Annotated in this window: 47 protein-coding genes and 2 pseudogenes (1 of these 49 running past the window's edge); 19 read left to right on the top strand and 30 right to left on the bottom strand. The window is 53.8% G+C overall.

Going from position 1 to position 57,671, the window contains the following annotated elements:
• Positions 1 to 673: the 5' portion of an NAD-dependent epimerase/dehydratase family protein gene (locus JQR86_RS23325; protein WP_434155651.1), read on the bottom strand. 218 nt of this gene lie to the left of the window's left edge; 673 of the gene's 891 nt are visible here — the first part of the coding sequence; it begins with the start codon at positions 671 to 673; its stop codon lies beyond the left edge, outside the window.
• A gap of 856 nt (positions 674 to 1,529) precedes the next feature.
• Positions 1,530 to 2,210 carry a deoxyribose-phosphate aldolase gene (deoC, locus tag JQR86_RS23320; RefSeq protein ID WP_434155649.1) on the bottom strand — a complete coding sequence of 227 codons (681 nt, stop codon included), beginning with the start codon at positions 2,208 to 2,210 and terminating at the stop codon, positions 1,530 to 1,532.
• Positions 2,211 to 2,318: 108 nt separating this feature from the next.
• On the opposite strand from deoC, the gene deoR reads away from it, so the two are divergent.
• Complete coding sequence (gene deoR, locus JQR86_RS23315; RefSeq protein WP_434136805.1) at positions 2,319 to 3,083, top strand: DNA-binding transcriptional repressor DeoR; 765 nt, start codon at positions 2,319 to 2,321, stop codon at positions 3,081 to 3,083.
• Positions 3,084 to 3,088: 5 nt separating this feature from the next.
• Here the strand turns inward: deoR and JQR86_RS23310 are convergent, their stop codons facing one another.
• The 5 genes from JQR86_RS23310 to JQR86_RS23290 form a co-directional block, all read right to left on the bottom strand.
• A complete protein-coding gene (locus JQR86_RS23310) occupies positions 3,089 to 4,156 on the bottom strand; it encodes an aldose 1-epimerase family protein (RefSeq protein WP_434155647.1) in 1,068 nt (355 codons plus the stop codon).
• Positions 4,153 to 5,481, bottom strand: coding sequence for an L-fucose:H+ symporter permease (gene fucP, locus JQR86_RS23305; RefSeq protein ID WP_434155646.1), 1,329 nt, complete (start codon positions 5,479 to 5,481; stop codon positions 4,153 to 4,155). Before fucP ends, JQR86_RS23310 begins: the two co-directional genes overlap by 4 nt.
• 48 nt (positions 5,482 to 5,529) lie before the next feature.
• Complete coding sequence (gene rbsK, locus JQR86_RS23300; RefSeq protein ID WP_434155644.1) at positions 5,530 to 6,456, bottom strand: ribokinase; 927 nt, start codon at positions 6,454 to 6,456, stop codon at positions 5,530 to 5,532.
• A gap of 88 nt (positions 6,457 to 6,544) precedes the next feature.
• Positions 6,545 to 7,162 carry a RimK-like ATPgrasp N-terminal domain-containing protein gene (locus JQR86_RS23295; RefSeq protein WP_434155643.1) on the bottom strand — a complete coding sequence of 206 codons (618 nt, stop codon included), beginning with the start codon at positions 7,160 to 7,162 and terminating at the stop codon, positions 6,545 to 6,547.
• A 203-nt stretch (positions 7,163 to 7,365) separates the two neighbouring features.
• A complete protein-coding gene (locus JQR86_RS23290) occupies positions 7,366 to 8,259 on the bottom strand; it encodes a LysR family transcriptional regulator (protein WP_434155642.1) in 894 nt (297 codons plus the stop codon).
• Positions 8,260 to 8,380: 121 nt separating this feature from the next.
• Between JQR86_RS23290 and JQR86_RS23285 the strand changes: the two genes are divergently transcribed.
• A complete protein-coding gene (locus JQR86_RS23285) occupies positions 8,381 to 8,821 on the top strand; it encodes a GFA family protein (protein WP_434136799.1) in 441 nt (146 codons plus the stop codon).
• Positions 8,822 to 9,092: 271 nt separating this feature from the next.
• On the opposite strand, the gene JQR86_RS23280 is transcribed toward JQR86_RS23285, so the two are convergent.
• On the bottom strand, positions 9,093 to 9,611 hold the full coding sequence (locus tag JQR86_RS23280; protein WP_434155641.1) for a GNAT family N-acetyltransferase: 519 nt from the start codon (positions 9,609 to 9,611) through the stop codon (positions 9,093 to 9,095).
• 176 nt (positions 9,612 to 9,787) lie between these two features.
• Positions 9,788 to 10,255 (bottom strand): Rrf2 family transcriptional regulator, encoded by a 468-nt coding sequence (locus JQR86_RS23275; RefSeq protein WP_434155639.1) that lies wholly within the window; start codon positions 10,253 to 10,255, stop codon positions 9,788 to 9,790.
• Positions 10,256 to 10,390: 135 nt separating this feature from the next.
• Between JQR86_RS23275 and JQR86_RS23270 the strand changes: the two genes are divergently transcribed.
• Positions 10,391 to 11,284 carry an NAD(P)/FAD-dependent oxidoreductase gene (locus JQR86_RS23270; protein ID WP_434155638.1) on the top strand — a complete coding sequence of 298 codons (894 nt, stop codon included), beginning with the start codon at positions 10,391 to 10,393 and terminating at the stop codon, positions 11,282 to 11,284.
• Between the two features lie 172 nt (positions 11,285 to 11,456).
• Here the strand turns inward: JQR86_RS23270 and JQR86_RS23265 are convergent.
• Both JQR86_RS23265 and JQR86_RS23260 read right to left on the bottom strand, forming a co-directional pair.
• Positions 11,457 to 12,029, bottom strand: a pseudogene (locus JQR86_RS23265) (transporter substrate-binding domain-containing protein); the annotation flags it as partial.
• Positions 12,030 to 12,222: 193 nt separating this feature from the next.
• Complete coding sequence (locus tag JQR86_RS23260; RefSeq protein WP_434155637.1) at positions 12,223 to 12,522, bottom strand: hypothetical protein; 300 nt, start codon at positions 12,520 to 12,522, stop codon at positions 12,223 to 12,225.
• Here JQR86_RS23260 and JQR86_RS23255 point away from each other — a divergent pair.
• Positions 12,521 to 12,955 (top strand): hypothetical protein, encoded by a 435-nt coding sequence (locus JQR86_RS23255; protein WP_434155635.1) that lies wholly within the window; start codon positions 12,521 to 12,523, stop codon positions 12,953 to 12,955. The genes JQR86_RS23260 and JQR86_RS23255 overlap by 2 nt on opposite strands.
• 91 nt (positions 12,956 to 13,046) lie before the next feature.
• Here JQR86_RS23255 and JQR86_RS23250 read toward each other — a convergent pair whose 3' ends face one another.
• The 5 genes from JQR86_RS23250 to JQR86_RS23230 all read right to left on the bottom strand — a co-directional run bounded on the left by JQR86_RS23250 (position 13,047) and on the right by JQR86_RS23230 (position 24,035).
• Positions 13,047 to 18,254 carry a DNA repair ATPase gene (locus tag JQR86_RS23250; RefSeq protein ID WP_434155634.1) on the bottom strand — a complete coding sequence of 1,736 codons (5,208 nt, stop codon included), beginning with the start codon at positions 18,252 to 18,254 and terminating at the stop codon, positions 13,047 to 13,049.
• Between the two features lie 106 nt (positions 18,255 to 18,360).
• On the bottom strand, positions 18,361 to 20,325 hold the full coding sequence (locus JQR86_RS23245; RefSeq protein ID WP_407364596.1) for a flotillin family protein: 1,965 nt from the start codon (positions 20,323 to 20,325) through the stop codon (positions 18,361 to 18,363).
• A gap of 44 nt (positions 20,326 to 20,369) precedes the next feature.
• Complete coding sequence (locus JQR86_RS23240; RefSeq protein ID WP_434155632.1) at positions 20,370 to 20,993, bottom strand: hypothetical protein; 624 nt, start codon at positions 20,991 to 20,993, stop codon at positions 20,370 to 20,372.
• A gap of 719 nt (positions 20,994 to 21,712) precedes the next feature.
• The gene (locus tag JQR86_RS23235) at positions 21,713 to 22,462 is read right to left on the bottom strand and encodes an SDR family oxidoreductase (RefSeq protein WP_434155630.1); all 750 of its coding nucleotides are present in this window, start codon (positions 22,460 to 22,462) and stop codon (positions 21,713 to 21,715) included.
• 826 nt (positions 22,463 to 23,288) lie between these two features.
• Positions 23,289 to 24,035 (bottom strand): hypothetical protein, encoded by a 747-nt coding sequence (locus JQR86_RS23230; RefSeq protein WP_434155629.1) that lies wholly within the window; start codon positions 24,033 to 24,035, stop codon positions 23,289 to 23,291.
• A 305-nt stretch (positions 24,036 to 24,340) separates the two neighbouring features.
• Between JQR86_RS23230 and JQR86_RS23225 the strand changes: the two genes are divergently transcribed.
• The gene (locus JQR86_RS23225) at positions 24,341 to 25,069 is read left to right on the top strand and encodes a suppressor of fused domain protein (RefSeq protein ID WP_434155628.1); all 729 of its coding nucleotides are present in this window, start codon (positions 24,341 to 24,343) and stop codon (positions 25,067 to 25,069) included.
• A 531-nt stretch (positions 25,070 to 25,600) separates the two neighbouring features.
• Here the strand turns inward: JQR86_RS23225 and JQR86_RS23220 are convergent.
• Entirely contained in the window at positions 25,601 to 25,762 is a 162-nt protein-coding gene (locus tag JQR86_RS23220) for an HNH endonuclease (RefSeq protein ID WP_434155626.1), read from the bottom strand.
• Positions 25,763 to 26,257: 495 nt separating this feature from the next.
• Between JQR86_RS23220 and JQR86_RS23215 the strand changes: the two genes are divergently transcribed.
• From JQR86_RS23215 to JQR86_RS23205, 3 genes are all read left to right on the top strand, one after another.
• A complete protein-coding gene (locus JQR86_RS23215) occupies positions 26,258 to 26,593 on the top strand; it encodes a helix-turn-helix transcriptional regulator (RefSeq protein ID WP_434155624.1) in 336 nt (111 codons plus the stop codon).
• Positions 26,586 to 27,857 carry a type II toxin-antitoxin system HipA family toxin gene (locus JQR86_RS23210; protein WP_434155623.1) on the top strand — a complete coding sequence of 424 codons (1,272 nt, stop codon included), beginning with the start codon at positions 26,586 to 26,588 and terminating at the stop codon, positions 27,855 to 27,857. The genes JQR86_RS23215 and JQR86_RS23210 overlap by 8 nt, the downstream gene beginning before the upstream one ends.
• Before the next feature lie 230 nt (positions 27,858 to 28,087).
• Positions 28,088 to 28,492, top strand: coding sequence for a hypothetical protein (locus tag JQR86_RS23205; protein ID WP_434155622.1), 405 nt, complete (start codon positions 28,088 to 28,090; stop codon positions 28,490 to 28,492).
• A gap of 208 nt (positions 28,493 to 28,700) precedes the next feature.
• Here the strand turns inward: JQR86_RS23205 and JQR86_RS23200 are convergent, their stop codons facing one another.
• Positions 28,701 to 29,423, bottom strand: a complete 723-nt coding sequence (locus tag JQR86_RS23200; protein ID WP_434155621.1) for a hypothetical protein — start codon at positions 29,421 to 29,423, stop codon at positions 28,701 to 28,703.
• Positions 29,424 to 30,685: 1,262 nt separating this feature from the next.
• The gene (locus JQR86_RS23195; protein ID WP_434155620.1) at positions 30,686 to 31,939 is read right to left on the bottom strand and encodes a M20/M25/M40 family metallo-hydrolase; all 1,254 of its coding nucleotides are present in this window, start codon (positions 31,937 to 31,939) and stop codon (positions 30,686 to 30,688) included.
• A gap of 387 nt (positions 31,940 to 32,326) precedes the next feature.
• Between JQR86_RS23195 and JQR86_RS23190 the strand changes: the two genes are divergently transcribed.
• Positions 32,327 to 32,656, top strand: a complete 330-nt coding sequence (locus JQR86_RS23190) for a cyclic-phosphate processing receiver domain-containing protein (protein ID WP_407364607.1) — start codon at positions 32,327 to 32,329, stop codon at positions 32,654 to 32,656.
• A 274-nt stretch (positions 32,657 to 32,930) separates the two neighbouring features.
• Positions 32,931 to 33,224: a hypothetical protein gene (locus JQR86_RS23185; protein WP_407364608.1), complete on the top strand. Its 294-nt coding sequence runs from the start codon at positions 32,931 to 32,933 to the stop codon at positions 33,222 to 33,224.
• A 471-nt stretch (positions 33,225 to 33,695) separates the two neighbouring features.
• Here the strand turns inward: JQR86_RS23185 and JQR86_RS23180 are convergent, their stop codons facing one another.
• Both JQR86_RS23180 and JQR86_RS23175 read right to left on the bottom strand, forming a co-directional pair.
• On the bottom strand, positions 33,696 to 34,424 hold the full coding sequence (locus JQR86_RS23180; RefSeq protein ID WP_434155618.1) for an SDR family oxidoreductase: 729 nt from the start codon (positions 34,422 to 34,424) through the stop codon (positions 33,696 to 33,698).
• Positions 34,425 to 34,933: 509 nt separating this feature from the next.
• Positions 34,934 to 35,932 (bottom strand): LacI family DNA-binding transcriptional regulator, encoded by a 999-nt coding sequence (locus JQR86_RS23175; protein ID WP_434155617.1) that lies wholly within the window; start codon positions 35,930 to 35,932, stop codon positions 34,934 to 34,936.
• Between the two features lie 314 nt (positions 35,933 to 36,246).
• Between JQR86_RS23175 and JQR86_RS23170 the strand changes: the two genes are divergently transcribed.
• The 7 genes and pseudogenes from JQR86_RS23170 to JQR86_RS23140 form a co-directional block, all read left to right on the top strand.
• A complete protein-coding gene (locus JQR86_RS23170; RefSeq protein WP_434155737.1) occupies positions 36,247 to 37,116 on the top strand; it encodes an ABC transporter substrate-binding protein in 870 nt (289 codons plus the stop codon).
• Positions 37,117 to 37,188: 72 nt separating this feature from the next.
• Positions 37,189 to 38,682, top strand: a complete 1,494-nt coding sequence (locus JQR86_RS23165; protein ID WP_434155615.1) for a sugar ABC transporter ATP-binding protein — start codon at positions 37,189 to 37,191, stop codon at positions 38,680 to 38,682.
• 49 nt (positions 38,683 to 38,731) lie between these two features.
• Positions 38,732 to 39,670 (top strand): ABC transporter permease, encoded by a 939-nt coding sequence (locus tag JQR86_RS23160; RefSeq protein ID WP_434155614.1) that lies wholly within the window; start codon positions 38,732 to 38,734, stop codon positions 39,668 to 39,670.
• Positions 39,671 to 39,735: 65 nt separating this feature from the next.
• Positions 39,736 to 41,271: an FGGY-family carbohydrate kinase gene (locus tag JQR86_RS23155; protein ID WP_434155613.1), complete on the top strand. Its 1,536-nt coding sequence runs from the start codon at positions 39,736 to 39,738 to the stop codon at positions 41,269 to 41,271.
• 123 nt (positions 41,272 to 41,394) lie between these two features.
• Positions 41,395 to 42,891, top strand: coding sequence for a xylulokinase (xylB, locus tag JQR86_RS23150; RefSeq protein WP_434155735.1), 1,497 nt, complete (start codon positions 41,395 to 41,397; stop codon positions 42,889 to 42,891).
• Positions 42,892 to 42,966: 75 nt separating this feature from the next.
• On the top strand, positions 42,967 to 43,698 hold the full coding sequence (locus JQR86_RS23145) for an SDR family oxidoreductase (RefSeq protein ID WP_434155612.1): 732 nt from the start codon (positions 42,967 to 42,969) through the stop codon (positions 43,696 to 43,698).
• Between the two features lie 207 nt (positions 43,699 to 43,905).
• Positions 43,906 to 44,380, top strand: a pseudogene (locus JQR86_RS23140) (helix-turn-helix domain-containing protein); the annotation flags it as partial.
• Between the two features lie 131 nt (positions 44,381 to 44,511).
• Here JQR86_RS23140 and JQR86_RS23135 read toward each other — a convergent pair.
• Positions 44,512 to 44,961 carry a nuclear transport factor 2 family protein gene (locus tag JQR86_RS23135; RefSeq protein WP_434155734.1) on the bottom strand — a complete coding sequence of 150 codons (450 nt, stop codon included), beginning with the start codon at positions 44,959 to 44,961 and terminating at the stop codon, positions 44,512 to 44,514.
• Positions 44,962 to 45,606: 645 nt separating this feature from the next.
• Here JQR86_RS23135 and JQR86_RS23130 point away from each other — a divergent pair.
• Positions 45,607 to 46,500 (top strand): AraC family transcriptional regulator N-terminal domain-containing protein, encoded by an 894-nt coding sequence (locus JQR86_RS23130; protein WP_434155611.1) that lies wholly within the window; start codon positions 45,607 to 45,609, stop codon positions 46,498 to 46,500.
• Between the two features lie 94 nt (positions 46,501 to 46,594).
• Here JQR86_RS23130 and JQR86_RS23125 read toward each other — a convergent pair whose 3' ends face one another.
• The 6 genes from JQR86_RS23125 to JQR86_RS23100 all read right to left on the bottom strand — a co-directional run bounded on the left by JQR86_RS23125 (position 46,595) and on the right by JQR86_RS23100 (position 53,127).
• On the bottom strand, positions 46,595 to 47,587 hold the full coding sequence (locus JQR86_RS23125; RefSeq protein ID WP_112298028.1) for a TRAP transporter substrate-binding protein: 993 nt from the start codon (positions 47,585 to 47,587) through the stop codon (positions 46,595 to 46,597).
• 98 nt (positions 47,588 to 47,685) lie between these two features.
• The gene (locus tag JQR86_RS23120) at positions 47,686 to 48,519 is read right to left on the bottom strand and encodes an HpcH/HpaI aldolase/citrate lyase family protein (RefSeq protein WP_434155610.1); all 834 of its coding nucleotides are present in this window, start codon (positions 48,517 to 48,519) and stop codon (positions 47,686 to 47,688) included.
• The gene (locus JQR86_RS23115; RefSeq protein WP_434155609.1) at positions 48,516 to 49,715 is read right to left on the bottom strand and encodes a CaiB/BaiF CoA transferase family protein; all 1,200 of its coding nucleotides are present in this window, start codon (positions 49,713 to 49,715) and stop codon (positions 48,516 to 48,518) included. The genes JQR86_RS23120 and JQR86_RS23115 overlap by 4 nt, the downstream gene beginning before the upstream one ends.
• Before the next feature lie 2 nt (positions 49,716 to 49,717).
• Positions 49,718 to 51,073 (bottom strand): MmgE/PrpD family protein, encoded by a 1,356-nt coding sequence (locus JQR86_RS23110; protein ID WP_434155608.1) that lies wholly within the window; start codon positions 51,071 to 51,073, stop codon positions 49,718 to 49,720.
• Between the two features lie 10 nt (positions 51,074 to 51,083).
• The gene (locus JQR86_RS23105) at positions 51,084 to 52,247 is read right to left on the bottom strand and encodes an acyl-CoA dehydrogenase family protein (protein WP_434155607.1); all 1,164 of its coding nucleotides are present in this window, start codon (positions 52,245 to 52,247) and stop codon (positions 51,084 to 51,086) included.
• Positions 52,248 to 52,296: 49 nt separating this feature from the next.
• A complete protein-coding gene (locus JQR86_RS23100; protein WP_434155606.1) occupies positions 52,297 to 53,127 on the bottom strand; it encodes an FAS1-like dehydratase domain-containing protein in 831 nt (276 codons plus the stop codon).
• 155 nt (positions 53,128 to 53,282) lie between these two features.
• Here JQR86_RS23100 and JQR86_RS23095 point away from each other — a divergent pair, with 155 nt between their 5' ends.
• Positions 53,283 to 54,164, top strand: coding sequence for a LysR family transcriptional regulator (locus tag JQR86_RS23095; protein WP_434136748.1), 882 nt, complete (start codon positions 53,283 to 53,285; stop codon positions 54,162 to 54,164).
• A 654-nt stretch (positions 54,165 to 54,818) separates the two neighbouring features.
• Here the strand turns inward: JQR86_RS23095 and JQR86_RS23090 are convergent.
• The gene (locus JQR86_RS23090; RefSeq protein ID WP_434155604.1) at positions 54,819 to 55,775 is read right to left on the bottom strand and encodes a hypothetical protein; all 957 of its coding nucleotides are present in this window, start codon (positions 55,773 to 55,775) and stop codon (positions 54,819 to 54,821) included.
• Positions 55,772 to 56,254, bottom strand: a complete 483-nt coding sequence (locus JQR86_RS23085; RefSeq protein WP_434155603.1) for a helix-turn-helix domain-containing protein — start codon at positions 56,252 to 56,254, stop codon at positions 55,772 to 55,774. The genes JQR86_RS23090 and JQR86_RS23085 overlap by 4 nt, the downstream gene beginning before the upstream one ends.
• Between the last annotated feature and the right edge of the window lie 1,417 nt (positions 56,255 to 57,671).

Here is a 57,671-nt window from a genome sequence, read left to right as displayed (position 1 = left end):
CGTCATCGCTCAACTCTAGACTGGAAGCCGTACTGGACGGAGCGCCTGAATGGGTGATTTGCCGGGGATCGTTTTCATCCGGCAGTACCCAGCCGATTCTAACGCTTACGCAGCTTATCTCGCCAGCCGACGCCTCGGCGATTGCACTACACAGCCTCTCGCCCATCACCTTTGACGTTCCATAGGCAAGCGAATGCACCTCTTTGCTTCCGTTGAACCAGCGCGTGCCCGGTTTCGGCGGCAGAGTCGATGTTAGCTGGCCCTTGCCCAGGAGATCATCTTTGTAGGCACCCATAGTGTGATTGGAGGAGGCAAATACAAATCTTCGTACACCGCTTTTCTGCGCAGCCCGTAATAGGCTTAGGGTCATATCGCAGGAGCTTAGCGCTTCTTCCCAACTGGAATCAGGCAGCGGACTCGCAGCAGCGAAATGCACCACAGCCTCGACGCCTTCGAGGAATGCTTTCCAGTTACCATCCGTGGTTAGGTCTGCCTGAACTAGGGTGAGCCGCTCCTGTGCCAAACAGGAGAAAGAGGCGGTTGTCGTATTCAAATCGACCCCGATGATTCGCTCACATGCTGACTCGCAAGCCAATCCTTCAATCAGTTTTCGCCCTAGGTTTCCGGTGGCTCCGGTAACAAGTACAACACGAGGAAAGGATGAAACCTGCATGGTTCGTGTCCTTGATCAACCTTGACTAATCTGGCTAAAGCACTGGTTACGATTAGATTAGCCAATAGACCGTGCTTTTACAGACATACCATTGAATGATTTGCCGCGAAAAACATCGTGTAACCTGAAAAAACCACGCTTCGGTAGTTTTGGATGACTAATTATAGGGTGTTTCCAAAGCACCATTGCTCCAAAAAGTGATTATACGAAAACAGCTGGTTTGCTTAGCCTCATAATACTGCAGATGCTTTTATCTTCTCTCCTCTAGAGGAAGCCTGGGTACTAGAGTAAGCGTGCAGGTTAGCTTAATTAAGTTTTTGCTCTTGTGACCAGCCAAACCCTTTATGTACTCGGAAGGCCATTGATCCCTCATCTGCTAGATGAGCACCTGCTTTGCGCCCTTCACGCTTGGATTTTCTGTGACTGCTAAGCAGATAAACGCCATCATCATAATGGCAGCAGGCTATATCAGACGACGCTCATCATCAATGGCGGCAAGCTGGTAAGTTGGATGTACAACCCATCCTCTTCAGGACCGTTTCTGTCAGGTAATCCGCGCCCTGTATAAAGTTTTCAATCGTCCTGTAAATACGCAGATCAGTAGAAAGATAAGCTTGGAAGCTTTTCACACTGACAGCTTCCCCGCACTTGAAGTACGGGTATCTCGCGCAAAATCAATGAAATCATGTGCACCTGGGCGTAGATCCCGTACCCGTAATCACCTGAGTAACTGGGCCCCACGCCAAGTGCCTAAAGCCCCAGACTCTTGATCTGCCACTCATTCAAGCGCTTCAAACCGTATCCGTCTGATCAATCCTGATAGTCAAGAAAGGGCCCTGCAAGTTGAAGCGCAACGTTAATATCCGCTAGTTCCCTCGGCCCCTGTCACAATTGCAACGCCGGAGCTGGTACCCAGTCGTGTCGCACCTGCTTCAACCATTGCCATGGCAGTAGCAGCATCCCGCACGCCGCCTGACGCCTTTACTCCCATGTCAGGTCCTACTGTCTTTTGCATCAGCCTCACATCCTCGACAGTGGCTCCGCTACGACTAAAACCTGTGGAAGTTTTAACAAAGGCTACGCCCAGGTCACGGCAGATCTCGCAGGCCCGTATTTTTTGCGCTTCGTCGAGTAGACAGGTCTCCAGGATGACCTTCAGAGGCACCTTGCCGCAGGCCTTTAGCACAGCAGCAATATCGTCATGTACAGCATCGTACAGACCGTCCTTAAGCCAGCCGATGTTAAGTACCATGTCGATTTCCCCCGCACCTGCGGTAATGGCCTGTGCAGCCTCGTAAGCCTTGCTGGCGCTCAGCGAGGCTCCGAGCGGAAACCCAATAACGGCGCAGACCTTTACGTCATTACCGGCCAGTTGCTCGACAGCATAAGGAACATGCGCAGAGTTGATGCAGACCGAATAGAATCCATGTGCCCGGGCTTCAGCGCAAAGTGTGTCAATCTGAGCGCGAGTGGCATCTGCCGCCAGTAACGTATGGTCGATGAGTTTAGCCAGTGCAGCGGGAGCGAGGGGGGTCATCTGCCAGTTCCTGTCCTTAAGTAAAGAGACGCAGGCCTTAGCCTTACGTTATTAAATTAACAATTAGTGTTATGTTTATAACACCATTAACGAGTTTCCGGAACGCCTGTGGACGCTAAAAAGACAGATCGAATCAAGCTCATCCAGCAAGCCCTGCAAAACCAGAAGGCAATCCATCTTCGTGAGATGGCTTCTCTCCTTGAAGTCTCCGAGATGACCCTGCGCCGAGACCTGACCAGGCACCCCGACCAGCTCCGTCTGCTCGGTGGCTACATCACCCGCGCTCGAGACGATCTGGAACCAGGCGATTACCGAGTCAGCGAACAAGACACGCGCCATGTCGAAGAGAAGCGTCGTATCGGTAAGCTCGCTGCCAGCTTTATCCAACCTGGGGATACCGTATTCTTTGACTGCGGTACAACCATCCCCTTCGTCGTCGATTTTCTTCCTGACAATCTTGAATTCACAGCCGTGTGCAACTCCTTGAATGTGCTGCTTAAGCTCCAGCAAAAGCCGCAATGCAATATCATCCTGTGTGGCGGCACCTTCCACCGTAAAAACCAAGTCTTTGAAAGCCATGCGGAAGCCAGCATCCTGGACGGGGTCCGTCTGAGTTGGGCCTTTGTATCAGCAGCCGGTGTAAGCCTGGATTTTGGTGTGACCTGTTTTAATTTTCATGAGGTGGAGGTCAAGCAAAAGGTGATAAATCAAGCCCAGCAACGCCTGCTGCTGGCTGACCACTCCAAATTCGATGCAGTTCGCACCGCCCATTTTGGCGCGCTTAGCGACTTCCATTACGTCGTGAGTGACAAGAAGATTCCGCGCGCCTACCGAGAGGCAATTGAGGCTGGAGGCGCGCAGTTGGTGATCTAGGTCACTCAAGGTTGAAACACACGCCGCTCAGCTGGACTCAAATAACCGGTCTTGAGCCTGAACTCTGCATGAGCTTTTGGTTCGAGGCGGCGCACGTTGCCTTTAGCCAATTCGGCTTTATAACCCTCGGGCTCACAGGTGGCTGGCAGGACAAACGCGGCCACCTGTTGGTCAGGATTATGCAGGATCCAGCGCGCAGCATGGTTGAACTGCTGTGGGTTGTAAGCAGTATAAAACGCTGCACCGTCAGGATGCTCAAGAAAAAAGTGGGCGTGACCGTGTTCGTCGCTGGGTACATCATCAAAAAAGCAGACCACTTCCGGATCGTATAACGCTGGAGAGTCGAGCACCTGCAGACGTGAGGGGTCAGCAGTCAGCTCAGCCATGTAGGCGGTCCAGGCAGGCGTTGGGCGTACATGGGCCGGTACGCTTGCCCTTACCCGAGTGCGGCCACAGCCGAACGGCTCAACCAGGCGCCCACCTTTGACATAGGCGTAATTCATATGGGCCATGTACATCAGGTCCATTGGCTTGCCCGCCAGGTTTTGTACATGCATGCCGATCTCGAACAGGCCGCTATCTGGACGCAGGGTTACACGGGGACTGGCCCGGTAATGATCACCAAAGCCTTGCACGTATTCGTAATCACCTGCCAGACGCAGGTAGGCGCCCTGCTCGTCCTCACCGGCCTCAAGCCAGGCGCTGTCCATTGGCGCGCAGGGCATCTCGCCATGCAGCGAGTGATCGTCCTCGGGGGCTGGGCATCCATTGCGCAGCAAACCACTGTGGAACATGAAGCAACCATAGGTGCCGATCACACTTGCACTCGGTCGCGGCTGATGAAACATGTTGTGCATGGTCAGCGTCTGGCCGTCGAACTCGGCTGTCCAGATCATTTGCCCCTGCCACGGCAGGACCACTAATCGACCACGACTGTTCTCAAGCGAGAGTGCCTTGATCCCACTAGGATAAGTCCAGGCATGTACATTGAATTTGTTTGACTTGAGGAGTGGCCGAGAAGCCTCTCCCCAGAGCTGAGGATACAGAGGCAAGTGCATTTGTTGATCACTCATGGTGTCACCACCGTAGCACCACTGACCTGAACACGTGGCCTACGCAGGCAATACAAGGCGTAGGCCACGATTACGACAAAGCACAGCAGCGGTACGCTATAGGCAATCTGCATGTTTCCACCATTGGCATCGCTTAGCAGGCCCTGAAAGATCGGTAGCACACCGCCGCCTACAATGCTCATTACCAACAGCGAGCCGCCAACGCTGGTGTCCTCGCCAAGGCCATCAATGGTGAGGCCGTAGATGGTCGGCCAGCAGGGGCCAAGAAATACACTAACCCCTACAGCGGCATACACGGCCGTAATATTCGGCACCAGAACGGTATAGGCCAGTAACGCGATACTTAAAGCGCCATACAAGGCCAGCACCGTAGCCGGATGCATCTTGCGCATCAAAAGGTTGGCAATCATCTTTCCAACGAAATAGGCAGCGAAGGTAATCAACAGAAACCAGGAGGCGCTGCGCTCATTCATGCCGCCCATCTGCATGGCGAGGCGAATGGTAAAACTCCATACACCTACCTGGGCGCCTACGTATAGGAACTGTGCCAATACCCCAAAACAGAAGCGTGGGTTGCGGCGTAGTCGACCAAGGCTTTGGGTAATGCTGGCTTTTGCTGCATTTGCCTGGCCATTCCCCTTGCAGGCAGGAAACCGGGTAACAGCAATTAAAATAAACATCAGGGCCAGGACCGCAATCATCCACTTGTACGGCAACAGAGTCGACTGGATCATTTGCAGCTGTTGCACCGCTGCCTCAGCGGCACTCATCTGAATCAGCTGCTCGTGTGTTGCGTCAGTCTCCTTGAACATGACAAAGCTGCCGACATATACCCCTGCCATTGCACCAAAGGGGTGAAAGGTTTGCGAGATATTGAGTCGCCGTGTGCCGGACTCGCGGGGTCCCATTAGCGTTGAATAGGTATTGCACGCGGTTTCCAGAAACGACAGGCCAGCCGCGATAACAAACAGCGCTATCAGAAACATGCCGTACTTGGCGGTAGAGGCCGCGGGAAAAAACAGTGTGCAGCCCAGCATGTAAAGCATAAGGCCTATCAGGATGGTAGTCTTGTAGCTAAAGCGCCGTACTACCAGCGCCGCCGGAATGGCAACAAAAAAGTAGCCAAGGTAAAATGCTGATTGGACGAAGGCAGTCTGAAAGTCACTGAGTAAAAACGCTTTCTTGAAATGTGCAATCAGTACGTCGTTCATGCTCGCAGCTGCAGCCCACAGGGCGAAAATGCAGCACAACAGCAGAAAGGCAAACCAGGGAGTGCGATTCAGATAGAATCCATCCGGGGTTTGTTGCAGTGCAGGCTTGCTCATTATTGTTCTCCGCAAAATGCACAGGTAGTCGTAGGGAAATCGTTAGAATCAAGCCCCGAGAGCGGCGACAAACCGCGTAAATGTCGCAGCATCAGGATAGGAAGACTGAGTACCCAGGCCTGTCACTGAACAGGCCGAGTAGGCCACGGCCTGCTCCATTGCCTTACGAATGTTGCCATCCTGGCTCCAGTGGTAGGCAAAGCAGCCAATAAAGGCATCGCCTGCGCCGCTGGTGTCGCGTGCCTGCACCCTGTGTCCATCAACCCTCCACTCACCCTCTTCACCTACATACAGGGCACCCTGTTCGCCCAGGGTGACAATGACGTGACGCACGCCCTCGGCGACCAGACTGCGCGCGGCTTGAGCAGCAGCCTGGGGCGAATCCACGGGTTGTCCACTAAGCAGCGCCAGCTCGCTTTCATTGGGAACCAGAAAGCTCAGCTGGCTTAGGTGTTCACGACTTAGTCCTGCAACAGCCGGGGCTGGGTTAAGCAGTACCGGAATGGCATGTCGATGGGCGAAGCTGATGGTGTGGTACACGCTTGGTAGATTGATTTCCAGCTGCAATACGATCAAGGCACAGTCACGCAACATCGACTCGGCGCGATCAATATCAGCTGCCTCCAGATGCGCATTGGCCCCTTTGACGATCAGGATGCTGTTATGCGAGTTCTCTTGAACAAAAATGGGTGCCACACCGCTTGAAACACCCGGCACACGCTCAACAAACCGGGTGTCTATCCCCAGACGCTTGAAGTTGGCCAATGTGGTGTCAGCGAATGCATCATCACCCACCTTACTGACCATTAATACATCAGCGCCAAGCAATGCAGCGGCGGCGGCCTGATTGGCGCCCTTGCCTCCACACCCCATGGCAAAACGCGGTGCCTCGAGTGTTTCACCCTGCTCGGGCATTCGGTCGACATAAGTAATCAGGTCGACCATGTTGCTGCCAATGACTGCGATTTTACTCATTGTTCTTATGACCTCACACGTCCCGACGAACTCACCGGGGCATTTGCTTTTTGTTATTTAAATAACATTTTATGTGATTATTCAATCTTTATTTGCAAATGCTTTTTAAGCAGCATGAGACAGGCACCTGCATTGGCCGAATCGGCAAGGTGGCAGCCTGTTGAGGCTTCGTCATTACGCTCTGGTTACAGCTATGGCGTTGCCTGCCTGAGCGCAATAGATTGGTCGAACAGAGAAAACAGGTTGTATATCTGGATGTGACATCGGCAACTGCTACGGCAGGCTCAATTTCATACTGCAGCGACAGGAAAGGCCTCGCCGATGGCTCTAACATCTGATAAAGCAGCTGAGGCACGGATGTCGGGGCATTACGTATTACCGGATGCCTCCCCAGCAGCGAACAGTAATAGCCATTTTCAAGGTAGCGGTAGCTTCGGCACAGATTGATGATCTGCAAATGCGGGTTCGAAATGTATTTCTCTGACGCCTCTAGATATTCGTAAACGCTGATCAGGCGATCGCTGGGAAGATAACTTTCCCAGTCCTGCTTGTGCTCTACCACAATGAGCGCCTGGGGGGAAAGGACATTACTCTGGCGATACCAGGTTTTGCAGAGGCAGAGCCTAGACAGTCTTCCTCCAACGCTTGCGTTGGCGTTTCGAGCAGTGAGTGCATCGTGATGGGTCCATGTGACAGACACGGACATCTATTAAACACAGCAATTAGGCTGTGTCTTGCCTCGTTATGCATTCTTTACGGGTACGCTAACGAAACTTACTCAACTTATGCACAGCGGAATAAATGAGCCCAATCCATGCATACGGTTGCAAACCGCCAGGCTACGCAAACTGATGGTTTCAGACACAATCAAGGCATATCAGGTGCTTCCCATGCAGCGCTAATATCCAATCAGACATCTGCCAAAAAGCGTGACAGCGATTGAGACAGTGCGTCGAATACCAGCGCAACCCGTAGCACTCGGCGTAGGTCGTAGTGCATAGCCAGCCAGATATCCACACGAAAATCGACCTGCTCTGGTAGCACGCGCACCAGCCCATAACGTCGCGCCAGCTGACTGGAGCATATACCTACGCCCAATCCAGCCTTTAGTGCTGCAAACTGGGCCAGATGATTATCGGTTCGAATAACGGTGTGCTCCGGCGTACAGAGAAACCCCTGTTGCTCCAGGAATGTAAGCTCCGTCAGGTTCCTGTCCGGTCCGATCAAAGGGTACCTGCTCAATTCCGCCATGCCACGAGGAACACCATTGTTAGCTAGCAGTTCTGCGGTGGCATAGAGGCCTACATACAGATCACCCACATGGCGAGCAACTATGGCGGCCTCAGTAGGCCGGCGAATACGCACCGCCACATCGGCCTCCTGCAGCGTTAAATCCTCCATGCGGTTCGACAGGCTGAGCTCAAGTGACAGTTGAGGCTGAGCGATCCGAATCTCTCCTAGCAGCGAGGGAAGCACCTCCACACCAAGCAACTCACTGCTGGTGACCCGGACCGTTCCTCCAGGCACATGGGCTTCGGCAGACGCAGCACGAACAAATGCCTCCGCAGCCAACGCCATGGACTCAGCGTGGCCTATCAACTCTCTGGCGGTTTCAGTAGGCAGCAGTCCAGCCGGAGAACGGATAAACAGACTTGTCCCTACAGTGTGCTCTAACGCATCGATACGCCGTCTTGCAGTAGCCTGGGCAATGCCCAACGCTCGGGCAGCTGCGGAAAGGCTACCGGTTCGAAGCACGGCCAGAAAGACCCGTTGGGTTTCCCACTGTAACTGTGGCGCGTTCATACATTTCCTATGAGCAGTTGGGCAAGTTTGATCAATTTCCATTAGGAGGATAATCGCGCATGCTTGACCTAAATCAAACCCACACCAAGCGCCCCGTTGCGCGAACACGAGATGATGATTTATGAAGCTTGCCGGTGGATGTCGTTGCGGCGCCGTATCCTATTGCTCGGTGATCGACTCTGAGCCGGTGGTCTACGCCTGTCATTGTCAGTACTGTCAGACATGGAGCGGCAGCAGTTTTGCGCTGCATGCCTTGCTGCCGGGTAATGCCTTTATCTTGAAGGGCCCCACTATTGAGTATGCCTACCAGGAAGAGGAACGACATGCGCATCATTACCTCTGCGCGGTCTGCCACACCCGTATCTACAACACAACTTCCGCCGCGCCCGGAATGTGGATATTGCGGGCAGGCACGCTCGAAAACCGCTCCTCGCTAAATCCCATGGCGCACATCTGGACCAAGCACAAACAACCCTGGCTGATCCTGCCCAAAGGTATTGCAACGTGGCCTGAAAATCCTACGCCTGAAGCATTCTCTGCTGCATTGAGTGCCACTGGTTGACATGATGCCAGCTGTTACGTCAATCGAGGCTGGCTCGCTCAAAATGAATGATGCAGGCACGTTCGAAGCGCCTGCACGGCTGGACTGAAATCATGTCCGAGCAGCCATGTCAGGCCTACGGTTTAAGGCGTTACCGGGTCGGTTAGCGTTAAGATTTCCATACGCTTTTCCTCGGTAATGAAGCCCCTTGCTGCTACCTGAACTAAAGATGCCCTAGGCTACTGGAAATCATGCGCTAACTCTGTTTACGCTCACCGCCGGCCTGTCTGCATCAGGCAGCTCTCCATGCCATGGCGCATCGGCTGTCCAAGGGAAAGCCATGCTCATACTCTGAACTGAGCAGGAGCGCCAAACGCGAATCTGGCGGTAGATTTTCCATGACCTTAAATCCAAGACGGCAATAGAAAGGTGCATTCCATGGCACACTCTTGAACGTTGTAAGTGTGACCGCTCGAAGACTATTTTCACGAACGTAATCCATTGCTGCCTGGATCAGAAGCCGTCCCAGGCCTTTACCTTGGCACGACTGCAGAACTGAAAGTTCATGGATGTGTAGATCAGCACCTTTTTGCTCCGCGCTGAGAAACCCTTGAAGACAATTATCGGCATCGGCCGCTACCCAACACGTCGATAGTTTGATCAGTTGGAGATGACGCTCGACCGACAAAGTCGAGGAATCGGCAAGCCACTTCAACTCTGGAATCGAAACAAACGCTTGTGCAGCGGATCTCTCAATGCAAGGCAGTAACGGCGCATCATCTGGTATGGCAGTACGGATGGTAGTGATCATGTCGGAAATCTATCCAGATCCTATCTGACACATAGAGTCTTCTACGCCAGTGTTAATTTGACATTTTTTCTCTTGGCAGAGGATGCCTCTGGCATCAAGGCCATATCCATTCGTGACGGGGATAGCAACTCGCCATAGAAAGGAGTTCAGCTTTTAGCCGACAGCTGCGTTCAGTATCAGCTACGTGACTCTATACATTGCATTAACCTGGCCGACTCAAGCCGCTCATAGCGCCGTTCGAAATCTTCAGCCAACTGCTCAAGCGTGACACTTCTCAAGCGTTCATTCAGCAGAGCCTGTGCAGCATCAAATGCATCCGTCAGCACAGTGTTCACCGCTTGCTCAACCAGGCACTCGGGATGATCCGTGGACAAACCAATAGCGAAGATTGAGGACGCTCCCAAAGCCAGATGGATATCAAGGAGCGTTATTTCGCCGAGCGGTTTTGCCAGCGACCATCCGCCACGATGCCCCTTCTCTGATCGGACATAACCCTGCTCCTTGAGCAGCGCCATCGTTCTACGAACCACCACCGGATTGGTACCCAGCATCTGCGCGAGGCTGTCGGAGGTTGCGGGTAGATCGTGACGAGCCATATGGATCAGTACATGCAGCATACGTGACAAGCGAGTGTCGTTTCTCATGAATCAAAGCTCCCAGACAGGCCCTGCAGTATCGCTCGAAACATTAATTGTTACGAGAGCATTGACACTTCCCATTCATGTAACTTACGTTGTTTCAAGAATATCCATTGGGTTTGATCCTACAGAGGTGGCTCCGTGACTCACGATGTAATCATTGTTGGTGGCAGCTATGCTGGTATGTCTGCTGGTATGCAACTGGCTAGAGCCCGACGTACAGTACTAGTGATTGATGCAGGCCAGCGTCGCAATAGATTCGCCAAGACGTCCCACGGCTTTCTCGGTCAAGACGGCCGCAGCCCTGACGTAATTGCCAGACAAGCACGCGAGCAGCTCCTGGCCTACCCGTCCGTACAGTGGCATAAGAAAACAGCTATCAAAGCGACGCGCGAGGGAGAGAGATTCAAGGTGACGACAGCCGATGGCGAGACCTTTAACGCCCTGCGCCTGATCTTGGCTACCGGCGTGACTGATGAATTGCCCAATATCTCCGGACTCGCGCAGCGTTGGGGACAGAGTGTATTCCACTGCCCTTATTGCCACGGCTATGAGCTGAACGGCGGAGCAATTGGGGTATTGGCTGCCTCGCCCCTTGCGATCCACCATGCCTTGATGCTGCCAGATTGGGGCCAAACGACGCTCATTCTTAATGAAGTATTCGAACCGGATGCTGAGCAGCTGGCCAAGCTGGAAGAACGCCGGGTGGTACTGGAGCGAGAGCCAGTAGTATCGATTGGCGGCAAGGGGGAACAAGTTGAAGTGACCCTGGCGAGCGGTCGGGTGATCACGTTTGCAGGTTTGTTTACCCAACCGCGTACTCATCTAGCGAATCCTCTAGTAGCACAACTTGGCTGCGCCCTCGAAAGCGGCCCTACTGGCGAGTTCATCAAAGTGGATTTAATGCGCGAAACCAGCGTACCCGGTGTGTTTGCATGTGGTGATACGGCAATAGCTGCTGGTAATGTCGCAATTGCTGTGGGCGACGGCGCCCGTACCGGGAGTGCAGCCCATCAGTCGCTGCTTTTCCGCTGAATACGGACAAAATAGACAGCCTCTCGCGTATGACCGTTTCCGCCCGTGTGTCTCTGGATTAGCCGCTGGGCACAGTCATGATGGAAGCTCATAAGTACGGGTTCTATCTATCGTACCGGACTGCTCAAGGAGCAGTCCGGTACGACCACATACTTGCCGTATTGAACAGGCGTCAATCGCCGTAAATATTGAAATCAAAGTATTTCTTCTGGATAGCATCGTAACGGCCATCTGCCCTTAATGCGGCAATGGCATTGTTAAGCATGTCCAGATGCCGGTCATCACCCTTGCGTACGGCAATTGCTACACCTGTGCCGAAGTATTGCTCTTGTGTAAACGTTGGTCCAACAAAGGCAAAGCCTTTGCCCTGCTCAGTCTTGAGAAAGCTCTCATCAAGCGTGACCGAGCTTGCCATCGTGGCATCCAGGCGGCCGGATACGAGATCCAGAAAGGCTTCGCTTTGTGAGGCATAACGTACTATGGTTGCGCCGGCCGGCTCAAAGTTGGCGGTCACATAGCGGTCAAAATTAGTGGCTCGCTGCACACCAATACGCTTTCCCTTGAGGCTTTCCGGGCCGCTGTAGGAGGCATCACTTTTCATGACTAGCCGCGCCGGGATGCGATAGTACCGGTTAGTAAAGTCTACCGAGCGCTTGCGCTCATCGGTAACGGACAGTGAAGATAGGATCACATCGATCTTGCGAACCTTGAGTGCTGGAATCAGGCCATCGAATTCCTGTTCGACCTAGATTGTCGGGCCAGAGGGAATTATCGTATACGGCCAGGAGCTCTCGAGGATCGCCTTTCCTCTTACCAGAATGCCCTTGCCTTCCTGACTTGAGGTAGAGATCCAGCTGCCCAAGCGTTCGCTGGAAATCATCTCGCAGGTCGCGCAGGGCTGGCTGCATTGGCATGAAGCGCTAGGAGCGGCTCCAGCATTACACCCGCGCTGGCTCCAATTCGACTTTATCGAGCATCCTTTCAAGCGGCTGGCTGCGCTGCCCTGGTGCCAGACTGAACTGGACAGAGTAGTCGTTGGCCAGGTGCGAGAGGTCATCCTCAAGCCAAGTGGCGCGCCTGACCAGTCCTCTGGCCGATGCGGCGTAAAGCCCATCAGGATAGGCCTGCAGATAGCGATCAAGGCCTTTTCTGGCTTCGGCCAGACGAGCCTGGTCGACACGCGCTGGTAAGCGATAGCCGTACTCGTCAAAGGCATTGAGCTGCGTGTGCGCCAGCATGTACAAGCCAGCAAACAGCCTTTGCACGCAGGCAACGCTTCTGTATCAGGCCGGACAGGTAGTTGAAGCCTTCGAGAGGCTTGAACAGGCCATAAGCCTCTTTCTGGATGAGGCGGTCAGTTACGAATATAAGGAATGCGACATCATGACCCTGGTGATGTGCTGGATCTCTTTGAACAGTTTCGAGCGAGCACTCCGTCTCCAGGAGGAGTTACCCGTGGAGATCGAATTTCCTTTTCCAATGCTGGTAAGGCATGCAGTTGACCAGGGATGTTATGAGCAGGCAATTGCGATGATTCCTGATAACTTTCACTGCTGTGTGGAGGAGATCACCCAATTGCATCGCAAGATAAACCAGCTGCGTGCCGATTCGCCTGAGTCAGCTCAAGCTCTCATGCAAATGCTGATACTGCATCTTCTCCAAAAGTCGTAGCGCGGCTTATCCTTTAGTGATGATCAGGTGGAGCACCAGGCCTCCTCCTGATCATTAAGTTGCCTTATCCAGGGTCAGGATCTGCTTTGAACTAGGAGCTGATCGCTCTGATATCCTGAGCAATTTGCTCAAGCCGCTTAAGATTGGCCAGGTCGATATCAAGCTTTCTGTCCATATTGCGTACCAGTGGCAGAAAGCTCTGCTCCAGTGTGTCAGCAAGCGTCCTGAGCAGCTGATCTATTCCGGGAACCGGTTGGTTGACCACCTGGACTCTTGGCGTAGCCAGGACGCGCTCCAACGAGGAGCCCAGCTGACTCAGCAGATCATCTGTCGCTGATCCTGCCGTTGGAGGTGTTGCCAGGGCACGACCCAATCCTTGTACGCCCTCAACCAGTGCAGCCAGTTGCATGACAACGCGCCCGCCAATGTCCTCTCCATTTCCCAGCGCCCTGTTCCGTATGAACTCCTGCTTGATCTGTTCCCAGCGCTGCTCCTGTACCGGATCCAGCAGGCCGCGCAATTCTGCGAGCTTGAGCAGGTTTTCTTCTGCCCCGGTGGTCAGCAGTTGCGCCTCGCCCTGATAGTGGTCAGTGATCAGGGCCTGAAGCTCCTGGTCATTCATAACCGCCGAAACCTTTTCTGCCATCTTGTTCATGTTCCGGTAGCTGCCCTGAAGCTTGAACACCGGCTCGGTCCGGTAACGATCTGCCTGCGCAGCGCTAGCAATGTACTGTTCATTGACCTTTAGAACGACATTCCTGATCTGGACCAGTCGCTTAAGCGTGCCGACTATCTCGCCTGTCTCTGCTGCACTGTAGGCAAAGGATAAATCACCTTCAGAGGCAGGCTTGCCCTCGGCCCTCGCCACAAGGGCATAGACATCGCTCATCTCTCGAGTGGCCAGAGGTGCCAGCACAGGATTGGACGTCAGCGCATTTTCGATGTAGCTAAGGGCAAAGGCTTCATCCATGCCACTAAGCGTATCACCAAGGTTGTAGATGTCTGCGCGGTTGGCAAGCATGTCCGGAATACGAAAGACCTCACCCGACTCGGTGTAGGGATTACCCGACATCACCACGCAAAACTTCTTTGCGCGCAGGTCGTAGGTGCGAGTGCGTCCTCGCCAGACGCCCTCGATACGGCGGGTACCATCGCAGAGCGAGATGAACTTTTGCAAAAACTCCGGATGGGTATGCTGAATATCATCAACGTAAAGCATCACGTTGTTGCCCATCTCCAGCGCCAGGTTGAGCTTTTCCAGTTCTCTGGCGGATGTGGCATCTGGCGCTGTGGTCGGGTCCAGAGAACGGACCGAGTGGCCCAGGGCAGGTCCATTGACCTTCATGAAAACAAGACCCAACCGGCTGGCAACGTATTCCATCAGGGTTGTCTTGCCGTAGCCTGGCGGAGAGATAAGCATCAACAGCCCCATCAGGTCAGTCCGCTTGTCCTGCCCTACCGTTCCCATCTGTTTTGCCAGATTGTCGCCAATAATGGCGAGATAGACTTCGTTGATAAGCCTGTTGCGTACAAACGAGCTTAACGGCCGAGGCTTGAACTCAGACAGGCAAAGTGCAGTACGTTCGCGCTGTATGATCTGCTGACGCAGGTTCTGATAATGCCTGAACTGCGGAATAAACGTCTGTTGATGCCGCTCCACACGCTCCAGGTAGTCCGCCAGAACAAGAGAAAGCCTGCCATCCTCGATACGAGGATGGTCTCCGAGCAGACCGTTTACCTCAAAGGTGAGGTCGACCTCGGTAAAGCAGGGTTCCCCTGCCCTCCACAGTGACAGTGCAACGGCCTCCGGAATGTACGCAGCGAGCTCTTGAAGTTCGCGGTGGTGACAACAGAGCGCGTCGAACCATGTATGGCTAAATGACCAGGCTTGAGAAGGCTCCTCCGCTAGATTATCAAGTGTCTGGCAGTAGCGGTCCCAGGCTTCGCCCGCAACCAATCTGGTTTTTAGCGCATCAACCAGTAACCGGGCATAACGGCTAAAGCAAAAGGCGTTGCTACTGCCACTTCCCAGTTCCTCAACCAGGTACGTTGCAGCCCTGACGGTTGCTGTTTCGTCAGCAGGCAGGCAACAGGTCTGGACAAAGCGCCGAAGTACTTCGGCAACTTCAGTCTGGAGGCGCAGAACGCCTTCCTCACTGTGAAAGACAGTACGCAGCTCAAGCGCGGCTCTGGCCCGCTCAGACCAGTAGCGTACTCTTTCAGAGCCTTTATGCGTACTCCAGAACAGGACAGCAATAGCACGTGACAACGGAGAGAAAGCCAAAAGCCCCGCCTGTTCACGTAAGGATAGGACTTCAATCAGGATTTTGGCGGCATCCTGGTCGTGTATCCCTCGCTGATAGCCCTCCCTGTAGCGAGGCGAGGCAAATTCACGAACCAGCCGAGTCATCTCCTCCAAGGAACTGCACGATCCATACAGCGTTTCCATGGTTAGTGAATCCGTACCCTTTGCCGCTGCCTGCAAAAAAAGACCTGCCAGATACTCTCCCCTGTAGAGCTCGGCCGATTCCGATTCCAGCGATACCTGCCAGAAGAGTTTTAGCGCTTCAAGGGAGGGGTCGCTCAGGGGCTCCATGAACTCGGTACCGGTGAGATGGAGATATAACGCCTCCCCACGTGGCATAAGCGTAAGGTCAAGTTCCTGAGTGTTTACGCTGAAGCGATGACGCGGGCCAAGCTTGATGACCTGCCCGTCCTCCACAAACAGCTCGTTCCGGTCGCGCAACACGCGTACAGCCTGATCGCGGGCGGCCTTCAAACGGGCCTCTATATCATCGGCCTTGATACTGTCCTTGATCTGGCGCAACCGTTCGGCCATGTCGCGCAGCTTGATGATCAGGGGGTCTGAGGCAAAAAAGGCGTTAAGCTCGTCAATGCTCTCAAACCGCGAGGTGCGTCGCTGCAGGCTGAGCAGGATGCGACTGGCTGCATCCTGAATGGTTTGCGCCTTGCGCTGGCGCTCATCCTCCAGCATCTGTCGATGCGACTCAAAGGTCTCGATTAGCTCTTCACGCTTGCTTAGTATGTCTGCAAGAAAAGCCTCTTGCTCACCAAACTGACTTTCCAGCTCTTCAAGCTGAAGCAGCAGGCGTGACATCTCTTCGTCACAGCGTTCCGGGTCGCTTGCCAGGGCCAGCGCATTGGTGATGGCCTGTCCAAACAGGCTGAACTGCGCGCCAAATTGGGCCACCGTTTCGGCGTTTCCCATCTGCTTGCGCTGCTGTTCTAGCCGAGCCCTGGCCTGGTTAAGCCTGGCGTAGACTTCTGATACCGACTCGATGACCTGTGTACGCTGGGTAGCATCATCGATTTTGAGCGAGGCCATGAGATGGGACAACATATCCAGGTCAGCCGCCAGACCATTCATGTCCTCCAGTGGCCCGGTCAACTGGATCACGGACTCTGCCTGCCTTGCCTGGGCGTCCATCGCCTCCAGGCGAGCCTGGAAAGGGGCAAGGGCTGCGCCTGTTGAGAGAAAGCTGGCGGTCAGTACGGCGATCCGCTCATGGGCAGCCAGTAGTTCCTGCTCCATGACGTCTACAAGACTGGTGTCAACGTAGCGGTAGTCACGGATGGTCAGCAACTGACCGCGCTGCCGGGTAATATTGTTAAGCGCGTCGACGTAGTCCTGTATCTGTTCCCAGCTGTCAGGGTGCAAGCTTTCCTGCAGCCGTTTAAGCCTGGTTTGCGCCTCGGCCATTGCCTGCCTTGACTGAAGCTGTATGCTTTCAACCTTCTGGTATTCGTCAAGAACCTGCTCTGCAGTCTCGCTTACTTCCCGCAAGAGCTCAGCAAGCCCTGAGGTATGCTTGTCATCCAGCCAGTGATAGGCATCAAATAGCCGTCTTATCGCATGGCACAACTGGCTGTAGCGCTGCGCTGACCTGGCGGGTGCGCTGATTTCCCTGACCAAGTTCAACAGATCAGAGATTCCTCGGACCAGCTCAGGATTACCAATGCGCCCGTAAAAGGAGTTGGTTGGCTTCTGCTGGGAGGCGTATTCCTCGCTGGCAAAGGGGGTCTGCCAGATCTGCATGGGATGGATTCGGGTAGGCTCATCGCCTTCGGCTGCAAAGAGGACCATTCGACCGTCATCAAGCCGAGCATATCCATGACCAAACAGGGGCTTTTGCAGCTGACGGGTAATCAGGTTGTAGGTAAAAAGCGCTGAACGTCCCTCTTCCGGATGGTAAAAGACATACTGCACATCTTCCCCATTAGGCGATCGGAACGCGTGCTTGAAGCGCATTCCGGCCATGGGCTGATCAAACGTTCTGTGCTCCCCGTTTTGCAGGTAGTAGCCACCTGGAAAGATAATCCCATGGTCTTCCGGAAGCTGTATGCAGGCCTGCCCTATCGCATCGATACGCTCAACGGTTTTGGTCAAACCATTAAATACGAGGTAGCGCCACTGCTCTTCCCTGTAGGGAAGCACCTTAAGCAGAACAAGGCTACCGAGCCTGGCAAACTCGATCTGTGCATCATCAAGGGACTGGCTGGCATCGGTAACCGGCTCCCGATAGATGCCCTGACCATCGTTAGTGTTGTTTTCAACCTTGATGGTAAGGTCGCCACCAATCGTTTCGATAAACACTGTATCCAGAATATTGACGTGGGGATGACGTCCATTCACCCTCATTTCCCGAGTCGTTTTTGTCCACTCAAAATCAAAGGGCGCCGGCAACGCAATATCACGCTCGCCACGATTATCCAGGTAACTGACTTTCGAGCCGTCAGGGGATATTGCCCAGCGAAAAACCCTTATGTCGCTGATACGGGCGCCAATCTGAAAGCTGGCCAGCAGCTTGTTGTCACGAAGGACCAGCTGCAGCAGGCGAGCACCCTTGTAATAGGCATATAGTTCATTGAAATCGCGCGTAAAGCCTGGCTCAGCCAGAAAGCTTTGAGCCAGTTCAACTGGCTCAGCCTCATAACCGGTCTCTCGTTCCGCAAGCCTGTACAGGGAAAAGACATCGGCTACTTCAGTTTCCTTTTTCAGACCCAGAAACACGTTGTAGCCAAACAGCAGGCAGCCCCCTACCTGCACGATATCACGTGCAATACAGTTGTTTTCCGTGCGTATCCGCACCCGACCAACAACCTCCATGCGGCTGTCGCCAAATGCATCAAGGCGTCCGGCGTTAAGCTGCTGTGTTTTCAGATCAAGCTGCCGACCATGCTCCTTGAGACGCCTGTCCAGCACTTCATAGGCGCCACCTTCGGTAACCGCCTTGTCCAGGGTATGGTTTTCCAGATGTTCGGCAGGTAGATCCGACATTATTCGTTCCTTGAATTCAGGTGTCAGCAGGTACCCGGCTGACGTGTTGTCAACCGGATATCAGAGGTCGATAAAGGGAACAGCCTGCTTGCGCAGGCTGTAAGCACTAGAGGGTCGCAGAGGCCTTCTCAGAGGTACTGCTGTCTACAGAGGCCTGTGCGGAGGCCAGCGCAGCGGCGGCAGAAGCACCCGCACGGCCCGCCAAGATGCCTTGCAGGGCCGTTTGCAGGACAGGGCTTTTGGCAAAGACGCCTTCCACCCCCTTACCCAGGGAAAGCGACTTGGCAAAGGTAGTAAAGTAATCACCTTCACCACCAACAATATCAATCTTGGCTCGTGCCAGACCTGTCGAGATGACCTGAGCCTGGTCCTTGGCAATGTCCTTGTTTGCCGCAATCGCCGCCAGAGCCTGCTCCTGGGTCATTTCAAGCTGCATCCTGAACTCCTCGTGAGCACGCGCGGTTTCGCCCAGCTTATCGATGGCCTCGAACTTCTGGGTCAGGCCCTCGGCCTCCGCCTGCAGGCGTGCACGTGTGGTTTCCGCCTCGGCGATACCAACCTCGCGACTTGCACGTGCCTGGGAGATACCCAGCTGCTCTTCTCCACGCGCCTGTGCGGCGAGTTTTTGTTCCTGGACCCTGGCTTCAGCCAGACCTTCCTTTTCAAGAGCCATCGCCTGAGCTTCACGAACCCGTGCATCTGCCATACCAGGCGCTGCACGCTCGGCTTCAATACCCTCAGCCAGTTTTTTCTTGGCCTCCGACTGTTTGGCAGCAGCCTCCAGCTCGGCCTGAGCCATGGTGTTCAGCTCAACCGCCCTGAACTTTGCAGTTGTTTCGTCAGCCTCTGCCTGCTTGACCTGGCGAACCAGCTCCTGTTCGGCCTTGGCCTGAGCGTTAAGCAGTGCCACCTGCTTGAGTCGGTCGGCTTCGGAGACCTGGCGAACCTCCTTGATGCGCTCCTCTTCCTGAGCAACCGTCTTTTCTACCGCGATACGCTCGCGCACGACGTTGGCGATCTGCTTGCGCTCTTCCTCGAGCACCTTTTCCTTCTCGATACGCTGCAGCTCGACCTCACGCTCACGTGCCACGATTTCCAGCTCCCGGGCCCGGTTTACCCGTTCCTGTTCAACCGCCACGGCGCGCTGACGATTCTGCTGGGCAACCTCCACCTCGCGAAGCCAGTTTTCCTCTCGGATCTCGATTTCCTGCTGGGTCTGGATGCGTGCCTGCTCCGCCTTCAGGCGCTCTTCCTCACGCACCCGCTCGGTCTCAGCCTCTTCTCGTGCGCGAATCGTATCGATCTCCCGCTTTTGGCGAGCCTCTGCATCCGCCTGCTGGCGCTCAAGGGCCAGGGTGGCCTCGCGAGCTTCTACGTTTTTCTTCTTGATCGCCAGATCCTGATCGCGCTCCAGATTGTTGGTTATGATGTTTTGTGCAGCGGTCAGCTCGGTAATCTTGCGAATCCCCTGAGCATCAAGGATGTTGTACGGATCCAGCTGGCTTTTGGGCGTCTGCTCAAGGTAGTCAATGGCCACGTCTTCCAGGGCATAGCCATTAAGGTCGTTGCCGATAATCTCAATAATGCGGTCACGAAACCTCTGGCGGTCTTCGAAGAGCATTTCAAACTCAAACTGCTTTCCTACCGTCTTGAGCGCCTCGGAAAACTTTGCATTAAACAATTCATTGACGGCAGCCTTGTCAGAGGCCCGGTCAACGCCAATCGCCTTGGCAACCTTGAGTACGTCCTGCTGGGTCTCGTTTACGCGCAGATAGAATGCCACGGTAATGTCAGCACGCAGGTTGTCATGACAGATAAGCCCATCCTTTCCCCGTCTGTCCACCTCGAGGGTCAGCAGAGAAATCTTCATGAACTCCTTTTTATAGATGATGGGATAAACCAGCGCACCCGTAAAATGGACCTTGGGCTGTGAGGACATGTCGTTGACAATCAAGGCCGTGCCCTGGGGCACCTTGATGTAAAAAGCCTTGAACAGGGTAAAGAACCCCCCCACAAGTAATACAGCGATCGCGACTGCGATCAGGAATGGCATGAGAATATCCCAACTCATTGGTAAAGCTCCTTGATATGCATCGTGTTTCTGCGGCAGCCTGATCAGGCCCCGTACAGTTCCTGCTCGCTGATAACCCCATAGCTATGCTCAGCTTCGCAGTAGCTAAGCAGCACAACCCGGTCACCTCGCTTGAACCCTTCTGTTTCAGGTGCTCGTATCCTGAGAATCAGCCCTGCCCCGCCGTCAGCAAACAGGGCCTCACCATGTCTTGAGGTCACTTTTTCGCTACGTACAATAGCGACCTGACCTAACAGTGACGTACCGGGAGGGGCTGCCAGGTTTCGAAAAAGAGGACGCAAGGGGCGGGTAAGCTTTCCGGTCGCCGGAATAGCTGTAATGAAAGATCCTGCCAGAAGGATCGCGCCCAGAAAGTGGCGAAGCATGCCTGCTTCAACAAGATGAAACAGAGCCAGGCAGGAGAAATAGCTGAACAGCCAGGTAAGGAAAAACAGGACGGTCAGTACTAATGTAAGCGGTAACCCTGCAAGCCCAAGCTTGAACAGGAGGCCGGACACGCTTGCCAATGGAGCAGCGCCGTCTCCCTCCACAAGGTCCATGTCAAAAAGACCCACCATGGTAAGCAGCCAGTAAATACCTGCCAGGCACAATAGAAAGCTGGGTATTACAACGGGAAACCCAAGCGAAACTGCCCAGAATAGTTCCATCTACATGTCCTTTGGCATCCTGCCAGTGTAGGTAAATCAAAAAGCAGCCGGTCAGGCTTTTCGGAAAAGCTGGCCCGCTTAACCGAGCAACACGGGCTTCTATTGTCGGCATTAGGCCTGCGTAAAAGCAAGAGCTGCTGGCTCTGTGGTGCAGCAAGTCTACCAGTGATCAGCCCCTCGCTCATCACTTTCGGACCATCGTATCACTTTTGGTGACAGCGTCTGATGATACAGGCCCCTGGTGCAGCCCATAACCAACTGCTTGTCCAAAACCCTGTTTTCAATGAGTTTTCTGGTGCGCAGATCAGATGCACTAGACAGCCAGGCTATTGGTCACAGCTACCCATTTTCCTTGGGCGTTGATTACACTGGAAATGGGTGATTTCAACAGGCAAGCATCAGGCCTCTCAAAGTTTCAACTTACGGGCATTCGCCTGGGTAACCCGTCAGGCTACAACTAACGAGCTGAAGACATTGCTGGCTTGAACTGACAGATTCATGTACCAAAAGCCTGACCAGGCCCTGCCGACTCCTGTTGCGATGTTTCTGCCGCGATGAACAGACCGAGCGGCGTGGCGCGGCACCGGTGAGGAACATGCCTGGTATTGCAGGACTAGCGGTTACGCGCCGTCTCCTAATGATTGGCATGTAACAACTCTGAGCCAGCTCAGATTCAACACTTATCGCCAGGCCAGTACCCCATGAGCTTCCTGGTAAACTCATTTCACTGCGGCATTACCTCCGTCGGCAAATAACGCCGTACCCGCAACAAAGCTGGACATCGGGCCAGCCAGAAACAAGGCAGCCCTTGCGATTTCCATCGGGTCTGCGATCCGCTTCATTGCATGCAGGCCTGCAGCCCATTGCTTCTGCACCTCATCACCGGCAATGGGAGTATCGACGCCGCCTGGAAGCAATGCGTTCGCTCTGATTCCCTGCGCGGCATAGTCAGCCGTAATGCCTTTCACAAGCCCCATAAGCGCAGCCTTGACCGTTCCATAAGCCGCCATGTCAGGCAGCCCTACGCTAGTGCCGACAAAGCTTGAGGTAAATATGAGCGAGCCACCCCCTCGTATAAGCATGGCTGGAATTTGCTCGCGCGCGCCCAGGACAGCCGCGGTTATATTGGTCGACACGGTCTCCTGCCACTCCGGCAAGGTAATCTCTGCCAGCGGCTTTATCGGGCCTAGAGAGCCGGCGTTATTAAAAGCAATGTCGAGCCCGCCAAAGGCTCTGACAGACACCTCGATCAGCTCCTTGTGAGTTTCGGGAGCGCCTACATCACCTATAACCGTACGAACGTAGCCGCCTTGAGCGCGAATACATGCCGCAACCTCATCAAGTGCTGGCTGACGGCGCGCATTCAGTACAACGGCAGCACCCTCTGCGCTAAACAGTAAAGCCGCTGCACGACCAATTCCGGAGGACGCCCCTGTAATGATCGCGACCTTGTTTTCCAGCATGCCCATGACTGATCTCCTCTGATGGGGAGGTCCAGTCTGCATTCGTATTGTTAATAGAAGCGACCCGATTCTGACTTTCAAACCTCCTCTATCAGGGTATCTCCGGTTACGCATAGAGCTAAATGGGAGCTGGCGAACCTAGGGAGCTATCTACTCAGTCCTGGCTGAAATACTCCAGGAGACCTGCCTCAAGACTGTGGCCTGCACGTCGCTCAGCTAATGTCAGCGCCTTGTCTACGCGGCGGGGATTGCCGCATAAAAAGCACCCTGCTTGGCCACAGTTCAGAGCAGCTTGTTTACGCCATCTACCCTGGGGTGCTTCATAAAAACCGCTGTCCATTGAGTAATAGAAACGGCTAATCATTAATTGTCGATAAATGGCAATCCTGGCTCTAGTACGTCGAATCTGCCGCGCCTGTTTGTTGTATGACATAAGACACCTCTCACTTCGCGCCCTCCCCGACCTGGAGAGGGCCATCGCGTGATTGGCGTGGCTAAAAAACCGCTCATGGGTAGTCTCCTTGTAACGACCTTACGCTATAAGCCAAGCGCCTACGGCTAGGCCTACTCACACCGCCAGAGGCCTAAGCATTACTTGAAGAACTGGGTCGAAGGGCATGCATAGACGACTGACAGGTTAGCTTCAATATATTGTTGACTCTTTAAGGCTACTTAGCTCTCTCACCGGCACATCACCATACCGGTGACGAGTAGTGCCCTTAGGCTGGCAAAAAAATCACTTACTAGAGAAATCCTGTGCGCAGCCTTCTGGTGGCAGGCCACTGCGATACCGCTCAGGCCTGCATCTTTTGATAGCAATTGTAAAGGCCGATCAAAGCGCCCGCCGACGCTTTGTGGGCTCCTTTCTAAAGCTCCTATCAGTAAATCCCTTGCTAACGGCCAGATCCTCATCAGACGTGGTAATCATGGGGTTTTCGGTTTGCCCCAGTACACCGGAAATAAACATCGATATCTCCTGGAAAGCGGTAAAGCTATCGATTACCTTCTGGAAGCGGAGATCCTTTAGGCAGGGATTGACTTGTACACCTCTATCAATGCCGCCAACCACACAAAAACTGACCAGCTTGTGTGCAGTAAAGATATCAAGTACCTCAAACGGCTCAGCGCCCCGGTTGGCCTTGAACCAGTCTTCAAGCGAGACGATCTTGGGCACAACGAAACGCCAATACGGACGAGGGTCAAGCGTGGCCTTAAGCGTCTTGTCGTCAAAATCCTTCTGATACCAATAGAACTCGGGCCTGGCCGACTCCTTGTTCGCGCTGGCGCTGTAGTGCGTCATGGGCTTGCCAGTGGCCTGGTCGACATATGCGTAAAGGCCCATGTAAAGCCTTCCACAAAAGCCCACATAGAAGGGCTCATAGATATCGGAACGAAGTGGCGTTGCCTGGTCGTTGTAGCGGTCGATCAGCTTTCTAACATCACGTACGAGTTCTGGCTCAGGCTCACCCTTTCTCTTGAGTAAGGTCTGGGAGACGCGGTGATAGACAATCGACATGTTGACACCATAGCCGGCCGATGAGTCGTAATAGTCATTGAAGTCACGGATTATTCGCATCATTTTCCTTTTCTTGAGGCGATATTCCAGATTATCAAAGGCTTGTTTTAGCGTAAATAGAAATGTATCCGTAATGCCTGCCCAAGCGCAGGAGCGATGCCGATAGGGGCCGCAGCAGCCCTCTCCTGCAGCCTGTCAAACCACCAGGGCGATACGTTCCATAAATCCTGTGAGCCATGCCCGGTCGCTAGACCCAGCGATAGAGGACAATGTGTCTGCCATAGCCTTTGTGTCATGCTCGCAGATGACAAGATTAGCGGCCAGAATCATATTGAGTTTGGTAAACAACGGATCGTTTAGAGGATCAGATGAGCAAGGAAAGCAACCTCGTTTCACTATCAGGTAGTCCTATCTTTACCTATACCGATGGGGAGAAGGAATGGCAGGCACCTCATGGAGAGGAATGCATTGAGGAAATCTCCGCACATATCGAGCGTCACTTGGGTGAGGTGAACGGGGTGTTTCACGAGCTGGTATCAGACACCGTCCACATTGATGTTCACTATGTCAAGCCTACACGCGAAAGACCGTATCACACCCTGGTAACCTCCGGGATGAGCGACCTGCCCATGAGCGTCCCGGAGCAGGTGGACGCGACTCGCTTCATGGAGCTTCTCGTTACGCTACCTGAGGAGTGGCTTGTCGATCAGGAAGCCTTTGCCAATGAGGCCTGGTACTGGCCGATACGCCAGTTAAAATATCTGGCAAGGTTTCCGCATAAGTACGACACCTGGCTTGGTTGGGGACATACCATTCCTAACGGTCAGCCCGCAGAGCCCTTTGCCAACAACACACGGCTCAGCGGCGTGATTCTCCTGCCTTCGGTTAATGTGCCTGAAGAGTTCTTTACTCTTGAGATCAATCCTGAGAAAACCATCGAGTTCTATAGCATTGTTCCGCTATACGAAGAGGAAATGAACCTAAAGCTGGCCCGCGGGACCGATGCGCTGCTCGAGCGATTCGACAAGCATGGTATTTCCGACATCATCCAGATCGACCGGCAGAATACTTGTAAAAAGCGTTTTGGCTTTTTCTAACCTGTTGAGGCTCAATGACAATAAGTAACCGAGGGCAAGGCACCTAATTAGCCAGTCTGTAACCTATCGGCAAGCCGAGACCAATACGGCCCTAATTGGGTCTCAAAGCTTTCATTGAGCCTGCTTGGGCGCCTATCGAAACACGTGGTCGATTCTTTATAGAGATACGTTGACCTGCTTGGATCCGGGCAGGTTAACGCCGCTACGAGAAGCCATTATCATGGCGACTGGCCGTGCATCACTAAGCTGCCTTTTTACAAGGCGCCGGGCTCTTGCTGCTGCCAATGACCCGGCAAGGCAGACGGGACGCATGCTATCCCCTTATGGAATGCAACGCCTACCAAGGGCATTGGCTTTGATGCCAAGCAAGCGCCTCTACGCTAGCCCGGTCTGCAGGCCTAATAGGTATAAAGATCGCCTTGCCTTGCAAGGCGGCTTAGTCGCTGTCGGAGAGTTCAGGCGACACCCTAACCGTCATAGTGGTGGGATCTATGGTCAGGAGGTTAGATCAAAAAGCGTGTGAATGTCACTTCAAAGCAGCAGGCCGTTGGCAGCCACATTGGTTGCTTCGCGCTGGTAAGAGACAACATGCGCTGCTTCCAAGATGCGTTCGATCATGCAGCCAGTCCTTGCGCAACGCCCCTTGTAAGCTGCATCGAAACCCTGGCCCTGGCGCCGTACGATCTGCGTCAAGACCTTTTGCCGTATATCCGTGATGTCGCCAGGGTTAAAGGCGCTGATGCCTTCCGCCTCTCTCGCGCTCCCCTACAACGCTTCGACTGTAGAGCCTGTTAGCTTGCGAATAGACATCCTGTGTCGATTGCCTGAGGGGACATCAGGATAGATTTCCCACACACCATGCGACATTGGATAGTAGGTCACGAAGCGTGCCTCTCAACCAGCCTCCATCTTGTAAAGCCGGTCGTATAAACTGCCCGTGCAGTACGTCGCGGTTTGATGTTCTGGTTGCACAAGGTATGACACTCGAACCTATCTGTGCCTGTATCCAGACTCTTTAATTGGACAATCATCGTATCGAATTAGAAAGACATTTATTTCATCTCTCTTCTTTTGAAATAAATGTGTTTCGCCTCTGCTAGAATGAAATCTATATATTTCAATAAGGGTCAGTTGCATGCCATATGTTTCATTGACCCCATTGCTCTGCTTGTTCAGGCGAGGTCGTTAATGTCTTCTTCTCTTATTGAGCAACTTATCAAGCGCCGTAAAGCACTGCGCCTTACCCAGACGGACATGGAGCAGAAGACTGGCATAGCCAGACAGCAGTATGGAAAGATCGAGCGCGACGGCAATCCTCGCCTGTCCACACTTGAGCAGATGGCGTTTGGCCTGGATGCCGAGCTATTCCTGGTTCCCGCTGAACGGCGACTGGAAGTCATGGCGCTGCTGCGTGAGCGCACCGGTGAGACTGCATCAAAGAAGAATCCTGATTCAAACGATGCCCCTGACCAAGAAGATCCTATCACCGATCCATGGCAGGAGTGGGAGCAGCACAATGCGTAAGGAGCGGGTCGCCGCGCTCAGGATAAGCCTTCATGACAGAACAGTGGGCTATCTGGCCGGTTACGAGGAAGGGCGGAACATACTGACCTTTGATAGGCATTACGTGGCCATGCCACCACTGGCGCGCCCTACGCTAACCCTGTTTACGGCTCTTCCAGAGCGCGCCAGCCATTTTTTCCAAAAGCCGCTGGTTACGCGGCAAAAGTTGCATCCCCTGCTGAGTAATCTCCTACCTGAAGGGGCCATGCGCGAACACCTGGCCCAGCAGCTCAAGATTCACCCGGACAATGAGTTTACCCTGCTGGCCTACCTGGGGGAGGACCTGCCCGGTGCACTCAAGGCAACGCCGGTTGATCCACACGACATTCCCTCAAGCGCCCTCATAGGGCGTACCTCCACGCTACCCGTACCGATTGAGGTGGCCTATACACCGGCGCATTTTTCCCTGGCCGGCGTTCAGATCAAGTTTTCCATGAAGGCAAGGGACGGCCGTTATCTCTACAAGGATGGCGACAGCCACGGTGATTGGATCATCAAGACCCCGTCCACGCTGCATCAGCATGTGCCGCTCAATGAGTATACAGCCATGTCCCTGGCCTCACTGATAGGCATCGACATTCCCGAGATCTCGCTCATCAAACTTGATCGGATTGATAACCTGCCCTCTATTCCCTTACCGAATGAACGCTATGCCTATGGCATCAAGCGCTTTGATCGAGGAGAACATGGGCAGCGGATTCACACCGAGGATTTTGCCCAGGTATTTTTCGAGTACGCCCGAAGCAAATACGACAGGCACAACTATGAGGAGATCACACGCAGACTTAAAGAGGAGACCCTACACCGACCCGACAACATCCGGCAGATCACCCTACGCCTGCTGGCCAATATCCTGGTGGGTAACGGCGATGCTCATCTCAAGAACTGGAGCTTGATCTATCGCGACAAGAGGCAAGCCGATCTCTCTCCAGCCTACGACATCGTATTTACTCGAGCCTACATGGGTGATGAACGCGAACTTGCACTCAACATGGGCGGTGTGAGGCGCTGGTATGAGACGTCTCTTACGACCTTTGATGCCTGGGCCGACGCGTCCGGCCTAAATCGCCGCCTCATTGGCCGTATGGTTAAACAGGCTATTGAGCAGGCACGCGATCTCTGGCCAGAGGCCTTGGCTCAGAGTCCCATGCCTCAGGCGCACCAGAAGTTGCTAAAAGACCACTGGCAGCAGCTCCACCCTGACTTTCGGATCACGAGCCGCTAGCCATCCGCCGTGCGCCTTGACGCGGTAGCTTATGCAGAGCATAGCGTTTTGCAGTGGTCCCCAAGAGCCCCGATTCGCATGCTTAACAGAAAATGGACTATCGGAATTGCCGGGCCTGAACACCTGATGGTTTCCATCAACCACATCAGGCATCGCCCAGAGCACTTCAAGTGTTATATAACAGAGCGCTTGACTCCACCATAAACGACTTAGGCCCGCTGATAGCAGAGATGACAACCAGAATTCTCCTTCTGTTCATGCGACGTCCTGGTTTGCTGGGCGCAGCCTTTGTCTTATGTTCAGCGGTCATCGCTTATACCTTGGTTGAAAGGTCGAACCCCTTCGACAAAGCCACCTTTGATGCTCAGCGGTGGCTTGCCTCTACTAGCAACGAAGGGGATGCTACCTGTTATCGTGGCGAGATGGCTGAAGACATTCGACACAGCGTGCTATCCAGGGGAATGACGCAGGCCGCCGTCGCCCAGGTACTTGGTGAACCCGATGGCTATTCAACTGAGCGGGAATACCAGTATGTCCTGGGCCTGTGCAGCGGGATAGGAATGGACTACGACAACTTGCATGTGTATTTCGACGCGTCCGGTCGCCTGATTGACAGCAAAATCCTTCAGCATTAGGTGTTCTATGCTGCTTCCGGAACGCTAGCGATGGCGATGGTGCCAACCAGGGTTGGTTCGCAAACACTTGGGATGGATCAGTCCGTAAGCGAACGACCCTATCAGAAACTCAATCAAACAAGCACTCGAAGCAACGGGCACGTCGCTTGTTAAGTGCACGCCGTTGCCTGTAGCGGTTTGCGATTGTATAAATCGCAAGTGTGAGCACTTAGTTTTGTCCCATCTGATTCAGCAGGATCCTGTTTGAACTGCCGACCTGATTGATCACCGCTTTCTGACTGATCCCGGTCTGCTCTATGGACAGATAGTTCACGCTGCCCTGTGTCAGGGCAGCCGCTACGTGTCCAGCTCCTTCCTGATTCCCTTCATACAGATTCGACTGCCCGATCTGCCTGTAATAGAACTCGTTCGAACTACCAGACTGGACCATATCGATCGAATTGGCCTCCCCGCTCTGTTGAAGGCTGGACAGGATGCCAGGCTCAGCCGGCGCGGCCAGTGCCACGTTGTTATCACCATCCTGCAGAACAGACAGACCGTTACCTGAGCCATCTTGAGTTGAGGAAATCAGGTTGGAGTCTCCTATCTGGGTAAGTGCAGTAGCGCTACCATCGCTTTGAAACTGGAACAGATAGGCAGAATTGTTTTCGCCTTGTTGCCTAGTGAACCCCACGCTATAGCCTGACGAGCTTAACTGGTTGGCAAGACTTAAGTTTGCCGCTCCGCTCTGAAGCTGCAAGGTATAGGTATCATTTGAAGCGGTATGCCAACTGCTAGCTTGGTTACTTTCACCTTGTTGAAACATATCAGCATTGGAATCAGATGAGCCGGTATCGATATAAACACTTCCATCGTTGTTGTAGCCTGTCTGCTGGAGCAGGACATTCACGGCCCGTGTTTCCTCCTGATAGATCAGACCAGTGTTTGACAAGCCCTCCTGCTCAATTTTAATGCGGGAATCGGTGCTGTTGACCTGTGTAGAGACAGCCTGGTTCTGATTACCTTTTTGAGTCACTGAAGACCGAAGGCTAGCCCCAACTTCCTCATAGGGCTGCAAAGTGCCAGGGCCGGCATCTTGCACTGATTGCTGGATCTGCTGTTGCGCATAGACTCCTGACGTGGCCATCAACAGCAAAATAGCTAGGCCTGATGATTTCCACCTACTCATAGCGGTACCCTCCAGACACCCGTTAGTCTTCTTGGCTATCACAGCCAGTCTAACGGTAGACTTAATCAGCCCACTTACGGCCCCAACGTGTGACTAACTATTTCAGCGCCAAGGTACCTTTTACAGGCCTATCTGGCCGCTTGTTGGACGCTCACCGGTCGCGGGCGAAGCGAGGTAGCCGGTAGCGTTGTGCCTGCAGTAAAGCAAAGGGCAACGCACGCTAGCACAACATTGAGTATTTGAATGATTGCTACCAGATCGCTGCGTATGACCAGAGCGGTATGGAAGGCTGTCGATCACGGCAATACTGAGTTCGGCGATGCTTGAGCGGCAAAAGACACCTGTCAACAAGGCAATGTGTTTCGGCAGCTGAACCCTGTGCAGGGATAATCAGGTCTGTCTGCTTAATTCACGTTGCCAACCATCCTATGCAGCTTGAACGGCAACGGGACACATCAGTGCTTGATGCAAATGCCGTCTGCTTCAATTCATAGATGCCCCTCCCTTGCATAGTGGATTCATGGGAAAACGGTATGCCCCTCCGATTGGCGTCTCCCTGTACATCCTCGACACCAAAGGCGTTGAGACCTTAAAGAGTCTCTATTAATAAAATGCTTTCTGTCCCGTTGATTACACCTCATCACTTACCTGAGGAGATTACTAACCGGTCGGAAGCTGAAGGCGGTGATAACCCCTGGTGTCGCTGTGCGGTATACAAACGCGGAAGGATTCCTGACGTGAGCGACATGGATGTTGACGAGAACACCCCGCAGTGCTTACTGGCCCCAGACGCTGGAGACAGGATCAACAGACCTCCATGTGCGCTATGCTGGAGGTCTGAGTCTGGCGCAGGCTAACCTGCCTTTGTATGAGTGGATTTGATCAAAGATGAGACAGAAGGCAACCATATACCGGGAGCTACGTACGTTACGTGTCAAATAGACAGCCGGAGAGGCTACGGCTGAGAAAGTTGCTCGCCCTCTTGAGCTTGAACGTGTACACAGCCGTTGATTGAATTAACGGTGCTAATTGGCCACGGTGAGCTCCTTTTCGGAAAGCTCCTTTATCATGCTTACGGTCAGGTACAACCTTGGCGCAATACTAGAAAGGTCAATGTACTCTTCAGGCGAATGTAAACCTGCCCCTACAACACCCATCGTTTCAAGAATGGCAGGCTTGCTTTCACCGGGTACATAGGCATACCCCGCATCTGTTCCAAATCTCATCGCCACCGGCTCCAGAGTACGTCCAATGGATGAATAAAGACTCTTGGCTCGCTCGGCCAGCTGCTCTGAACCTGAATTTTTCACTAGAGGTGGGCGGCCTTTATCGATACGAAAGCTAACCTCTGTATCCGGTACTAGCTTTTCCTGGATAAGCCTGTTGCCTTCGGAAAGGACACGGTCGTATTCGGAGAGATCCGAATAGCGCATATCGCCTTCGGCAACTGCCGATGCAGGAATAATGTTTCGCTTATCCCCTCCATTGACAATTGTCCAGTTTACCGTAGTCCCTTTAGCTGGATTTCCCAGATCCTTGAGTCTGACCAGCTGATGTCCCATCTCGATGACAGCGTTTCGCCCCTCTTCGGGCGCTGAACCTGCATGTGAGGCTCTGCCCTTCACTGAAAGGTGAACGGCATTAATACCGTTGGTGGCTACGGTAACCGCCTCCTTGTCTGGCGGTTCATAGGAAAAAACATAGTCGTGCTTTCGTGCCAGGTCTGCAATAACGGTCTTTGATCCGGCTGAGCCCGTTTCCTCGTCTGGATTGAAGAGAACAGTAATGGTCCCGAACTGTTTGAAGTCCTGCGCTTTGAGTAGTTGCAGCGAATGCAGGATCATTGCTACGCCCCCTTTGGCATCAGCTACGCCAGGTCCATAGGCACGCGCCTCGTCAGCTCGAAATGGGCGCTTGGCGGCTGTGCCAGGGCCAAATACGGTGTCGTAATGCACCATGAGCAGAAACCTTGCCTTACCATTGCCTTTGATCGTCCCCACAATATTGCCGCCTACCGACGGGCTGGCAGGGGTTACGCTAACTTCTGCGCCAAGCGACTTAAGGCGATCAACCAATATCTCCTGGACCTTGTTGATTCCTTCTTCCTGCCCAGTGCCAGTATCGATCGATACCAATTGCTCAAGTGTTTTGAGGTAACCGGATTTCTGTGCTTCGGCTTGTTCAAGTGTCTGTGTAGATGACGTATCTGCCGCTAGTGTCATTAGCGGGGCGAAAGAGAACACCAAAGCTGCAGCGATTTTTAACGGTTGTCCAAGCATGGAAGGCGCGCCCTGAGTCGGATAGCTACTACGGATGCAGCTTGGGCACCTTAAGTTCACTGGACGGATGAGATAGTTAGATGCCGCTCAGTACGGGTCTGCCAATTGACCGCCCATTAGGTAAAACCACCCTTAGCGTATGGGTGATCTTCCAGATGGATACAGAACTTGGTGCAGACGGTAATGGATGCCTCTACTCCCAATGCCTTGGATACCCCTATGGGTTACTGAGGCCCCTTTGTCCCTGTTATCGGGATAGAAAGCGCACGCTGACTGCTTGTATGATTTCATTATGAAATCGATCAGGATGAAAGAAACTGTAATCAGGTTGGATCCCTAATCTACTTTCGGTCTTTTTCAGAGCTCATCGATTACGAGACCTGCGCCATGAAAATTTACTTGGATGATGAGCGCGCTACGCCTGATGGGTGGCACCGAGCATATTGGCCTGAAGAGGTTATCAGTCACCTACAAAATGGTTATGTAACAGAGGTTAGTCTTGACCATGACCTGGGAGACGATGACCACGGCACCGGTTATGACGTCATCTTATGGATCGAAGAAGCTGTAGCACTAAAGGGATTCATTCCGCCTAAGATTCATGTCCACTCGGCTAACTCATCAGCTGTAGCAAAGATGCTGGCTGGAGTTAAAGCCATAGGAAGGCTAGCTGACTCAGGCCAAGCTTCGCCTAGTGAGAATCGAACGGATAGCTAAAGGCTTACACGGCATAGCGCTAAGCTGCTCTGTTGCACCTTAGGTAAAGCGCGTAATCTAAACCCATCAACTGCAGCACAGGATGTGCTCAGCGAGATCAAGGATGATTGATCATCGCCTGGATGGCAGCTCGACAGGACGTTGAGTATGATCAACAAGAACCCGCTTCGGCGGGTTTTTTGTTGTCTGTAAGTAAAGCGAGTCCGATTGCTTAGCGGTAGCTCCTGAAGAAACTTGGAGTAGAGACCTCTGGCTGCAGTATCTGGTAAACGAGATGCCCTTACCCCTAACAGACCGGCAACAGGATTTATTGGCCGCACTCTTAAGGCGTGCCCCAAGAGCGGGCTACCTTGCCCTGGCAGTCGGCGATGCCCTGGATCCTGTATCAGCGCCTATCAATGACGGCCCCATGCTGCGTGACATGGTAATAGCGTTGTTTGAGCGCTGGTCAAAGGATCCTGCCGGAATGACGCCTACTCTTCAGGAGCATCTGGAAATCTGGCGTGACTACGGTGCATTAACTAGCGCTTCGTATGAGACGTTACTTGAAAAGATAAAGCTTAGGTAATGTGAAATTACCTATGTATTCAGCCGCCCTATTGTGCCTGCAGGCTAGAAGAACATACCTTACGTGCGGGCTTGTTTCGGTCTCTCCATAGGCGGTGGCTTCTACTGCATGCAGTAGAAGCCACCGACAATGTAGTTGTACTCCACACGTGATACTCACGTTCTAATAAGCCTACATTGCAGCTTTAGCCTAATAACAGACGGCCATGGACAGGCAGTAACGGACTGTCTGAACCGTTACCTCTTAACCTGTAAAGGCTTAAGGCATGTGTGCCACGGCTGGTAAAGGCGTTATCGTTTCCTTGCCTGACCATCAGAGCAAGAAGCCGCCTCAGGAATCTGCACGGAGGACTGGCTGCGGTTAACAGCTGTAACGACTCAAGTGAACTTAGATGACTCTTTACGCTTGCAAAGCAGGGCTGGATTGATCTCGACAGGTGTATCACGGGGATCAATCCAGTAGAGGGTGTACTTACATATCAAAGGCGGATGGAAGCACAATCATGTCGCGGATAGTGACGTTACGTGGTCGCGTCAATATGTACATGACGGCATCTGCAACTTCCTTGGGCTCGATGATACTGCCACTTTCCTTGGCTTTTCTGAGGTTTTCCTCTGGCCAGTCAGCCAGCAGGGCGCTTAGAACAGGACCAGGAGAAACCGCCGAGACGCGAACACCGTGCTTGTTGACCTGACGCCGTACAGTCTGGACAAAGCAGTTGACCGCCCACTTGGACGCAGCATAGACCGGCTCCCAGGACACAGGGAAATGACCTGCAACTGACCCGGTCACCACGATATCTCCAGTGCCGCGCTCAATCATATGCGGGAGCACATCATGAACATTCTTCATTACTGCATTGACGTTGAGATTGAGCATGCGATCAATGCCTGCCGAGTTTGCTTCCAAGAGGTCCCCGCCGATATAGCTACCCGCATTGGCATAGAAAATATCCAGCTGCCCCACTTTTTCCAGGACACCTGGCAAAAGCGAGGCACAACTCTCTGGATTGAGCAGATCAATCACCAGCGGAATCGCCGAGTCGCCTAGCCTGTCACAGGCTTTTCTCAGCCCCTCCTCGTCTCGATCGATCAACACTACACGGGCGCCTGCGCTAATCATTGCCTCGACGGTAGCCAAGCCAATACCAGATGCCGCCCCGGTCACCGCAGCAACTTTGCCATCTAACTCGTGTGCCATTGTATTTATCCTTGTTTTTAGCAGCAGCCTTGAAGACAAGGCGATTTTTATTGTTGCTCGGTCCGGCGCAGCCAATTTCTCGTCGATGCACAGAACCGAGACGCCACAGCGATCGTGCCTGGCATGTTTGGCATCCCCTTTTAGAGGGATACCAGCTCAATACCAGATGTAATGTTAACGTTTACATAGGTAGACAAAAATTTGAAAACACAGCGTAAGCGTATCGCTGCCCTCAAAATGTAAACGTCGACATTAATCGAACCTAGCATGAGGTCTGTCGCTTGACAAGTAGCCTTCTGTTCACGACATGGACCTGATAGGTCTCCCACGACAGGTGCTACAGACACCTAACTGGCGTGTGGCTAGTTGCAGGTTGCCCTGGATAGCTTGCGAAACTAGGAGAGTATTCAAAGGAGATCAGCACGGGACACAGGCAGTGATGGCGTGCCCCGCTCGCCTCCTTGCGACGGCTACTGGTCGACTCAGGCTCTCCAGGTGTTTCCCTTCGATCAGGTTCTCAGCTCGCCTTTGATGATCTGATCCACCGGCCGATACTCGGGGTTATCAATTTTACGCAGCAGCATATTGACGGCATTAAGCCCTACCTGGAAGGTATCATGGCTCACACAGGGAATCGGATCACCATACAGGTCCGCGTAAGGTACGTGGTCTATGCTGAAAAGCCCGATATCCGTCCGGCTTAACCCGTGCTGACGCATCGCCTCAAGGCTGCCCACAGTGATAAGGATATTCAACCCAAAGATGGCATCCGGTCGCTTGCCACTGGCCAGATAGGTATTAACGGCGTCAAGTGCAGGCTCTCTGGTGTAATCACCATACAATACATCCAGTTGGGTAGCGTCCGGGCATTCTCCCAGTGCACGGCGGATTCCCTTGAGTCGTGAAAGGGTGATATTGGATCGCTCCGGCCCTCCCACCACCAAGATGTGACGATGCCCCTGGGTCAAGAGGGTACGGGCACCCTGATAACCACTCTCTTCGTTTTCTAAATAGACGCCTGCAAAGGGAGCGCCGCTTAGCTTGCGATCGATCTGCACGACCGGGATCCGGGTCATTTCAAGCTTGGGCAAATAGGCCGGCTGGTAGTCATCGTCATCAGAGATAACTGACAAGATGATTCCCGATACCTGGTAGCTCAGAAGTGTATCGACTGCGCGAGCTTCCAGTTCTGGAGAGCCATCGGTATCAAAAAGCAGCAGCGAGTAGTTTTTCTTTTTGGCCTCACGGGTAATAGCCTTGATAATCTCACCGTAGAACGGGTTATCCAGGCTAGCCGTGATCAGGCCGATCAAGCGGCTCTCACGGCTCTTTAGGTGACGCGCAAAGGCATTGGGCACATAGTTGAGCTCACGAGCAACCTCAAGGATCTGGGCAAGCGTTTCCTTTTTTACTTTTTCTGGCTGGTTCAATGCACGTGAGACGGTAACAGTCGTCATGTTCACGCGTCTTGCAATATCGGTAATAGTCGCTTTGCCTGGCTTTGTCATGGATTACCCTGTTACTGCGTGAACTGACGCAGTATATCAATATTAGCGGACCGGCTAGTGGTCACGACATTCGTCTTGACGAGCTATTGCAAAGCAAAAGTGCTCATGCTAGGTTCGATAAATGTACACGTTAACATTTAGCACTCGACCGAGTTAGGTTTGTCATGGCGACATGATCTCCTACAGAGGTAGTGACTTAGCTGCAAATGAAAATGTAAACGTCTACATTTTGCCGTATAACAATAACCAAAGGTAATCCCATGAAGACTTCCAAGAATAAGAAACTGGTCTCTTTCCTCCTGGGCGCCTGCTGCATGGCAGCGCTGATGCCATTGGCGCAGGCAGACACGCTCAAGATTGGCATGTCTCTTCAGGAGCTGAACAATCCCTACTTCGTGACCATGAAGGAATCACTGGAGCAGGCGGCGAAAACCATTGGCGCCGAGGTGATTGTTACTGATGCTCACCATGACGTGTCCAAGCAGATCAATGATGTCGAAGACATGTTACAACGCGGCATCAACATCCTTCTCCTGAATCCCGCGGACTCTGTTGGCGTTCAGTCAGCGGTTATCTCGGCCCACAAGGCAGGTGTTGTAACCGTTGCCATTGATGCCCAGGCTGAAGGCCCACTGGATTCCTTTGTTGGATCCAAAAACTATGATGCTGGCTACATGGCCTGTAAATACCTGGCCGAGAAACTAGGCGGCAAGGGTGAGGTCGCCATCCTTGACGGCATTCCTGTTGTACCGATTCTTGAGCGCGTGCGTGGCTGTAATGATGCCGTCAAGGAGTTCAAGGACGTCAAGGTAGTTGCCAAGCAGAATGGCAAGCAGGAACGGGACATGGCGATGACCGTGACCGAGAACATGTTGCAGGCCAACCCCAATCTGGCAGGCATCTTCAGCGTTAACGATACCGGGGCACTGGGTGCGTTGACAGCCATTGAGTCCAGCGGCATGGATATCAAGCTGGTAAGCGTCGATGGCGCACCCGAAGCCATCAAGGCCATCCAGAAAGCAAACTCCAAGTTCATTGCCACCAGTGCGCAATACCCACGGGACCAGGTCCGTCTAGGTCTGGGTATAGCCCTTGCCAAGCACTGGGGGTCCAAGGTTCCAGCCGCAGTACCGGTTGATGTGTCCTTGATCGACAGAGAAAAAGCCTCCGGCTTTAGCTGGTAGGTCTCTTCTGATCGCCCCGTCTGCAGGTGGCAGCTACAGGCGCGGTTAAACGATCTTCAAAGGTACATAACCATGTCCAGTCTCCTTACGCTCGACCATATCTCAAAGTCTTTTCCTGGCGTTAAAGCGTTGACCGATATCAGCCTGCAGCTTCGCGAAGGAGAAATTCATGCACTGCTTGGTGAGAACGGTGCAGGCAAGTCGACGCTCATGAAGATCCTGTGCGGTATTTACTCGCCTGATGCCGGAACAATTGCCATCGATGGTCAAGAGCAGCACTTCCATACCTACCATGATGCTATTCGGGCGGGCGTTGGCATTATCTTTCAGGAGTTCAGCCTGATTCCCTATCTTACGGCCACAGAAAACATCTTTCTTGGCCGTGAGCTAACCAATCGGTTCGGCATGCTTGATAGCGCATTGATGAAATCAAAGGCCGAGGCGCTTTTCGAGCGCCTCGGTGTCACCATTGATCTAACCGAGCCGGTTAGCCATCTCAGTGTTGCCGAGCAGCAGTTTGTCGAAATCGCCAAGGCACTGTCGCTGGAGGCACGAATCCTGGTGCTGGACGAGCCAACGGCCACCCTTACGCCCAGCGAAGCCGATCACCTGTTCAACATCATGCGTGAGCTTAAATCGCAGGGTGTCGGCATGATTTTCATTTCTCACCATATGGATGAGATCTATGAGATCTGCGATCGAATAACCGTACTGCGGGACGGGTGCCTGGTGGGAGAATGCGAGGTCAGGACGACTGATGTGGATGACCTGGTCGAAATGATGGTTGGCCGCAAGATCGAAAACAACTTTCCGCCCAAGGCATTGCACGCTACACGCGAGGTGGTTATTGACGTTCGCGCCATACAGCTGACCCGGGAGGCTCCGGTCAACAGCTTTACCCTGCATCGAGGCGAGATTCTTGGATTTGCAGGCCTGGTCGGCTCTGGACGCACCGAACTTGCGCTGGGGCTGCTTGGCGCAACGCCGGTCCATCGTAAGGACGTTCTGGTCAACGGCCGAGCAGAGCGACTTAGTTCGCCCGCCGATGCACTCAATTGCGGTATAGGCCTGTTACCGGAGAGTCGCAAGACGGAAGGGCTGGTACTGCCCTTTTCCATCCGCGAAAACATCACGCTTAATAACCTGGCCAAGCACTGCGGCATGGGTTTCATCATCAACCGTAGCAACGAAGGTCAGGTCGTTGATGACCTGATGCGCAAGGTAAGGGTCAAGGCCCCTGACCATGAATGCCCGGTGGGCAACCTCAGCGGTGGCAATCAGCAAAAAGTCGTTATTGCACGCTGGCTCAATCACAACTGCAAGGTATTGATTTTTGATGAGCCCACACGGGGTATAGACGTAGGCGCCAAGGCCGAGATCTATCGCCTGATGAGAGCACTCACCAACCAGGGCATCTCCATCATCATGATCTCATCGGAATTGCCCGAAGTGGTTGGAGTAAGCGATCGGGTGGCTGTGTTCAGGCAGGGACGCATAGTGAAAACCCTGGCAGGCGATGCGGTGGATTCCAACAACATCATTCGTTATGCGACGGGAGGGGCATGAAATGGGCAATGTCACCGAGACCAAGATCCAAGGCCAGGGGAGCTTAAAGATGAACGCGCAGCTTGGCAGGTGGCGCAAGTCGCCGGTTTTTTATCCTCTGATTGGCTTTGTGGTGATCTTTGTTGTCATGGCCCTCGTCAATGACAACTTCCTTACCGCCAATAACCTCAGCAACGTAGCGCGCCAGGTCTCGATCATCGCCATCATTGCTGTCGGCATGACCTGTGCGATTCTCACCGGAGGAATTGACCTTTCGGTTGGGCCTGTCATGGCACTTTCCGGCACCCTTACCGCAGGCCTTATGATCGCCGGCTTTCCGGTTGAGCTGGCAATCCTGGCTGGGCTGCTGGTCGGCGCCCTGTTTGGTGCGGGTAACGGCCTGTTTGTTGCCTACGCCAAGATGCCGCCCATTATCGTGACATTGGCAACCATGGGTATTGCCCGTGGCCTGGCTCTGATCTACACGGGAGGGTATCCCATCTCTGGTTTACCCGAAGGATTCGCCTTTCTGGGACGCGGAGAGCTCTTTGGCCTTCAGTTACCGATCCTTGTCATGCTGGTGGTCTACATCCTTGCATACATCCTGCTCAACAAGACCCCGATTGGTCGATACATCTATGCCATTGGTGGCAACGAAGAGGCTGCGCGCCTGAGCGGTGTCCGCGTTTCACGCTATAAGCTTCTGGTCTATACCTTGAGTGGTCTTACCGCCGCCCTGGCGGGCATCGTCCTGACATCACGCCTCATGAGCGGCCAGCCAAACGCCGGCGTTGGGTTTGAACTCGATGCAATTGCCGCGGTAGTGCTTGGCGGCACGGCCATTGCGGGTGGACGAGGCGCCATTATAGGAACGCTTATTGGCGCCATGATGCTGGGCGTACTGAATAATGGACTCAACCTGATGGGCGTACTGCCCTACGTCCAGAACGTTATCAAGGGCGGCATCATACTGCTGGCCATCTACATCAGTCGTAGCCGCGACAAATAACTATGCCTTTCTCATCGCGTATCGGCTCGCCTACTGGAGCCTGCGCATCTTCAGGGACAACGGTCATGCAGTATGTAATCGGAGTGGATATTGGTACACAGAGCACCAAAGCCCTGCTGATGTCTACCGAAGGCCGGCTTATCGCCCAGGCGTCGGCAGCCTACCGGGTCGACCAGCCTCGTCCGATGTGGGCAGAGCAGTGGCCTGAGGTATGGCTTGAAGCTGTGTATGAGGCGACGGCAGCGGCGGTAGCCAAGGGCAGAGTGCCTGGTCATGAGATCGCTGCAATCTGTGTGAGCAGCCTGTACGGCGGCTCGGGTATACCCGTCGACGAGGCCATTACGCCCCTGCATCCCTGCCTGATCTGGATGGACCGGCGCGCCCATGAGGAGGTCGACTGGGTCAGGCAGAATGTAGATATCGAAATGCTGCAGTGCATCACCGGCAATGGGGTGGACAGCTACTATGGCTACACCAAGATGCTGTGGCTCAAGCGCCATCGACCCGAGATATGGGCAAGGACGCGTTATCTGTTGCCCCCAAACAGCTACGTTCACTATCACCTTACTGGTGAGTTGATAGTCGATCACTGCTCTGCCGGTAATATTGGCGGAATTTACGATATCGAGGCGCGTAACTGGTCGCAGGTTTTGCTGGAGGCGCTTGGCATCGACCCTGCGCTGATGCCGTCCAGGCTGGTAGAGCCCAGTGAGGTAATTGGCCACCTCCTGCCGGAGGCTGCGCAGCGGCTAGGCCTGCAGACAGGGACTAAGGTAGTGGCGGGCGGTGTCGATGCGGCAATGGCAACGTTGGCCGCTGGTGTAATGGAACCTGGAAACCATGTTGCCATGATCGGCACCAGCATGTGCTGGGGATTCATTAATCAGTCAACCCACGCACGCAACGGGCTGGTCAGCATGCCCTATGTCTATAACGGGCTAAAGGACCTGTACATATTTGGCGGCGCTATTACCGCAGGAGCATCCATCAGCTGGTTTCGTGACCAGTTCTGCGCCATGGAGAAACAGGCAGCGGCCCTGCTTCCGGGAACTGACGTACACGAACTGATGGAGCTTGAGGCGGCCAAGACCTCTGCGGGCGCCGAGGGGGTCGTGTTTCTGCCCTACCTGATGGGCGAGCGGAGCCCAATCTGGGATGCCAGGGCGACAGGCGCCTATGTTGGCCTGACCTTGTTTCATACCAAGGCCCACCTCTACCGCGCCGTACTGGAAGGATTGGCCTTTGCCTTGCGCCACAACATGGAGCGCGGGCAGCAGGGTGCAGTCCGGCTAGATCCCGAACTGATCGTTGTAGGCGGGGCAGCTGCCTCGGACCTGTGGATGCAGATCATTGCCGATGTGACGGGGTATCCGGTCATGACTATTGAGGAACAGGTAGAGGCACCGCTAGGAGGTGCGATCCTCGCTGCGCTGGCGATAGGCGCAGTTGACGACCTGACACAGGCACGCCAATGGCGAACGCTACGCGCCCGCGCGCAACCTGATCCTGCAAACAAGGCCGTCTACGACCGCATGTTCGAGCAGTACTGCGCAATCTATCAGGCCCTGAAACCCTCCATGCATGCCTTGAGCAGACATTAGCCGCAACGCCGCCCGGTTTTCTGGCGGCTCTCATGAGGTCAAGCCTTTGCTGCTTTCACAGCGCAGGTAACGGCTGCCGGTCAACTTAGGCCTGGCCGGTACAACAGGACAAAGCAAATGAGCATATACCTAGGGGTTGATTGCGGCACACAGGGCACAAAAGTGGTGATCGTTGACCTGGACCAGGGACGCCTGTGCGGTGAGGGCTATGCACCCCATGGGCTGATCAGCCACGCCAACGGCCGCCGGGAGCAGGAGCCACAGGAGTGGATCGATGCATTTCTCAGGGCTTACCGTCAGGCCCTGGAAACCTCAGCCATTGATGCCCGAGCTATTCGTGCTATAGGCGTATCCGGGCAGCAGCATGGCCTGGTAGTGCTGGATGCCGAGGACAGGGTAATTCGACCAGCGAAACTCTGGTGCGATACGGAAACAGCCCCGCAAAACGCCGAGCTGCTTGCACGGCTTGGAGGTGAACAGGGGGCAATGGAAGAGCTTGGCCTGGTACCCGCTACAGGCTATACCCTTTCCAAGCTATTGTGGCTAAAAGAGCACGAGCCGCACCATTTCTCCCGTATCAGCCATATCCTGCTTCCCCATGATTATCTTAATTATTGGCTTAGCGGCCAGAAGGCCGCCGAATACGGTGATGCCTCGGGGACTGGCTATTTCGATATTCGCTCTCGCTGCTGGGCGCCACAGGTACTTGAGCTGATTGATAGCTCCGGGCGTCTGGCCCAGGCGCTGCCCTCCTTGATCGAGTCCCATGAACCGGTGGGTCGGGTGCGCGCTGAAATCGCCCGGGAGCTGGGCCTTGCTGATAGCGTAATTGTCTCAAGCGGTGGCGGCGACAACATGATGGGCGCCATTGGAACAGGCAATATCAGGGAAGGCGTGGTCACCTTGAGCCTGGGTACCTCAGGAGCGCTGTATGCCTACTCCCGTTGTGCACCGCATCAACCCTCTTCGCTGGTGGCACCCTTCTGCTCATCCACCAACGGCTGGCTACCCTTGATCTGTACCATGAACGTAACGGGTGCAGCCAATGCCGTGCGTGCCATGTTTGGTTTTGACCTGCCCCGCTTTAACGCAGAAGCCCAGGCGGCGCCCATTGGCTCTGATGGAGTGATCATGCTGCCGTTTCTGGGAGGCGAGCGAGTACCAGCCCTGCCGGATGCAACAGGCAGCCTGCTTGGGCTGAACGCCCACAACCTCCGTCCTGCCAACCTGTGTCGGGCAGTCATGGAGGGCGCGACCTTTGGCTTGCGTTATGGCCTGGATCTGCTGCGAAGCGCTGGCATCCGGAGCGAGGAAGTGCGCCTTATCGGCGGAGGAGCCAGGAGCGAGGTATGGAGACAAATGGTCGCGGACGTGATGGATACCCGCGTCGTCTGCCCGCTGATAGGCGAAGCCGCTGCCCTGGGCGGGGCCATACAGGCCGCCTGGTGCGATTTGAGCCGCACCAGCGCCTATGGCGTATCGCTCGAATCCCTGTGCGAGCGCCTGGTAGCGTTTGACGACACTGGAGCAATCCAGCCTTCGCGTGCTGCAGTCGCAGCTTATGAGCATGCCTACCAGCGCTATGTGGGACAGGTAGACGCAATGTACCCGCGGACCTGATAGCCAAACCAGCATTGGCCGGTGCGCCTGGCAGGCGTGGGGCCAGAGATTTGATAACACAACAAGGGGCAGCAAATGTTTGATGATCTGGCGCGCAAAACCATCGTGGTCACCGGTGCGAGCAGTGGTATTGGGTGGTACTGCGTCGAGGCTCTTCGTGCCGAGGGTGCTCAGGTACTGGCCATAGGTCGTAACGCAGAACAACTCAACGAGCTTAAAAGCAGAACCCTATGCGATATCGTCGTGGCAGACCTCTCACAGCCCAATGGACTGGCCCAGGTAGAGGACCAGCTAGACCAGGTGGATGGGTTGGTCAACTGTGCAGGAATAGCGCTACTTGAACCTGCCACGGAAGTCACTGCCCTGGCATTTGACCAGATGATGGCGGTCAATGCGCGCGCCACGGCGCTTGTCAGTAAACTGGTTGCACGTCGCATGATCGACCGGGGCAACGGCGGATCCATTGTTAACGTCTCGAGCCAGGCCGCTATAGCTTCACTGCCTGACCATCTGGGCTACTCTGCATCAAAGGCGGCCATGGATGCGATGACACGCGTACTCTGTGCAGAGCTGGGTCCTTATAATATCAGGGTCAACAGCGTAAACCCGACAGTAACCCTGACGCCTATGGCCAGGGTGGGCTGGAGTGACCCGGCAAAAGCCAACACCATGCTTTCCAGGATACCCTTGGGGCGGTTCGCCGAGCCACAAGAGGTAGTCCTGCCTATACTGTTCCTGCTGAGCCAGGCCTCGTCGATGATATCAGGCGTTATATTGCCAATCGATGGAGGGTTTACTGCCGGTTAACGCTACACGTGGTGATTTTCCGGCCAAACGTCTGCGGCAGGTCCATGCCGCAGCGGCAGAAGCATCCATCCTGTATCCGCCCCAACACTCTAGCCCATCAAAACCACGATCTCTGAAAGAGGCCTGTGACTCGCCACCAGCTTTTAACCGATAGAACTAGGCAGTGCTTGCAAGCTATTCGGCAGTGGGTGCCTGCCGAATATAGAGGACGCACACCTCTTGGGACCAAGATTCATACGAGAGATCTACTACCAAATACTGACCGGGGACCAGGGGACTCACTAAGCGCGGCACTTGCTCGGCAAGGGCATTTTGGCAAAGTTGCTCGCGCCATCTGCCTGATACACCAGAGCTACATGGATCGACTGGATGTTGAAATTCCAGCCCGAGAGGCCTGCATGAGTGTGCCAGGCTTTCATTTGCATTTTCTCTCGGTGATCACTCTACACCCATGCGATATCTAGGGTCGACGCGGCTACATCAGGCTCGCTTACTGATGCTGAGAAACGGCGTGGCGGCCGCCACAGTAGCCCTCAACGTGGGCTATGAAAGCCCATCGCAGTTCAATCAGGAATTTAAGCGCCTCTTTGGTTGTACTCCTGCCGTCGAGGTGCAGTAGATAAAAGCAACCTATGCTCTGCCAGCACCACCCTCCTCTTCGGTTTACGTCTCATCACACTGATCGCAATTACCCACCTACCAGAGCGCGAAACCAGAGGGCGATCCAGGACGGACCTTATAAGACCTGGCCAGGACGAGCCGCGTCTGCGCTTGAGCTGGGTTACCGACTAACAACAACCCAACCTGATCAGGCTATCCCCCTTCTAATGTGGGTATTCGCCTTAGCACATCGTTATAAGGCGCAAGGTCCAGAAACGCGGTGACTTCAAACACCTTGCCGTTGCGCATATGAAATATCCAGGCGTAGCTGTTGCGGTAGGCTTTTCCATCTTGTGCAACTCCAGCCCCTTCCCACTGGACGACTACATGATCGCCATCGGCCCACACCTGTTTACTGACAGGCCTCACGGGATCTGATAAACGAGAGGCAAATGGTCGGACAGCTTTGCTTATAAACTGATCCAGGCCTTGATAGACGCCAGCACTTGGACCTGAGCCCTTGATTGTCCAAATAACGTCTGGCGTTAGCATCTCAGTGAAAAAGCTATTTCCACCTGCTGCCCAGCGGTCAAAAGCGTCTATTACGATCTGCTTGTTTCGGGAAGCAGGATCGACAGCGGCTGGCGTAGCTGCGGTAGCCATGCTTGAAAAAAACGCACCACAAAGCGCGAATGCAGCTGCTAAACAGGCCGAACGGATGTAACAAAACCTTAATTTCTGCACAGCAACCTCCTATCAATAGTAAGGTTTACCAGTACTTAACCAGGAACGCGCAAGCCGATCCTTCGACAAGCGATTTGTCTTATACGCTAGCGTTCTTCTGCGATCCTTTTTCCAGCACACTGCTACATTCGGGAGGAGCGAACATACTCCGTCTGGGACCTGAAACCTGCCAACCAGCGCATGTCTAGACACAAAATCGTTGAAGCGCGGCGCTTGAGGTTGAAAGCCACAACGCTCGCCATGCTTTTCACGGTGAAAAACTCTCCTTATCCAGAGAAGTCGTAGAGCCTGATACCTAGGGTGCCTAATCCGTCGATACACCAGTGCTAATCACCTCCAGCGACGATAAATATGAGAGACAGGCTCAATTAGCCAGATGATTGGCAACAATCGGTAATCGATAAATCAGACATGCTGGATTTCGTTACAGTCCCGAAGCCATAAACTGTAGAACGAATCTACCTTGAAAATGATGTTTGTGTGTAGCCGGATTGTCCTGCTTGTTTGCACAACTGTATTTGTAGAAATCTTCTTACACCTGTTTCGACTTTTTCAGGGGGAAGCATGAGGTCTCTGGAAACACTTGTAGATGCCATCAACCGGCATGCGCCAGCTGACGGGCTGCACCGGACATCGATTCCTGGACTTCAGTTGGCTCACTCAAGCAAGCCGACCACGCCTATGCCCGTAATCTATGAGCCGACCCTTTGTCTTGTGGCTCAGGGGCGTAAACAGGTCATGTTAGCTCGTACCGCCTATGAGTATGATGCGGCCACGTTTTTGGTGGCATCGGTTGGGCTGCCAGTAGTGGGATCAATCATTGAGGCAAGCCAGGCAGCCCCCTATCTGTGCCTTGTCCTGGATCTAGACGTCAACGTGTTGAGCGAACTTGCGCTGCGTTATGCGCCGCGTAATAACGGTAGCGCAAGGCTGCAAACAGGCATTGCACTTAGCGGCGTAACGCCAGAGCTACTGAACACCGCAGCCCGGCTTGTGAGTTTATTGGATGCTCCAGATGATATCGAAGCACTGTCTCCGCTCGTGATACGCGAGATGCTTTATAGGCTATTGACTGGAAAAGACAACGGTATCATTCGACAACTGGCGAAATCAGACAACCGACTCAATCAGATTGCCAGGGCCATTGCCTGGTTACGTAGCCATTATGCCGAACCCTGTCGAATTGAAGAGATTGCCGATATCGCCGGTATGAGCCGCTCTTGCTTTCATACACACTTCAAGGCGGTAACTTCAATGAGTCCGCTGGAATTTCGAGATGAGCTGCGGCTGCATGAAGCACGGCGCCTGATGGTTGCGGAGGCTATCGATGCGTCAAGCGCTGGTTACCGAGTGGGATACGAAAGCCCTTCGCAATTTAGCCGGCACTACACACGCATGTTCGGCGTGCCGCCAGCCACAGATGCCAAACGGCTACGTGATGCTATAAAAGACCAGTAGCGGCAGGCTAACCAGCACGGCGCTATCATGATCCTACCTGTATAAGCGCTCAGTTAGAAGGACACCGTCCGGCAGAGCCGGACATGCGTCAGGGTTATTGAGCCTGTTCGTTTGAGGCCTGGGCAGCATCAATCAGGTCTGTACCAATTTCGCCTTCAAACTTCTTCCAGACCGGCTTCATGGTTTCGCGCCATTTTTCGCGCTGCTCACGCGTTAATGAGACCACCTGGCTGGTTTTGGAGTCGATGATTTTCTGCTTGGCACTCTGGTTTAACGCTTCGGCCTGCCGGTTTACCTCAAGCGTAACTTCAGCCACAATCTTTTCCAGCTCATTGCGCACCTCCGGCGTCAGCCCCTTCCAAAATGAGGCGTTGGTGATGACCATGTAGTCGATCAGACCATGGTTTGATTCTGTAAAGAATGGCTGGACCTCATTGACCTTTTGGCTCTCATAGTTGGACCAGGTGTTTTCAGTGCCATTGACCACACCGGTCTGAAGTCCCTGATACACCTCGGCAAAGCTCATCTTTCGGGGGTTGGCGCGCAACACCTTGAATTGCTCTTCAAGCACACTGGAGGCCTGCACACGAAATTTAAGGCCACGCGCATCTTTAGGTTCAACCATCCTCTTGTTGGCCGAGAGTTGCTTAAGTCCATTATGCCAATAGGCTAGCCCCAGGATATTCTTGTCCTGCATCGCTAAAAGCAACTCCTTCCCCTTTCCGGCCTGGAAGTGATCGACTGCCTCCAAATTGTCGAACAGAAAAGGTAAGTCGTAGATCTGGATCTTTTTGTTGTATTGCTCGAACTTGGCAAGCGACGGCGCAAGCATCTGTACGTCCCCCAGCAGTAACGCCTCCATCTCCTTGCCATCGCCAAACAGGGAGGAATTCGGATAGACCTCCACTCGTACCTTGCCGGCCAGACGCTCCTCGGCCAGCTTCTTGAACAGCAAGGCGCCCTGTCCCTTCGGCGTATTGTCAGCAACTACGTGGGCAAACTTGATCGTGATGGGCTCGGCGGCCTGAGCCAGACCAGCCGTTGCAAGCAGAGTCGCGCAGAGAAGTACCCGGGTAAATGTGAGCATAGCCATTTTCCTTTTGTTGTTGTCATAGGTCCGCAGAATGCGAACGGCCTTTTTTCAGGAGAATCTGCTTGTCGCCAGGCGCATTGGAGAGTTGAACGCTAATCTGCCTGTCGGAGGCCTTGAAGCAGACGTCGAGCTTTCTTGATTACAGGCACATCAATCATCTTGCCCTCCAGGCGTATGGCGCCTTCGCCGGAACGCGCCGCTTCCATTACCCGTCTTGCCCATTCGATCTCATCGGCACTGGGCTGAAATATCTGATGCACAGTGTCCACCTGGGTGGGATGGATACACAGCAAACCGCCAAACCCCATGTCCCGGGCGTTTATTGCAGCGCTCGCAAGTCCCTCGGTATTGCCAATATCAGCAAATACCGTATCCAACGGAGGCGCCAGCGCCCTGCCTACTGAATGAACCAGCAGCGAGTAACGGACCTGATCAAACACCTTTTCCATGCCTTTCCCCGCCTCCCTTAACCCCAGATCAACGGCCAGGTCCAGAGCACCAAACGTCAATCGTTCAACGCCTGCGCTTGCGGCAATTTCAGGGAGCGCCAGAAGGCCACGGGCAGTCTCAATAAGGGGCCAGACGGGTTTACCGGTGGTAGCCAGTGCCTGGACCTGGGCTGCGCTTTCGGTCTTGGGAAGAACAATTGCTGCCACTGCAGCGTGAGCAGAGCAAAACCGGATATCCGCTTCCTGTTCAATATGACCCGGTGCATTGATGCGCACCGCTATCCTGACGTCTTGGTTTTCGAGCAGAAATATTTCCAGGTTGTAGCGAGCCTGGACCTTGTGGTGCTCCTCTACCGCATCCTCGAAATCAACGATTACGCAATCTGCACCCGCTGCCAAGGCCTTGCTATAGCGCTCAGGACGGCTGCCAGGAACAAACAGGGCGCTTCTTACCGGACCTGTCGAGAAGGGATTCATAGTGTCCCTGCCTGCTTGAGCTGGTCGATGGCCTGGCTCGTGAAGCCAAGTTCGGCAAGAATCGCCTCGCTGTGCTCTCCCAGGGCCGGTATGGGATCCATACGTGCGGTGAATGCGCTGTTGGTAGCAGGAGGCAATAGTGCAGGCAGCTTCCCTCTGGGGCTGTCTACCTCCACCCAGCGATGGCGTGCACGCAACTGTGGGTGAGCCCATACACCATGCATGTCATTGACCTTGGCATTGGCAATCTGCGCATCTTCCAGGCGCTCAAGAATCTGCTCAGCACTAAGCTGTGCAAAGGTCCCAACAATAATGTCTCGTAGCGATTGCCGATTGGCTGTGCGCCGGTAGTTGGCGGAAAATCGCTCGTCGGCCTGAAGCTCTGGCTGGCGCAGTACCTTTTCACAAAACGCCGCCCATTCCCGCTCGTTCTGTAGACCCAGCATAACGGTCCCACCCTCTGCGCAGGGAAAAGGGCCATAGGGGTAGATGGTGGAGTGAGACGCGCCCGCCCGTGGCGGTGGTTCGGCGCCTTCGTACGCGTAGTACATGGGGTACCCCATCCACTCCACGAGACTTTCCAGCATGCTGACATCCACTTGGCTGCCTTTGCCTGTACGCTCACGCAGCAGCAGCGCCGAGAGAATCCCGCTGAACGCATACATGCCAGCCGCGATATCAGCAATGGAACAGCCTGCCTTGGCAATTTCGTCCTCTCCAGGTCCGCCTGTTACCGACAGAAAGCCGCCTTCGCCCTGGATCAAAAGATCATAGGCCTTCTTGTCCTCATAAGGCCCGCCGGCGCCATAGCCAGAGATATCGCACACGATGAGCCGTGGATATTGCTCATGCAGCGTCTCAAAACTTAATCCAGCACGCGCCGCTGCGCCCGGTGCAAGGTTTTGTACCAGTACGTCCGCCTTTGCCAGTAGAGCCTCGAGAACCTGACTTGCGCCCTCCGCCTTGAGGTCAAGACTCAAGCTCTCCTTGGAGCGATTGGTCCATACAAAGTGCGAGGCAAGACCATTAGTACGGGTGTCATAGCCGCGGGCAAAATCTCCTACACCGGGCCGCTCGACCTTTATTACGCGTGCGCCCATGTCCGCGAGTTGCCGGGTGCAGAAGGGAGCTGCGATGGCGTGCTCCAGACTCACCACAGTAACGCCATCCAGGGGACGCTCTTGGTTGGTAGCCATAGTCAGAACCTCGTCAGGACAGAGAGATCGGAGCGGTCGCGTATCGACCATACGGCCTGGATCAAAGCCTCCGCCTGATCTGGCGTCCGTGCGCCAGAGAACCTGACCAGGCGACGAAACTTCTCCTCAAGCTCTGGACGTGAAAGCGTATTGCCGGGATCCCCCTTGGGATCATCGACAGCCGCGTGCAAGACGCGCCCATCGTTCGTGCTAACCGTTACCCTTCCCAACCAACGCGCAGGATAGGCATCGTCGACCTCGGGGCTTAAAACCATGTCTACCTTTTCACCAAAGGCTTTTACGGCAGGGTCTGCCAGGGCATAGGAGTGAAACTCGGTAAGTCCGGCCTTGCCATGCACGGCAATCAACCCTAATACCGTACCCATATGGAATTTTGCCTGGTGCACTGTTTGCGGTCTTACGACACGTCCCAGGACATCGATAGCCCCCTGGTGAACATGTGCTGCCACCCCGGATATGTGGTTATGAGCAAGGCTTTCGCGCTGCATTAACGCCAGCAGGGCATCCGCGGCAGGATGCGTGTGACGGCAAGAGGCGTGGAACTTGAAGGAGGTTTCTGCAATAGCCCAACGGCTGCCGAGCCGGTCTGCCAGCCTGGCTGGATTGGCATCCGTAGACATTCCGGCTGCCATGCCTTGTGGCCCCTCAAGAATGTTACGTGCCCCCGTCAGGCCTTCGCGGGTCATATAGGCAGCCAGTAGCCCATCAGCGGCCGCCTTGGCCGTATGAAGCTGCTTGGAATCGGCAGCGTCCCGCAAGAACTCCCACAAACCGGCTGCCTGCGTGCCAGCATTACCCAGCAGGTGGAGGAACTGCTCCTGATCGAACCTAAACAACTTGCCTACCGCAATGGCGGCAGCCAAGGTGCCTACCGTTGCAGTGGTGTGAAAAATCCTATAGTGCGAACGACCTAGGAATTCTCCGATCCGAATACCGGCCTCATACCCTGCAATCGACGCCAGCAGCAGCTCACGCCCTGTATATCCACCCTCTTGGGCAGCTGCCAGTGCGGCCGGAAACACGACGGTAGCAGGATGCAGTACCGAGCTGTTGTGCAAGTCGTCCTGCTCCACCAGATGGGAAGACGCGGCGTTGACCAGAGCGGCAAAATAAGCCGATGTGCCCTTACCGTTAACCAGTATTCTCGCTGCTCCTTCGCCTGGGCCCATAATTTCAGCATATCGCTCAAACAGCGGAATCGGGTGAGCCCCCTGGCTTGCCAGGGCGGAACCCAGCCAGTCCAGCAGTAACGCCTCGGTGCGCTCAAGGACTGGCTCGGGAATGTGCTCATAGGCAAGGTCGGCAAGAAAACTGGCCAGTGCTTGGGTATGGCTCATGGTCAGTTCCTCAGAAACTACGCGGCAGCTCAAGCAAGTGCTCGGCTACGTAGGAAAGAATGAGGTTTGTCGAGATAGGTGCAACCTGATAGAGCCGTGTCTCGCGAAATTTACGCTCTATATCGTACTCAGAGGCAAACCCGAAACCGCCATGGGTTTGCAGGCAGGCATTGGCTGCCTCCCAGGAAGCCTTGGCCGCCAGGTACTTGGCCATATTGGCGCTTGCACCGGCGTTAAGGCCGCGGTCATATTGCTTGCAGGCACGCCAGCGCATCAGGTCGGCTGCTTCGATTTCGATATGCGCCTCTGCAATTGGAAACTGCACGCCCTGGTTTTGGCCGATAGGCCGGCCAAATACGACCCGGTCTCGGGCGTAAGCGCATGCTTTCTCGATAAACCAGCGACCATCACCAATGCATTCCGCAGCAATAAGTGTACGTTCGGCGTTGAGTCCATCAAGGATGTACCTGAACCCCTTGCCCTCCTCGCCGATAAGGTTTTCAGCGGGTATCTCAAGATTGTCGAAAAACAGTTCGTTGGTCTCATGGTTAACCATGTTGGGAATTGGCTGGACAGTCAGGCCTCTGCCAATGGCCTCTCGCAGGTCAACGATAAAAATGGACATCCCCTCTGACTTCTTCGTGACGTCAGCCAGCGCGGTGGTACGTGCCAGCAGGATCATGAGATCCGAGTGCTGGATGCGGGAGATCCAGACCTTCTGGCCATTGATCACATATTTATCGCCCCGCCTGACGGCGGTGGTCTTGATCTTGGTGGTATCCGTACCTGTAGTGGGCTCGGTCACGCCCATGGACTGAAGGCGCAGCTCACCACTGGCAAGCTTGGGCAGGTATCGTTGCTTTTGCTCTTCACTGCCATGCTTAAGCAAAGTAAACATGTTGTACATCTGTCCATGTACAGTCCCGGAGTTACCACCGCTGTGATTGACCTCCTCCAGAATCACAGAAGCCTCTGAAAGCCCCAGGCCAGAGCCCCCGTATTCAACTGGAATCATCGCTGCCAGCCAACCAGCCTCCGTCAGGGTTCTGACAAAGGCCTCGGGAAACCCCTTTTCCGCGTCGATTCTGCGCCAGTACGCGGCGTCGAACTCAGCACACAGCGCGCGAACGCCCTCGCGAATGGCATTGAGTTCTTCATTTCGGTTCGGGTTCATGACCTCACCTTGTTCTAACGGGACGGGTGTGTTTGCATGCCCAATCAACTCAGTCGTCGAATTCAACCTCGGCCTGTTGGACTACGCCTTGTTCATTACCTGCCCAGAGCTGCGCCTTGCTGGCAGTCTGAATGCAACCTGTCAGCTCAAGAGGAGATAGCGAAACCAACGGCCTCACCCCTCGGTAAGCAAAGCGGCGAATACGCGCCTCGGGATGGGCTCGAGCAAAGGCGCGCAATGTGAGGGTGGCTATTAAGGGGCCGTGAACCACCAGGCCTGCGTAACCTTCCGTCTCGGTAGCATAGGGATAATCATAGTGAATTCGATGACCGTTAAAGGTTACTGCCGAATAACGAAAGAGTAGGGTTGGTGTAGGGGTAACCGTCTCGCCCCATTGTCCTTTGGGTGACGGCTCGGAGCCACCTGCCTTTGGAGGATTTGGTTCGCGATACACAATGTCCTGTTCCTCGCAAATACATACCTGGCCGTTCTGAACGTACTCATGTTGCACGGTCACAAACAACAATTTGCCAGTACGCCCTGCCTTCTCCTCTATTTGCTTGATCGTGGAAACTCGGGACGCCTCACCGCCTACCCTAAGCGGCTCACGAAACTCTAGCCGTCCGCCCGCCCACATTCGATTGCGATTATCGGCAGGAGGGAGAAACCCACCTCGTGCGGGATGGCCGTCTTTTCCCAGGGCTGGCTCAGGAAGCGGTTCCTGGAAAAAGCACCACTGCCAGAGAAGCGGGAGGGCCTCACCATGAGCAGGAGTTTCTTCACCAAAAGTCGCGGCGATTCGCTTGAGAAGGTTAGAGCTGAGCTGGTCACAGGTCTCTTCTACCCTGCCTACCCATCGGTTTAAATCTAGATCGCCCATGGCAACTCTCTCCCGCTCCGACTATGAGGTCATCATCGGAGGAGGTCTGCCGTTCTGGGAATCTACTTTTACAGAACCCTGCGTTAAGGCAGGATGAACGCTTCATTACAGTAGCGCTACTAGGGTCTCCCGTTCCGCCACGTGGGTAGAAAGATATGCACTTTGATCTTACTGATTTGCGCCTGTTTATCCATATTGCCGAAGCACCGAGCCTGACCCAGGGTGCCCGTAAGGCCTTTATTTCGCCAGCAGCTGCCAGCATGCGAATCAAGGCGTTAGAAGCTCAACTCAACAGCCACTTATTCTACAGGGACAGCAAAGGCGTAGAGCTTACTGAGGCAGGGCAGCGGCTGCTGAAGCATGCGCGCCTAATCATGCGTCAGGTCGGCTATCTAAAAGCTGAATTCACCGAGTACGGTACAGACTCGGCGGGTCATATCAGGATCTTTGCCAACACCACAGCCGTCACTGAGTTCTTACCGGAAGTGCTGGCCGGTTTTCTGGCGCAAAGACCCGGCGTAACCATTGATCTACAAGAGAGGCTTTCCCGCGATATCGTACGAGGTGTTCTGGATGGCTCAAGTGATATGGGGATCATTGCCGGGCCGGTAACGGCTACTGGATTGGAAGTTTTGCATTTCAGTACGGATAAGCTAGTGCTTGTATCGCCCAAGGACCACGAGCTGACCCAGTACACCTCGCTTACACTTCGTCAGACCTTGGGTTTTCATCATGTCGGTTTACATGAAGGCAGTACATTACAGGCATTCATGCGTGAACAGGCCGAGAAGCTAGGTGTAAATTTGCTCTGGCGTATTCAGCTCTCAAGCTTTGAATCAATCTGCCGGATGGTGGAGGCAGGAGTTGGAATCGGCGTTATCCCCGAGTCGGCTGCATTACGGCATAGTCGCACAATGAATCTTACGATTATCCCACTGGATGAGCCCTGGGCCATACGCGAGCGCAGCATTCTAATTCGGCAACTGGATGCATTGCCTGGTTGTATACGGGCTTTAATCGCCGCTATGACCCAGTAGCGTTTCTGATCTATCAAAGCATTCGGGTGTTGATTCCAGAAAAATTCCTGTTTGATTTCCCTGCCACTTGCGTGTGAAACGGATAGTGGTTGTTTCAAAGCTAAAAGCTCATTGTTGAAGGGAATTAGTATCAGGAAACAGAGCAGGGGTAGTCATGCTGTTATAGGTTTTCACGGTGAAAACTCCGGTTTTACTTAACGGAGTGCGCTGTTATCCCAACTGTTGATCAGTCTACGTAGCACAGTCTTCTATGAGGACTTGGTGGTCGTATTGCGGGTTTTCTATCAGTACGTATTACAGGTCTCAGCCCTAGCTCATCATTGGTTCTGCTTGTGGAGTCTTCAGGATGATTATTGAGTTACCTGAAGCAATGCTTTCTGTGTTTTTCCTCTTTGAGTAAAGAAAAAAATGCTCTGCGTGTTTAAACAAACAGTTTAAGAACTGTTTAGAAACAGTTTAAGTCAACGAAACGCTGAAAAATCGTATATTTATCAATAGCTTACAGATTGACAGTGCGCGGTTATCCCAACCAGACGCGCTGTTGTCCCAATAAGCGGCGCAGCTGTCCCAAAATTTTACGCCGTTATCCCAAGACGCTGCGCTGTTATCCCATCAGGGCTGGCGCTGTTATCCCAAGCGCTGTGGATAAACTTGCTAATCCTGCTCGTTGGTTAGTTCCTTGGTCTTTTGTGGGCGGAACCATTTCACCATGAGCTGCTTCTTGCGCCCGTTGGCACGCTCATAGATATCCCACTCCCGTATAACCCCATGGCTTTCCAGTTCGGCAAGGGCGACGCGAAGCCCTCTTTCCTTGTGCTCGGCAAAATCGCGGACCCGTCCTGTACTGCCGCTCCAGTGCATAAGGTTTTCGATGGATACAAAATGGTGCTCTCCGGCCCGATGGCCACAGGCATAGTTCTGCAGCCACTTTGACAGGGCGTACCTGAGTTTTTTACGGACTTCAAAGTCGATGTATGCAATCTGGCTCTGCTGGAAGAACTTGACGATATGTGGATCCAGGGCCAGCCAGTACTCATCCTGCTTCTTGTTCCAGGCCATATCCTTGATCAGTCGCACCATAAGCCCCTGGCCCTGGTCGCTTTCGATAAACAAGGTTGCTTCCGCCAGACGACGAAGGCTGTTTTCAAGCCAGGCATAGGTATTCTGTCCGCTTGCCGAGCGGCCTATCCCTTCCAGGAACTTGGAGCGAACAAAGTGGATGACCTGACCGGCATCCTGATTTTGCGCCAGTTGAAGGGCATGCAGGAAGACATCGTTATCGGCCATGTCCAGCTGCTGCCCGGTATACAGAATGGTGAAGTCTGATCGGCTGGCCAGCTGTTGACGGTGGTGCAGCTTGCGTTTGCCACGTGCAATGCTTGCGAACAGGGTCGTCCGCGTCCAGTGATGAGGCATCGCTGAGGCATATTCAGGAAAGAGCGGTAACTGTAGGTCAAGTGAGCCCTGCCCTCCGGGCTCGACCCGTAGCTCCCTGACCTCTTCGCTCGCTCTTTCGGCTTCTTCCTGGCGTGCCCGTGCTTCGGCTTCGCGCTTCTGAAGTAGCGCCTTGACGCGACTGCTGGGCGGGCGTGGTGCAGATTCCTTGGTCACGTCGATGCCTCCAGCGATTCCTCTCGAGCTTCTATCACAATTTCACCATTTTCCGGCAGGGTAATGCCTTCAAGGTAAAACGCTGCATCGAATGCATCCAGTGATGCGTTACGTGGGGTTGACTTGCCTTGTTCAAACAGCGCAATAGCCTTGGCAGAGACGTTGGTACGCTCCGAGAGGTCCTCTCGACTCCATCCTAGCAATACCCTGGCCGCGGCATACTGCCGGCCCCTGGGAGGCTTCAGGTCTTCTTGAAGAGCGATGCCCCCATCCTCTTTTAGCGTGACGCCTGCGACTCTAAACGCCTGTTCTATCGCTTCGAGGGTTGAGTCCCTGATGCTGGTCTTTCCTGTCTCAAAAAAGGACAGAGCCTTGGCTGACAGCTTTGCCTTTTCAGCAAGGGCTGCCTGATGCCAGCCCAGCAGTGTTCTGGCGGCAGCGCACTGGCGGCCACTTGGTGTGGTGACAGGATTACTCATAGGCCTTAATACATCCATCTACGCCAAAGGATTGCATGGCGGACATTACACAAATACGTCTGGATCCCGGACAGGGCCCAAGTGCCAGGTTTGAGTATACCAGAAAGCACTTATGCCTTCTGTATTACCAAAACTGCGCTGTTTTACCAATCTGCCTTGTTTATAGGGGGGCTACTGTTGGCGTTTCGGACAATCCAGGTCTTTTGCGTCTTATCTGAACCTTCCCATAGCAGACCAGGAGTCTAGGAAAGCTATATATGAGGCAAAATAACCTCTCGGACTACCTTTTATGTGGCGATATCCCAAATACTCTGGAAGGGTGCCTGATCCCTGCGTAAAGGTAAAACAAAAGGTTTAATTGGATTAAATATTACCTTTAAAGAGTGTTTTGGCGCTGATATACCAAGATCTTCTCAAGCCATTAACTTTCTTTCAAACCAGGAAGGTTATAGATAATGCTTATTTGGTATCTATATAACCTTTCACATAGTGAAGAGCTAGCCCCTGTCTTTCAGCGGAACCATAGTTCGCCTCGGCATCTCTTAACAAAAGCTCTGCCTCAGCCTGATCCTCTTTCCCTGCGCTAACAGGCAGACCAGAATGCTCCTGGTTATACCGACCCATTGGGAAGCGTTGCTTCTAATAAGGTTATATAAATAGTCATTATGGCTTATATTATACCTTACGGCTCGCTTTTCGCGCTGTTATCCCAGATGTATTAGATCCCTAGACGATAGGCGTATATGCCTAAGCGAAAGGTAATACAAATGCCTGTATTACCTTAGGCATTACTTCCTTGGTATTGTTGCGCGCTGTAATCCCAAGCCTGATCATGCATATGAGCCCTACAACGACATGAGGAAGCTTGAATGCGGCCCTTCTAAAACAATGATTAGCCAGGGCTTCTTTTGGACTCAAATGATTTACTGCTTGTATACAGTTTTCACGGTGAAAAAAAATTGAGCATTGACACTATCTTGTGCCTGTACTCAATAACGGATTACCGCAAGGAATCGGCCTATGAACCAAGGAGAAAGCAATATATCAGGCATTAACCTTATACAAGGTAGTCTTTACCTTAAACAAATACAGCCTTCCCCTTGCGCAAGAGTTATCCATACGCAATATATGGATTTAGACGATGCGGTGCTGAGCAACATACGAGGCCACGATTAGTTTTCACCGTGAAAAGTTGTTGCAATTAATCTGACGCTTTAGGCATTAGCTGAGGTGATTCCTGCTAATAGGCAAGCAGTGGAACTGAACTACAGCATAAATAGTTAAGCACCTGGGCCTTGAGAGTAGAGCGTGTATTGTGGTGTGCGGGATAGGTATATGCGTGACGAGAAGGCTGGCGGCTTAAAGTCTGTTTTCACCGTGAGAACAGCTGGCAGGTGAGTAGCCAGTAAAGCGCCTA

Origin of the sequence: Pseudomonas sp. JZ134 (genome assembly GCF_051027695.1) — a bacterium.
GTDB lineage: Bacteria > Pseudomonadota > Gammaproteobacteria > Pseudomonadales > Pseudomonadaceae > Chryseomonas > Chryseomonas luteola.
Note: the sequence above shows the minus strand (reverse complement) of the source record. Positions and strands in the feature narration are given on the sequence as shown.

Coding starts and splice junctions, on each gene's coding strand:
- deoC (WP_434155649.1), bottom strand. CDS start 2,210: ATGACCCCCCTCGCTCCCGCTGCACTGGCTAAACTCATCGACCATACG.
- JQR86_RS23310 (WP_434155647.1), bottom strand. CDS start 4,156: ATGAGTGATCAACAAATGCACTTGCCTCTGTATCCTCAGCTCTGGGGA.
- fucP (WP_434155646.1), bottom strand. CDS start 5,481: ATGAGCAAGCCTGCACTGCAACAAACCCCGGATGGATTCTATCTGAAT.
- rbsK (WP_434155644.1), bottom strand. CDS start 6,456: ATGAGTAAAATCGCAGTCATTGGCAGCAACATGGTCGACCTGATTACT.
- JQR86_RS23295 (WP_434155643.1), bottom strand. CDS start 7,162: ATGTCCGTGTCTGTCACATGGACCCATCACGATGCACTCACTGCTCGA.
- JQR86_RS23290 (WP_434155642.1), bottom strand. CDS start 8,259: ATGAACGCGCCACAGTTACAGTGGGAAACCCAACGGGTCTTTCTGGCC.
- JQR86_RS23285 (WP_434136799.1), top strand. CDS start 8,381: ATGAAGCTTGCCGGTGGATGTCGTTGCGGCGCCGTATCCTATTGCTCG.
- JQR86_RS23280 (WP_434155641.1), bottom strand. CDS start 9,611: ATGATCACTACCATCCGTACTGCCATACCAGATGATGCGCCGTTACTG.
- JQR86_RS23275 (WP_434155639.1), bottom strand. CDS start 10,255: ATGAGAAACGACACTCGCTTGTCACGTATGCTGCATGTACTGATCCAT.
- JQR86_RS23255 (WP_434155635.1), top strand. CDS start 12,521: ATGTACAAGCCAGCAAACAGCCTTTGCACGCAGGCAACGCTTCTGTAT.
- JQR86_RS23260 (WP_434155637.1), bottom strand. CDS start 12,522: ATGCTGGCGCACACGCAGCTCAATGCCTTTGACGAGTACGGCTATCGC.
- JQR86_RS23250 (WP_434155634.1), bottom strand. CDS start 18,254: ATGTCGGATCTACCTGCCGAACATCTGGAAAACCATACCCTGGACAAG.
- JQR86_RS23245 (WP_407364596.1), bottom strand. CDS start 20,325: ATGAGTTGGGATATTCTCATGCCATTCCTGATCGCAGTCGCGATCGCT.
- JQR86_RS23240 (WP_434155632.1), bottom strand. CDS start 20,993: ATGGAACTATTCTGGGCAGTTTCGCTTGGGTTTCCCGTTGTAATACCC.
- JQR86_RS23235 (WP_434155630.1), bottom strand. CDS start 22,462: ATGGGCATGCTGGAAAACAAGGTCGCGATCATTACAGGGGCGTCCTCC.
- JQR86_RS23230 (WP_434155629.1), bottom strand. CDS start 24,035: ATGATGCGAATAATCCGTGACTTCAATGACTATTACGACTCATCGGCC.
- JQR86_RS23225 (WP_434155628.1), top strand. CDS start 24,341: ATGAGCAAGGAAAGCAACCTCGTTTCACTATCAGGTAGTCCTATCTTT.
- JQR86_RS23215 (WP_434155624.1), top strand. CDS start 26,258: ATGTCTTCTTCTCTTATTGAGCAACTTATCAAGCGCCGTAAAGCACTG.
- JQR86_RS23210 (WP_434155623.1), top strand. CDS start 26,586: ATGCGTAAGGAGCGGGTCGCCGCGCTCAGGATAAGCCTTCATGACAGA.
- JQR86_RS23205 (WP_434155622.1), top strand. CDS start 28,088: ATGACAACCAGAATTCTCCTTCTGTTCATGCGACGTCCTGGTTTGCTG.
- JQR86_RS23195 (WP_434155620.1), bottom strand. CDS start 31,939: ATGCTTGGACAACCGTTAAAAATCGCTGCAGCTTTGGTGTTCTCTTTC.
- JQR86_RS23190 (WP_407364607.1), top strand. CDS start 32,327: ATGAAAATTTACTTGGATGATGAGCGCGCTACGCCTGATGGGTGGCAC.
- JQR86_RS23185 (WP_407364608.1), top strand. CDS start 32,931: ATGCCCTTACCCCTAACAGACCGGCAACAGGATTTATTGGCCGCACTC.
- JQR86_RS23180 (WP_434155618.1), bottom strand. CDS start 34,424: ATGGCACACGAGTTAGATGGCAAAGTTGCTGCGGTGACCGGGGCGGCA.
- JQR86_RS23175 (WP_434155617.1), bottom strand. CDS start 35,932: ATGACAAAGCCAGGCAAAGCGACTATTACCGATATTGCAAGACGCGTG.
- JQR86_RS23170 (WP_434155737.1), top strand. CDS start 36,247: ATGGCAGCGCTGATGCCATTGGCGCAGGCAGACACGCTCAAGATTGGC.
- JQR86_RS23165 (WP_434155615.1), top strand. CDS start 37,189: ATGTCCAGTCTCCTTACGCTCGACCATATCTCAAAGTCTTTTCCTGGC.
- JQR86_RS23160 (WP_434155614.1), top strand. CDS start 38,732: ATGAACGCGCAGCTTGGCAGGTGGCGCAAGTCGCCGGTTTTTTATCCT.
- JQR86_RS23155 (WP_434155613.1), top strand. CDS start 39,736: ATGCAGTATGTAATCGGAGTGGATATTGGTACACAGAGCACCAAAGCC.
- JQR86_RS23145 (WP_434155612.1), top strand. CDS start 42,967: ATGTTTGATGATCTGGCGCGCAAAACCATCGTGGTCACCGGTGCGAGC.
- JQR86_RS23135 (WP_434155734.1), bottom strand. CDS start 44,961: ATGGCTACCGCAGCTACGCCAGCCGCTGTCGATCCTGCTTCCCGAAAC.
- JQR86_RS23130 (WP_434155611.1), top strand. CDS start 45,607: ATGAGGTCTCTGGAAACACTTGTAGATGCCATCAACCGGCATGCGCCA.
- JQR86_RS23125 (WP_112298028.1), bottom strand. CDS start 47,587: ATGCTCACATTTACCCGGGTACTTCTCTGCGCGACTCTGCTTGCAACG.
- JQR86_RS23120 (WP_434155610.1), bottom strand. CDS start 48,519: ATGAATCCCTTCTCGACAGGTCCGGTAAGAAGCGCCCTGTTTGTTCCT.
- JQR86_RS23115 (WP_434155609.1), bottom strand. CDS start 49,715: ATGGCTACCAACCAAGAGCGTCCCCTGGATGGCGTTACTGTGGTGAGT.
- JQR86_RS23110 (WP_434155608.1), bottom strand. CDS start 51,073: ATGAGCCATACCCAAGCACTGGCCAGTTTTCTTGCCGACCTTGCCTAT.
- JQR86_RS23105 (WP_434155607.1), bottom strand. CDS start 52,247: ATGAACCCGAACCGAAATGAAGAACTCAATGCCATTCGCGAGGGCGTT.
- JQR86_RS23100 (WP_434155606.1), bottom strand. CDS start 53,127: ATGGGCGATCTAGATTTAAACCGATGGGTAGGCAGGGTAGAAGAGACC.
- JQR86_RS23095 (WP_434136748.1), top strand. CDS start 53,283: ATGCACTTTGATCTTACTGATTTGCGCCTGTTTATCCATATTGCCGAA.
- JQR86_RS23085 (WP_434155603.1), bottom strand. CDS start 56,254: ATGAGTAATCCTGTCACCACACCAAGTGGCCGCCAGTGCGCTGCCGCC.